At 67.8% G+C, this 57,671-nt stretch carries 49 protein-coding genes and 1 pseudogene (1 of these 50 running past the window's edge); 25 read left to right on the forward strand and 25 right to left on the reverse strand.

Annotation, left to right across the window (positions count from 1 at the left end; translation table 11 throughout):
- The 5 genes from MTBSS4_RS09905 to MTBSS4_RS09925 form a co-directional block, all read right to left on the reverse strand.
- A partial coding sequence (locus tag MTBSS4_RS09905) for a hypothetical protein (RefSeq protein WP_173983246.1) occupies positions 1-1,079 on the reverse strand: 1,079 nt, incomplete at its 3' end.
- Between the two features lie 3 nt (positions 1,080-1,082).
- A complete protein-coding gene (locus MTBSS4_RS09910; protein WP_173983247.1) occupies positions 1,083-1,703 on the reverse strand; it encodes a hypothetical protein in 621 nt (206 codons plus the stop codon).
- 5 nt (positions 1,704-1,708) lie between these two features.
- Positions 1,709-2,980 carry a class I SAM-dependent methyltransferase gene (locus MTBSS4_RS09915; RefSeq protein WP_173983248.1) on the reverse strand — a complete coding sequence of 424 codons (1,272 nt, stop codon included), beginning with the start codon at positions 2,978-2,980 and terminating at the stop codon, positions 1,709-1,711.
- Positions 2,977-3,960, reverse strand: a complete 984-nt coding sequence (locus MTBSS4_RS09920) for an NAD(P)-dependent oxidoreductase (RefSeq protein WP_173983249.1) — start codon at positions 3,958-3,960, stop codon at positions 2,977-2,979. Before MTBSS4_RS09920 ends, MTBSS4_RS09915 begins: the two co-directional genes overlap by 4 nt.
- 19 nt (positions 3,961-3,979) lie before the next feature.
- Positions 3,980-5,335 carry a nucleotide sugar dehydrogenase gene (locus tag MTBSS4_RS09925; RefSeq protein WP_173983250.1) on the reverse strand — a complete coding sequence of 452 codons (1,356 nt, stop codon included), beginning with the start codon at positions 5,333-5,335 and terminating at the stop codon, positions 3,980-3,982.
- 343 nt (positions 5,336-5,678) lie between these two features.
- Between MTBSS4_RS09925 and bcrB the strand changes: the two genes are divergently transcribed.
- The 6 genes from bcrB to MTBSS4_RS09955 all read left to right on the forward strand — a co-directional run bounded on the left by bcrB (position 5,679) and on the right by MTBSS4_RS09955 (position 13,224).
- On the forward strand, positions 5,679-6,986 hold the full coding sequence (gene bcrB, locus MTBSS4_RS09930; RefSeq protein ID WP_173983251.1) for a benzoyl-CoA reductase subunit B: 1,308 nt from the start codon (positions 5,679-5,681) through the stop codon (positions 6,984-6,986).
- Positions 6,987-7,065: 79 nt separating this feature from the next.
- Positions 7,066-7,362: a hypothetical protein gene (locus MTBSS4_RS09935; RefSeq protein WP_173983252.1), complete on the forward strand. Its 297-nt coding sequence runs from the start codon at positions 7,066-7,068 to the stop codon at positions 7,360-7,362.
- A 71-nt stretch (positions 7,363-7,433) separates the two neighbouring features.
- Entirely contained in the window at positions 7,434-8,642 is a 1,209-nt protein-coding gene (locus MTBSS4_RS09940; protein ID WP_173983253.1) for a hypothetical protein, read from the forward strand.
- 142 nt (positions 8,643-8,784) lie between these two features.
- Positions 8,785-11,220, forward strand: a complete 2,436-nt coding sequence (locus MTBSS4_RS09945) for an EAL domain-containing protein (RefSeq protein ID WP_173983254.1) — start codon at positions 8,785-8,787, stop codon at positions 11,218-11,220.
- A gap of 119 nt (positions 11,221-11,339) precedes the next feature.
- Entirely contained in the window at positions 11,340-11,870 is a 531-nt protein-coding gene (locus tag MTBSS4_RS09950) for a PAS domain-containing protein (RefSeq protein ID WP_173983255.1), read from the forward strand.
- Between the two features lie 10 nt (positions 11,871-11,880).
- Entirely contained in the window at positions 11,881-13,224 is a 1,344-nt protein-coding gene (locus tag MTBSS4_RS09955; RefSeq protein WP_254432474.1) for a methyl-accepting chemotaxis protein, read from the forward strand.
- 13 nt (positions 13,225-13,237) lie between these two features.
- Here MTBSS4_RS09955 and gmhB read toward each other — a convergent pair whose 3' ends face one another.
- Genes gmhB through MTBSS4_RS09970 form a run of 3 tightly spaced genes read right to left on the reverse strand, consistent with a single transcriptional unit; the run spans position 13,238 to position 16,154 of the window.
- A complete protein-coding gene (gene gmhB / locus MTBSS4_RS09960; RefSeq protein WP_173983256.1) occupies positions 13,238-13,774 on the reverse strand; it encodes a D-glycero-beta-D-manno-heptose 1,7-bisphosphate 7-phosphatase in 537 nt (178 codons plus the stop codon).
- A gap of 1 nt (position 13,775) precedes the next feature.
- Positions 13,776-15,083 (reverse strand): 16S rRNA (cytosine(967)-C(5))-methyltransferase RsmB, encoded by a 1,308-nt coding sequence (gene rsmB / locus MTBSS4_RS09965; protein WP_173983257.1) that lies wholly within the window; start codon positions 15,081-15,083, stop codon positions 13,776-13,778.
- A gap of 60 nt (positions 15,084-15,143) precedes the next feature.
- Positions 15,144-16,154 (reverse strand): DUF3426 domain-containing protein, encoded by a 1,011-nt coding sequence (locus tag MTBSS4_RS09970; RefSeq protein ID WP_173983258.1) that lies wholly within the window; start codon positions 16,152-16,154, stop codon positions 15,144-15,146.
- Between the two features lie 134 nt (positions 16,155-16,288).
- Here MTBSS4_RS09970 and ftsE point away from each other — a divergent pair, with 134 nt between their 5' ends.
- The 7 genes from ftsE to MTBSS4_RS10005 all read left to right on the forward strand — a co-directional run bounded on the left by ftsE (position 16,289) and on the right by MTBSS4_RS10005 (position 24,295).
- Positions 16,289-17,002: a cell division ATP-binding protein FtsE gene (gene ftsE, locus MTBSS4_RS09975; RefSeq protein WP_173983259.1), complete on the forward strand. Its 714-nt coding sequence runs from the start codon at positions 16,289-16,291 to the stop codon at positions 17,000-17,002.
- Positions 17,002-17,892, forward strand: a complete 891-nt coding sequence (locus tag MTBSS4_RS09980; protein WP_173983260.1) for an ABC transporter permease — start codon at positions 17,002-17,004, stop codon at positions 17,890-17,892. Before ftsE ends, MTBSS4_RS09980 begins: the two co-directional genes overlap by 1 nt.
- Entirely contained in the window at positions 17,889-18,509 is a 621-nt protein-coding gene (locus MTBSS4_RS09985) for a YdcF family protein (protein ID WP_173983261.1), read from the forward strand. Before MTBSS4_RS09980 ends, MTBSS4_RS09985 begins: the two co-directional genes overlap by 4 nt.
- Positions 18,506-19,237 (forward strand): 1-acyl-sn-glycerol-3-phosphate acyltransferase, encoded by a 732-nt coding sequence (locus MTBSS4_RS09990; RefSeq protein ID WP_173983262.1) that lies wholly within the window; start codon positions 18,506-18,508, stop codon positions 19,235-19,237. Before MTBSS4_RS09985 ends, MTBSS4_RS09990 begins: the two co-directional genes overlap by 4 nt.
- 241 nt (positions 19,238-19,478) lie before the next feature.
- Positions 19,479-21,797, forward strand: a complete 2,319-nt coding sequence (locus tag MTBSS4_RS09995; protein ID WP_173983263.1) for an adenosylcobalamin-dependent ribonucleoside-diphosphate reductase — start codon at positions 19,479-19,481, stop codon at positions 21,795-21,797.
- Between the two features lie 39 nt (positions 21,798-21,836).
- The gene (locus MTBSS4_RS10000) at positions 21,837-22,844 is read left to right on the forward strand and encodes a HupU protein (RefSeq protein WP_173983264.1); all 1,008 of its coding nucleotides are present in this window, start codon (positions 21,837-21,839) and stop codon (positions 22,842-22,844) included.
- Positions 22,841-24,295, forward strand: a complete 1,455-nt coding sequence (locus MTBSS4_RS10005; protein WP_173983265.1) for a nickel-dependent hydrogenase large subunit — start codon at positions 22,841-22,843, stop codon at positions 24,293-24,295. Before MTBSS4_RS10000 ends, MTBSS4_RS10005 begins: the two co-directional genes overlap by 4 nt.
- A 75-nt stretch (positions 24,296-24,370) precedes the next feature.
- Here the strand turns inward: MTBSS4_RS10005 and MTBSS4_RS10010 are convergent.
- The 10 genes and pseudogenes from MTBSS4_RS10010 to MTBSS4_RS10055 all read right to left on the reverse strand — a co-directional run.
- A pseudogene (locus MTBSS4_RS10010) lies at positions 24,371-24,517 on the reverse strand (integrase); the annotation flags it as partial.
- 73 nt (positions 24,518-24,590) lie between these two features.
- Positions 24,591-25,022 (reverse strand): biopolymer transporter ExbD, encoded by a 432-nt coding sequence (locus MTBSS4_RS10015; RefSeq protein ID WP_254432475.1) that lies wholly within the window; start codon positions 25,020-25,022, stop codon positions 24,591-24,593.
- Between the two features lie 2 nt (positions 25,023-25,024).
- A complete protein-coding gene (locus MTBSS4_RS10020) occupies positions 25,025-25,678 on the reverse strand; it encodes a MotA/TolQ/ExbB proton channel family protein (protein WP_173983268.1) in 654 nt (217 codons plus the stop codon).
- Between the two features lie 743 nt (positions 25,679-26,421).
- The gene (locus MTBSS4_RS10025) at positions 26,422-27,099 is read right to left on the reverse strand and encodes an NAD(P)H-binding protein (protein WP_173983269.1); all 678 of its coding nucleotides are present in this window, start codon (positions 27,097-27,099) and stop codon (positions 26,422-26,424) included.
- Between the two features lie 13 nt (positions 27,100-27,112).
- Complete coding sequence (hutX, locus tag MTBSS4_RS10030) at positions 27,113-27,655, reverse strand: heme utilization cystosolic carrier protein HutX (protein ID WP_173983270.1); 543 nt, start codon at positions 27,653-27,655, stop codon at positions 27,113-27,115.
- A complete protein-coding gene (hutW, locus tag MTBSS4_RS10035; protein ID WP_173983271.1) occupies positions 27,645-29,024 on the reverse strand; it encodes a heme anaerobic degradation radical SAM methyltransferase ChuW/HutW in 1,380 nt (459 codons plus the stop codon). Before hutW ends, hutX begins: the two co-directional genes overlap by 11 nt.
- The gene (locus MTBSS4_RS10040) at positions 29,021-29,848 is read right to left on the reverse strand and encodes a heme ABC transporter ATP-binding protein (RefSeq protein ID WP_173983272.1); all 828 of its coding nucleotides are present in this window, start codon (positions 29,846-29,848) and stop codon (positions 29,021-29,023) included. The genes hutW and MTBSS4_RS10040 overlap by 4 nt, the downstream gene beginning before the upstream one ends.
- Positions 29,842-30,957: an iron ABC transporter permease gene (locus MTBSS4_RS10045; RefSeq protein ID WP_173983273.1), complete on the reverse strand. Its 1,116-nt coding sequence runs from the start codon at positions 30,955-30,957 to the stop codon at positions 29,842-29,844. Before MTBSS4_RS10045 ends, MTBSS4_RS10040 begins: the two co-directional genes overlap by 7 nt.
- Positions 30,947-31,819, reverse strand: a complete 873-nt coding sequence (locus MTBSS4_RS10050; protein ID WP_173983274.1) for a hemin ABC transporter substrate-binding protein — start codon at positions 31,817-31,819, stop codon at positions 30,947-30,949. The genes MTBSS4_RS10045 and MTBSS4_RS10050 overlap by 11 nt, the downstream gene beginning before the upstream one ends.
- Positions 31,820-31,832: 13 nt before the next feature.
- Positions 31,833-33,953, reverse strand: coding sequence for a TonB-dependent siderophore receptor (locus MTBSS4_RS10055; RefSeq protein ID WP_173983275.1), 2,121 nt, complete (start codon positions 33,951-33,953; stop codon positions 31,833-31,835).
- Positions 33,954-34,253: 300 nt separating this feature from the next.
- Here MTBSS4_RS10055 and MTBSS4_RS10060 point away from each other — a divergent pair, with 300 nt between their 5' ends.
- Positions 34,254-34,919 (forward strand): lipid-binding SYLF domain-containing protein, encoded by a 666-nt coding sequence (locus tag MTBSS4_RS10060; RefSeq protein ID WP_173983276.1) that lies wholly within the window; start codon positions 34,254-34,256, stop codon positions 34,917-34,919.
- Between the two features lie 60 nt (positions 34,920-34,979).
- Here the strand turns inward: MTBSS4_RS10060 and MTBSS4_RS22775 are convergent, their stop codons facing one another.
- Genes MTBSS4_RS22775 through MTBSS4_RS10075 form a run of 3 tightly spaced genes read right to left on the reverse strand, consistent with a single transcriptional unit; the run spans position 34,980 to position 39,982 of the window.
- Complete coding sequence (locus tag MTBSS4_RS22775; RefSeq protein WP_173983277.1) at positions 34,980-35,324, reverse strand: ribbon-helix-helix domain-containing protein; 345 nt, start codon at positions 35,322-35,324, stop codon at positions 34,980-34,982.
- The gene (locus tag MTBSS4_RS10070; RefSeq protein ID WP_254432476.1) at positions 35,324-39,352 is read right to left on the reverse strand and encodes a Pls/PosA family non-ribosomal peptide synthetase; all 4,029 of its coding nucleotides are present in this window, start codon (positions 39,350-39,352) and stop codon (positions 35,324-35,326) included. The genes MTBSS4_RS22775 and MTBSS4_RS10070 overlap by 1 nt, the downstream gene beginning before the upstream one ends.
- 18 nt (positions 39,353-39,370) lie before the next feature.
- Entirely contained in the window at positions 39,371-39,982 is a 612-nt protein-coding gene (locus MTBSS4_RS10075; RefSeq protein ID WP_173983279.1) for a 4'-phosphopantetheinyl transferase superfamily protein, read from the reverse strand.
- 83 nt (positions 39,983-40,065) lie between these two features.
- Between MTBSS4_RS10075 and MTBSS4_RS10080 the strand changes: the two genes are divergently transcribed.
- A complete protein-coding gene (locus MTBSS4_RS10080; protein WP_173983280.1) occupies positions 40,066-40,923 on the forward strand; it encodes a hypothetical protein in 858 nt (285 codons plus the stop codon).
- 61 nt (positions 40,924-40,984) lie between these two features.
- On the opposite strand, the gene MTBSS4_RS10085 is transcribed toward MTBSS4_RS10080, so the two are convergent.
- From MTBSS4_RS10085 to MTBSS4_RS10095, 3 genes are read right to left on the reverse strand one after another with little or no spacing between them, the layout of a single operon-like run.
- A complete protein-coding gene (locus MTBSS4_RS10085) occupies positions 40,985-41,209 on the reverse strand; it encodes a hypothetical protein (protein WP_173983281.1) in 225 nt (74 codons plus the stop codon).
- Positions 41,210-41,268: 59 nt separating this feature from the next.
- Positions 41,269-41,445 (reverse strand): hypothetical protein, encoded by a 177-nt coding sequence (locus tag MTBSS4_RS10090; protein ID WP_173983282.1) that lies wholly within the window; start codon positions 41,443-41,445, stop codon positions 41,269-41,271.
- 14 nt (positions 41,446-41,459) lie between these two features.
- Positions 41,460-41,651 carry a hypothetical protein gene (locus tag MTBSS4_RS10095; protein WP_173983283.1) on the reverse strand — a complete coding sequence of 64 codons (192 nt, stop codon included), beginning with the start codon at positions 41,649-41,651 and terminating at the stop codon, positions 41,460-41,462.
- A 462-nt stretch (positions 41,652-42,113) separates the two neighbouring features.
- On the opposite strand from MTBSS4_RS10095, the gene MTBSS4_RS10100 reads away from it, so the two are divergent.
- Positions 42,114-43,496 carry a DEAD/DEAH box helicase gene (locus tag MTBSS4_RS10100; RefSeq protein ID WP_173983284.1) on the forward strand — a complete coding sequence of 461 codons (1,383 nt, stop codon included), beginning with the start codon at positions 42,114-42,116 and terminating at the stop codon, positions 43,494-43,496.
- A 77-nt stretch (positions 43,497-43,573) separates the two neighbouring features.
- Entirely contained in the window at positions 43,574-44,248 is a 675-nt protein-coding gene (locus MTBSS4_RS10105; RefSeq protein ID WP_173983285.1) for a nucleoside phosphorylase, read from the forward strand.
- Here MTBSS4_RS10105 and hpnH read toward each other — a convergent pair.
- Positions 44,177-45,325 carry an adenosyl-hopene transferase HpnH gene (hpnH, locus tag MTBSS4_RS10110; protein WP_173983286.1) on the reverse strand — a complete coding sequence of 383 codons (1,149 nt, stop codon included), beginning with the start codon at positions 45,323-45,325 and terminating at the stop codon, positions 44,177-44,179. The genes MTBSS4_RS10105 and hpnH overlap by 72 nt on opposite strands.
- A 187-nt stretch (positions 45,326-45,512) precedes the next feature.
- Here hpnH and MTBSS4_RS10115 point away from each other — a divergent pair, with 187 nt between their 5' ends.
- The 8 genes from MTBSS4_RS10115 to MTBSS4_RS10150 all read left to right on the forward strand — a co-directional run.
- The gene (locus MTBSS4_RS10115) at positions 45,513-46,679 is read left to right on the forward strand and encodes a multiheme c-type cytochrome (RefSeq protein ID WP_173983287.1); all 1,167 of its coding nucleotides are present in this window, start codon (positions 45,513-45,515) and stop codon (positions 46,677-46,679) included.
- Between the two features lie 118 nt (positions 46,680-46,797).
- A complete protein-coding gene (locus MTBSS4_RS10120; protein ID WP_173983288.1) occupies positions 46,798-47,037 on the forward strand; it encodes a hypothetical protein in 240 nt (79 codons plus the stop codon).
- Between the two features lie 135 nt (positions 47,038-47,172).
- On the forward strand, positions 47,173-47,556 hold the full coding sequence (locus tag MTBSS4_RS10125) for a thioredoxin family protein (RefSeq protein ID WP_173983289.1): 384 nt from the start codon (positions 47,173-47,175) through the stop codon (positions 47,554-47,556).
- A 5-nt stretch (positions 47,557-47,561) separates the two neighbouring features.
- On the forward strand, positions 47,562-48,281 hold the full coding sequence (locus MTBSS4_RS10130) for a cytochrome c biogenesis CcdA family protein (protein ID WP_173983290.1): 720 nt from the start codon (positions 47,562-47,564) through the stop codon (positions 48,279-48,281).
- Positions 48,282-48,393: 112 nt separating this feature from the next.
- Positions 48,394-50,523, forward strand: coding sequence for a tetratricopeptide repeat protein (locus tag MTBSS4_RS10135; RefSeq protein ID WP_173983291.1), 2,130 nt, complete (start codon positions 48,394-48,396; stop codon positions 50,521-50,523).
- Positions 50,524-50,556: 33 nt separating this feature from the next.
- Entirely contained in the window at positions 50,557-52,620 is a 2,064-nt protein-coding gene (locus tag MTBSS4_RS10140; RefSeq protein ID WP_173983292.1) for a tetratricopeptide repeat protein, read from the forward strand.
- Positions 52,617-54,665, forward strand: a complete 2,049-nt coding sequence (locus MTBSS4_RS10145) for a glycosyltransferase family 41 protein (protein WP_173983293.1) — start codon at positions 52,617-52,619, stop codon at positions 54,663-54,665. Before MTBSS4_RS10140 ends, MTBSS4_RS10145 begins: the two co-directional genes overlap by 4 nt.
- Before the next feature lie 12 nt (positions 54,666-54,677).
- On the forward strand, positions 54,678-57,671 hold the 5' portion of the coding sequence (locus MTBSS4_RS10150; protein ID WP_173983294.1) for a tetratricopeptide repeat protein. Its footprint extends 1,047 nt past the window's final position; only the first 2,994 of its 4,041 coding nucleotides appear in the window; it begins with the start codon at positions 54,678-54,680; the stop codon falls past the right edge of the window.

Below are 57,671 nucleotides of genomic sequence, written 5' to 3' on the forward strand. Positions count from 1 at the left end.
GGGGCGGGCGGGGAGGGGACGAAGCGGCTGTTGGTCCAGGTCTGGATGCCGTCGGCGGTGCGAAGCACGCCTTCGGCGGTAAGGGAGATGCTGGCCGCCGGACGGTGGCGGATCATGTCGAATCCGGCCGCGACCAATTGCCGCGCCAGATCCATGTCGCCGGCCTCGTTGATGCTGGCGACGTGCAGCCGCTTCACCCGTTCGGCCAGGGCGGGAAGGGCGGCCGTCACCGCCTGGAGTTCCGCCCCCCTCAAATCGAGGTGAAGCAGGTCGACGGCGCCGTCCACCCGGTCGAGAAGGCTGGACATGGGCAGTGCGGCGACGCTGCTCAGACGGTGCGAGCCGCCGTCGGTGGCGACGACCATTTCCCGATGTCGCCGCGCCGCCTCCCGCCAGCCCTCGAAGAAGGCGAGCCCCTGATCGTAGTTGCAGGCTTCGTCGTCGGGAAGGGCCGGGGAGGCGTCACGGCGGAACAGGACCGGTTCCGCCGCGACATGGATGGCGACGTTGATCAGGTCATGATCCGCCGGATCGAGGTCGTTGTCGGTGAAATGCCGAAGCAGCCACTGGAACCGCGTCGGATGCGGTTCCACCCCCACCAGCCTCGTTTCCCGGATGTCCAGGCCCGGATGGCGGCGGATCAGGGCGGCGGCGGTGACCAGCCAGCGGCCATAGCCGGCTCCGGCCTCGATCATGACGAAACGGCGGTCCGCCGCCTCCAGGGCCATCAGAAGATCGAGCAGCCGATAATGGTCGGAATAGTGCGGCGGCGGCACGGACAGTCCTGAGCCGCGGCCGCTCGTCAGGCGTCCGGCCGGCAGTTGGCGCTCGAAGTCCGGACGCAGGCGGATGCCGAACACGTCGACGGCAAGCTCGCCGTCCCGTTCCGGCCGGGTCAGGGAAAGGCGGCCGAAGGCGGGATGGTATGGCGGCGAATGTTCGAACGCCTGTAGGGCCGCCTGGGCCAGCGGGGTTTCGATCACTCCGGGCATTGACGCCATGGCCACCGCCCCGACGGCATCGCCTTCGAGAAAGCGTCCGACCGCCTCATGGATCACGCGGGAGGCGTCGCCGCTCACCGGTCAGCTCCAGAACAGCCGTTCGCAGCGCGAGATGCATTCGTTGCGCAGCATGTTGGCCCGCGAGAACCAGTAGATGTAAAGCCGCAATTCGTCGCCGGGCAGCGCCATGATGTCGCCGCGATACAAGATTTCCTGGGTTTCCCACATCAGCAGGTTGGAGGCCAGCAGGCCGAAATAGGCGGCCCCCCAACTGTCGCCGTTCACCTCGGCGGTCAGGGTCGAGACCTTGTTGAGCAGCGTCGGGTCCCCGGGCGAGGCGTCGGCCAGCGCGTCGACGATCGAGGCCACCTGGGTTTCCAGCAGGTGGTCGGCCTCGGCGTGCCTTCCTTCCTTGCGGCGCAGCGCCCATTCCTTCATCAGCAAGATGGTGACGCGGTCGCACAGGATGCCGACGGTGTTCATGCCGACGGCGTGCCGGCCGCGGAATTCGGCGGCGGGCGGCGCCGTGCCCAGCGCCTCGAACCGCTGCACCATTTCCGCGCGCGCGGCTCCGGTCGCCGCCTCCAGCCGTTTCAATGTGTGGTCGATGGACGGTTCGTTCCCGGCGGGCGGCACCCTGGACAGGAAGTCGCGGCTGATGGCGACGACGTCGTGGAAAAAGGCGTGGGTGCGCTTGTCCATGGCGTTCAGTCGACGACGACGGGGTCGGGCAGCGGCACGATGAACCTGCCCTTGAAGCCCTTGGCCCTCAGCTTGGGCATCAGTTCTCCGGCGATGTGCCACGAGAACAGCAGGGCATAGTCGGGCTGGTCGTCGAACATGCGGGATTCCTCGACCACCGGAACCAGGGTGCCCGGCAGGTTGCGCCCGATTTTCCTGGACCCCTTGATCTCGACCACATAGTCGATCAGGCCGTCGTCGAGGCCGACGTAATTGGCCAGGGTCGAGGCGCGGGACGGCGCGCTGACCGCGATGACCCGCTCGCCCCTGGCCTTGATGTCGGCCAGCAGGCCGTGCAAGCGCAACTTGGACAAGATGGTGCGGTCGCGGAACGTCCGCAGTTGTTCGCGCATGGGGCCGCGCGCCGCTTCCGCCGCCAGGATGGCCGCGACCGACGGCTGCACCGGCCGTGTCCCGCGCCGGGCGGCATAGACCCGGATCGAGCCGCCATGGCTGGGAATGGGGCAGGCGTGGATCACTTCAAGCCCATGCCCTTCAAGCAGGTTGCGGACGCTGGTCAGCGAGTAGTAGCGCAGATGCTCGTGATAGACCGTATCGTACTGGACGGTGTCCAGCAGCGGAATCAGGTAGTGGGATTCGTTGATGAAGACGCCGTCGTCGCCCAGCATGGCGATCACGCCCTCGACGATGGCGTGAACGTTCTCGATATGGGCGAAGCAATTGGCGGCGGTCACCACGCGGGCGGGACCGTGGCTGGCGCGGACGCGGGCGCCGACCTGGGGGGAGAAGTAGGCGGTTATGGTCTCGATGCCCTTGTCGACGGCCAGCCGGCCGGCGTCGGTGGGTTCGATGCCCAGCACCCGGTGCCGACCCTGGAACTTGGACAGCAAGGTGCCGTCGTTGGAACCGATGTCGACCACCAGGTCGTCGGCGCCCAGCCCCAGCAGGGCGGCGCTTTCCTCGGCCAGGTTGGCGAAGTTCTCATGCAGGATGCGGGTGGTGCCGCTGGTATAGGGATAATCCGGCGGAAACAGGATTTCCGGATCGACCACCAGGCCGATCTGCACCAGTTCGCATTGGGGGCAGTACAGCAGTTCGGCCGGATAGGCCGGCTGTTCGTGCGGGCGCTGGCCGATGGGACGCATCTGGTTGACCGGCGGCAGGTAGCCCAGGAACAAGACCGAGTCCAGTTCGGCGTGACCGCAGACCTGGCAACTGTCCACCACCACGCTGCCGCCGGTTCCGGCCGCCAGCTTCGTGTTCGTTCCGGTGCTCATGATTGGTCCTTGGGGGCTAGATGTCGGTTGCTCTCGTACCACAGCACCACCGGCGGCAATCCGGTCGCCAGGGGGCGCGACGGCGAGAAGCCGAGCGAGCGGAGCCTGGAAATGTCGGGGCAGCGGCGAAGGGTGCCGCCCGGTTGCAGCCGGCCGGGGACGATGGCGATCGAGCGTCCCAGGGCGGCGGCGGCGGCCTGGGCCAGATAGGCCACGCTCACCTCCTCGTCGTTGCCGACATGATAGATTTCGAGATGGCGGCCCTTGTCAAGGACGGTGGCGATGGCGTCGCAGAAGTCGTCGATGTGGACGAAGGCGCGGGTCTCGTCGCCGGTTCCCTGGATGGGAAAGGGATGGGGACCGCCCGCCGGGGGCAGCGCCGCCAGCCGCAGGGCGAATTCCGGCACGACGTGTTCCCAGCCCATGTCGGGGCCGTAGACGTTGTGCGGGCGGAACACCATCACCCGTTCGAAGCCGGTGCGGCCGTAATTCAGCGCCATCAGTTCGCTGATGATCTTGCCGCCGCCGTAGGAATAGCGCGGGTTGAGCGGGTCGGGCACCGACAGCGGCGCACGCTCGTCGGTGGGGACGTCGGGCGGCGTCTGATAGACCTCGGAACTGGAGGCAAGCACCAGTTCGCCGATATCGTGATGGCGGCAGGCGTCGAGGACGTTGATCATGCCCTTGACGCCGACGTCGAGCACCAGTTCCGGCTGTTCGTAGAAAAAACGGGTGCCGTTGACATAGGCCAGGTGCAGCACGCTGTCGGCTCCGGCCGCCGCCTTGCGCACCGCCTCGGCGTCGCGGATATCGCCCTCGACCAGGTCGACGTCGTCCAGAATGCCGTCCAGCCGCCGCAGCGCCCCGCGCGAGTTGTTGTCCAGGACGCGGACGATGGCGCCGTCGGCCACCAGCCTTCGCACCAGCGCCGCGCCGATGAATCCCGTTCCGCCGGTGACCAGATAACGCTTCGCCGTCATGATGATGCCTCTTCCCCGCTCAGGCTTGTGGCAGGACCGCGTCCACATGACAGCCGAGGCTGCCATAGCCGACGCCCTTGGGAAGCATCAGGCCGCGGGCGGAAAAATTGTTCCACAGGTCGTAGATGAAGCAGGGCCTGGCCGTCCGCGCCGCCAGGCTGTTGATGGGCATGCCCGAGAAGACCGGGTGGTTGTTCAGGATCATCATCAGGTGGCTGCCGGCGAACGCCTCTTCCAGCGAGGCGCAGGGCTCGATCCCGAAAGCGGCGATGTCGGCGGCCGAGACCACCGCGTCGTAACCGCGGATGCGCGCGGTCGGGAACAACTGGACGAGGCGGTCGAGGATCGGTCTCGCCGTGGTGCCGCGCAGGTCGTCGGTGGCCGGGCGCCCCTTGAAGGCCAGCCCCAGCAGGGTTATGACCGGCGAGGACGGCGTTCCGATGCGCGCGGCCGTGCCGGCCAGGAATTCGGCGGAACGGGGCAACTGGCGTTCGTTCTCGGCCCGGGCGGCGGCGGTGATCGCGGCCTCTTCCCCGCGGCCGCGGATGCCGTCCATCAGGATATAGGGGTCCTTGGTCAGGCATGGCCCCCCCACCGGCCCGGGCATGGGCAGGTTGGTGCGACCATAGCCCAGCTTGCCGGCCGAAATGACCTCGGCGACGTTGACGCCCGAGGTGTCGCACAGCCGCGCCACCTCGTTGACGAAGCCGAACATCACGTCGCGGTGGACGTTGTCGATCAGCTTGATCATCTCGGCGGCCTCCAGGCTGCTGACCCTGACCACCGTGGGGGTGATGAACTGGAACAGCTGGGCAGCGCGGACCGCCGCCGCCATGTCGCCGCCGCCGACGATCTGGGGCAGGTGCCGCAATTCCTGGAGCGCCTGGCCCTCCACCGTGCGTTCGGGGCAGAAGCACAGGCCGTATTCCTTGCCGGTGGCCGACAGGATCGGCAGAACCAGCTCGCGCGTCACCCCCAGGCGGACGGTCGAGCGCATGATGATCAGGGCGCCCGGCCGGTAATGGGCGGCGATCTGGCGGACGGTGCCGTCCACCATGTCCAGGCGGGGATTGCCGTCGGCATCCAGCGGCGTCCCCACCGTGACGAAATAGACGGTGGCGTCGCAGTCCGCGGGAATGTCGCGATGGATCGAAAGCCGTCCCGCTTTCATCACCCGCCCCAGCACCTCGGCCAGATTGGGCTCGTGGAAATGGGGTTCGCCCCGGTTCAGCGCCTCGACCACATCCGCGCGGATCTCGATGCCGAAGACGGTGAACCCCACTTCGGCCAGGGTCGCCGCCAGGGTCAGGCCGACATAGCCGAGACCGACGACGCAGACGCGCCGGTCGGAAAAGGACGGGGGAAGATCGCTCATGAACCGGATGTCCGCCGGATGGGTGCCAGTCCCGATTCGGGGCCGCCGGCTTCGACGATTCCGGCCAGGGATTCCGTTTCGAATCCGGTCATCCGCTCCGATCCTCTTTCGGCCGCCCGTTCCGGGGGGATCCCGGTCGGGTTGGCTGCGCCTTTTCTACTGATCGGTGACGGTGATCTCATGGCGAGGGGTTTGATGTCAATGTCGCGCTGCCAGGATCGGATCGGGAAAATCGGTATACTTTAAGCTTGAAATATGTCGGGGATTTAGTTTATGCATAAAGAATTATCGGGCCGCCGGCCGGGTCGGGCGGGCGGGGCAATCCAACGCTGGAGCGGAAGACATGAGCGCGGACAAGGACGTCATCAAGGAACGGTCGATGATCAAGCAAAAGGAGATGATCGCGCGGAACTACGACGCCATCACCTCCAAGCACGAGACCGGCCGCAAGGTCGCCTCGACGTTCGTGCCCGGCAACCTCAACGAGCTGATCATGTCGTTCGGCATGCTGAACAACCTGCCGGAGATCAATGCCATCCAGGGCGGGCTGCGCAAACAGTCGGGCGCCTATATCATGGACGCCGAGAAGAATGGCCATTCCGAGGATGTCTGCACCTACGTCAAGGCCGACATCGGCATGATGGGACGCGGCAACCTCGCCCCCAATGGCAAGCCGTTTCCGGCGCCCGACCTGCTGCTGCTCAGCTATACCGGCTGCTACACCTTCATGAAGTGGTTCGAGCTGCTGCGCGAGGAATACAAGTGCCCGACCGCCATGCTGCACGTCCCCTATACCGGCGACGGCCACTCGACCGCCAACATGCGCGACTACATCGTCAAGCAGTTGAAGGAATCGGTGATTCCCGCCATGGAGCAGGTCTCCGGGGTCAAGTTCGACATCGACCGCCTGCGTGAATGCCTGAAGCTTTCCGCCAAGGCCGAGGATGATCTGGTCTGGGTGCTGCAAAGCGCCAAGAACAAGCCGTCGCCCATCGACGCCTATTTCGGCGCCGTCTATTACGTCGGGCCGATCTTCACCGCCTTTCGCGGCACCCAGGACGCCGTCGAGTTCTACCAGATCCTGAAGGGCGAGATCGAGGACCGCGTCCGCCAGGGCAAGGGGCCGATCACCCCGGAAGGCGACATGGGACCCGAGCGTTATCGTCTGGTCACCGAGGGTCCGCCCAACTGGACCCATTTCCGCGATTTCTGGAAGATGCTCTATGACGAGGGCGCCGTCGCCGTCGCCAGTTCCTACACCAAGGTCGGCGGCGTCTACGATTTCGACGGCTTCCGCCACGACCCCGATCATCCGCTGGAGAGCCTGGCCGATTACTGCCTGGGCTGCTACACCAACCGCAACCTGCCCGAGCGGGTCAACATGCTGGCGACCTATGTGGAGGAATACGAGGCCGACGGCCTGCTGATCAACTCGATCAAAAGCTGCAACAGCTTCGCCGCCGGCGAGCTTATGATGATGAAGGAAGTCGAGAAGCGCACCGGCCGGCCCGGCGCCTTCGTCGAGACCGATCTGGTCGATCCGCGCTATTTCTCGGCCGCCAACGTCAAGAATCGCCTGGAAAGCTATTTCCAGATGATCGACCAGAAGCGCCGGGCCGGCGGGTCGGCTCCGGCCGCCGCCGCGCAGTGATGGAGACAAGGCCGGGCGGGGGCGTTCGTCCGCCCCCGTCCGGGCCTTTCGCCGGGGATGCCGATCGGGAGGTCTGGCCGTGGAAAAGCTGACGATCATGAAGATGCGGGTGGGGCCGTCCGATCGCGACGGCCTGCTGGTCAGCCTGTCCATCGGTGACCCGGCCGGCCCCATCGCCGGGCAGTCCATCTCCATGACCCTGCGGGTTCCGGGTGATCTCGGCCGCTCGGCCAGGGACATTCAGGCGGCGGCGTTGCGGCGCTGCACGGAAATCCTGGGTGGCGAGGTGGCGCTGGACGACGGCGCTTGCGGTCGCGACGGCAACGTCGTTCCTCTTCACGGAGGTGCCGTCATCCGCGACGGCGCGCGGCGCTGAGCCGGGCCGGCCGGTTCCGCCATGCCCCCCTTCACCCCAAGGCGGGACTGGCGTAGAATTGGAACGAGGTCATGCGAAAGGGGGCCGCCATGACGCCTGGGATATCGCGCAGGATGTTCGTGGCCGGAGCGGCGGCCTGTGCCGGCGTGGGGGCGTTCCCTCCCGCCGAGGCCGCGCTCCCGCCCACTCCCGCCACGCGGCGCGGGCTGATTATCATGGTCGAATTTCCCGACAATCCGTTGCGGGTCGAGCAGGGCTGGGTCGAGGAGCGCTTCGCCATCCTGGACCGCTATGTCCGGGAAATGTCCTACGGCCAGGACAGTCTGGACGTCCACGCGAGCGGCTGGCGGATGATGCCGCAGCCCTTGTCGCGCTACGCCATTTCTCCGATCAACCTGCAAGTGGACAAGACCCGCGTCATCATGCTGATCCAGCATGCCATCGACGCCATCGACGACGATTACGACCTGTCCCGCTACGACCATGTGGTGGTGTATTTGCGGGCGCGCTTCCTCGATTACGGCATGGTCGGGCTGTGCGGTTATCCCGGCATGCTGGGCTGGCGCACCGAACTGCCCTTGCAAACCCGGCTCGGGCAGTCGGTGCGGGGCGGAGTGGCGATCTTCACCGCCTCGGCCCATCCAGGCACCCTGTTCCATGATTGCGCCCATGTCTGGGGCGGCGTGCGGGACGGCAAGCGCCGGGTGCCCTGCCTGTACGACCACGATCTTCAGGTCCAGTATCCCACCCTGGACAAGGGGTGGGCGAACGCGCTGATCAACATGGGGTTCTGGGACCCGATGTCGTGCCATTCCTACAAGCGCGAGTTGCCGCCGCCCGGCATTTCCAGTTGGACCAGGCTGCGCCTGGGCTGGATGCCGGCCGCCAAGATCAGGGATGTTTCCCTCGATGGCCCGCCCGAGGAGATTGTTCTGGCTCCGTTGGCGGACGGTTCGGGCGAGACCCTGGCGATTCGGGTTCAACTGAGCCGGTCCCGCTATGTCCTGATCGAGAATCGCCAGCCGGTCGGCCACTTCGACACCATCCTGCCCGGCCATGGCGTCCTGGTCATGAAGGCCGACGACGACGTCGCCGAATGCCGGCACGGGCGGGCCCCGGTCCGCCTGATCGACGCCGACCCCAGCCAGAAGCATCTGCTGGGGGCCGCCTTCGATATCGGCAGGCAGGCGGCCTGCCGCGACGGTGAAACCGGCCTGTCCGTGACGTTGCTGGAAAAGATCGGATTATCCTATCGGGTTCGTGTCGGGCGCGAGGCCTGACCGTCTTTGACGATGAGGGCGGTGAAGGAGGCCCCCGCATCCGATTAGCAACTGGCGGCTAACCGGCATTTCCAATATTGTTTACGGGGGATTGCATGGCCGGGGATCGTGTATGGGTGTCGAGGACGGTTCCGACATCGGTTTGAGTCAGACGCTCCAGGCGATCTTCGATAACGCCATGGACGCCATCTGCCTGCATCGGAACGGCCTTCACACCCTGGTCAATCCCGCCTATCTGCGGCTGTTCGGCTATGATTCCCCCGACGAGCTGATCGGAACCTCGATCATCGACACCGTGGCCCCCGATCAGCGTCCCCTGGTGCTTGACCGTATCACCCGGCGCGCCAGGGGCGAGGCGGTGGAGGCGGAATACGTCACCCGCGGCCTCCGCCGCGACGGCTCCGCCTTCGACATGGAGGTGCATGGCTCCAGCTATGCGCTTGGCGGCCGGACCTATACCATGGCCATCCTGCGCGACGTCACCGCGCGCCGGGAAGAGGCGGTCCGGGTGCGCGAGAGCGAGGAGCGCATGCGCACCTTGTTCGATTCGTCGCCCGATCCGGCCTGGATCATCGAGGACAACCGGTTCATCGAATGCAACGACGCCGCCGTCTCCATCCTGGGCTATCCGTCCAAGGACGTGCTGCTGTTCATCCATCCGTCGCAATTGTCGCCGCCGGTCCAGCCCGATGGCGAGTCGTCCTTTTCCAAGGCGGAGCGGATGATGGCCCAGGCCAGGGAGAAGGGAATCCATCGCTTCGAATGGGTTCATACCCGACTGGACGGCAGCGAGTTCCTGGCCGAGGTCACCTTGTCGGCCATCGTCCTGCAAGGCCGGCCGGTGATCTATTGCGCATGGCGCGACATCACCGAGCGCAAGCTGGCCGAAGCCGAGATGCAGCTGGCCGCCAGCGTGTTCCACACCACCCAGGAAGGAATCCTGATCACCGATTCCACCGGCGTGATCGTCTCGGTCAATCCCGCCTTCACCGAGATCACCGGCTACACCGCCGAGGAGGCGATCGGCCAGACCCCCAGGCTGTTGAAGTCCAATCATCACGACGACGCCTTCTACACCGGCATGTGGCGGCAGATCATCAATGAGGGCGGCTGGCAGGGCGAGCTGTGGAACCGCCGCAAGAATGGCGAGGCCTTCCTGGAATGGCTGACCATCACCGCCATTCCCGGCGCCGATGGTCGCTTTTCCCGTTTCGTCTCGGTCTTCACCGACGTCACCGAATTGCGGCGCAAGGACGAACAGATCCGCTATCAGGCCTATCACGACGCGCTGACCGGCCTGCCCAACCGCGCCCTGCTGGACGACCGTCTGGAACACGCCATCGACGTGGCGCGGCGTCAGGCCAATCAGGTGGCGGTCCTGTTCCTCGATCTCGACCGTTTCAAGGTGGTCAACGACAGCCTTGGGCATCAGGAGGGCGACAAGCTGCTCCAGACCACGGCGCAGCGCATCCAGGACTCGGTCCGCCGCAGCGACACGGTGGGGCGGCTGGGCGGCGACGAGTTCATCGTCATACTGGGCGACTTCACCGATACCGCCGAGGTCGCCCAGGTGGCCGACAAGATCATCGCCGCCATCGCCGCGCCGTTCGATATCTCGGGTCGTCTGCTCCACTCGGGGACCAGCATCGGCATCGCGGTATTTCCGCAGGACGGCGACGATGGCCCGACCCTGATGAAGAACGCCGATATCGCCATGTATCAGGCCAAGGCGGCGGGGCGCAGCACCTTCCGCTTCTTCGATCCCAGCATGAACCTGCGCGCCCAGCAGCGCCTGGAGATGGAGGCCAGCCTGCGCCGGGCGCTGGAGGACGGCGAGTTCGTGCTGTACTACCAGCCCAAGGTGCATGTGCCGACCGGCCGGCTGTGCGGCGCCGAGGCGCTGATCCGCTGGCGCCAGCCCGGCGGCGAGCTGATTTCCCCCATCGACTTCATTCCCATCGCCGAGGAAACCGGCCTGATCGTTCCCATCGGCTATTGGGTGCTGGAACAGGCCTGCCGCGACGTGCGGAGCTGGCGCGACGCCGGCCTGCCCGACATTCCGGTGGCGGTCAACCTGTCGGTCCGCCAGTTCCGTGACGAATCCCTGGTGCGGCGCATCGAGGAAATTCTGCTCCGCCACGGCATCTCCGGCGACGCCATCGAGGTGGAACTGACCGAATCGGCGGTGATGGAAGACCCGCAGAAGGCCATCGTCACCTTGCAGCGGCTGCGTGGACTGGGATTGCGGGTGTCGGTGGACGATTTCGGCACGGGCTATTCCAGCCTGGCCTATCTCAAGCGCTTTCCCATCAGTGCCATCAAGATCGACCGGTCCTTCATCGCCGACCTTGGGATTGATCCCGAGGACGCCGCCATCATCCAGACCATCATCGCCCTGGCGCGCATCCTGCGTCTCGACGTGGTCGCCGAGGGCGTCGAGACCGACGGCCAGTTGGCCTTCCTGTCGGAACTGGGCTGCGACGTGGTCCAAGGCTATCATTACAGCCGCCCGCTTCCGGCCGACGAATATGTCGGCTGGCTGCGCCGCCGCGGCGAATGGAAGGACGGCGCCGCCTGATTCCCCGGCCGAAGGCGACAAAGCCCCTTTCCATAACAGTGTTGTAATATGTAATAACTATTCCACGATGAACCGGCCAGGATCGATTCCGGCCAGCGGAATGGCGAGGGCGCGCACCCATGGCACTGGATAGATCGCTGACCAATGTCGAACGGACGTTCCAGTGGGATGACGTGATCGTCTCCAAGACCGATCTTGCCGGCAAGATCACCTATGCCAACGATGTCTTCATCGGCATCAGCGGCTATGCCGAGGATGAATTGCTGGGGGCGCCCCACAGCATCCTGCGCCATCCCGCCATGCCGCGCTGCGTGTTCAAGTTCCTGTGGGACCGGATCGGGCAGGGGCACGAGGTGTTCGCGTATGTGATCAATCGGGCCAAGAACGGCGACCATTACTGGGTCTTCGCCCATGTGACGCCATGCTACGACCGCGCCGGCAATATCGTGGCCTATCACTCGAACCGCCGGGTGCCCAAGGCCGAGGCGGTGGCGACGGTCAAGCCGCTTTACGAGACCTTGCTGGGCATCGAGACTCGGGCCGCCGACCGCAAGGCCGGGATGGAGCAATCCTTCGCCGCCCTGGTCAAGACCATCGGCGATCTCGGTTTCGACAGCTATGACCGTCTGGTCATGACCATCAGCCGGTAGGAGAAGCGCCTTGTCCACTCCCTCGCTCCGTCGGCAGGTCGCCCGCACCTCGACCCTGACCCTGGTGGCGCTGCTGGTCACCGGCGGCGTCGCCTTCGCCGCTATCGCCCACGGGCTGATGATGGCGTCCGCCGGCGGCGGCGACCGCACCCCCGGCCTGATCATGCTGGCGCTGGCGGCGGTGGCCGGCGCCGTCCTGTTCCCGCTGATGCTGAAGTCGCATCGCCAGATCACCTCCATCATCGATCTGGTGGAGCGTGGCGAGGCAGTGGCGTCGCGGGCGGCTGCCGGCGACCTCAATATCCGCCTGACCCGCATCGGCCGCGACGACGAGCTGGGCCGCATGCTCAACGCCCTCAACCGGGTGCTGGACATCACCGAGGAATTCGCCAAGGACACCGGCGCCGCCATGAAGTTCGCCGGCGAGAAGAAGTATTTCCGCTTCATTCCGCTTCAGGGGCTGCGCGGCGACTATCTCGACTACGCCACCATGATCAACAAGGTGCTGGACGACATGGATGCCCGCGACCGGGAAACCCGCAATTTCGAGGAAACGGTCGAGTCCCTGGTGTCGCAGGTCTCGGTGGCGACCCGGGGCATCGGCCAGACCGCCAACATCATGGCTCAGCGCTCGGAAAGCGCCGGCGGCCGCTCGCTCGACGTGGGCGAGGCCGCCGAGGTCACCACCCAGCGCGCCGCCGCCGTTTCCGAATCCAGCCGGCAGTTGGCCGCCGCCATCAACGAGATCGCCCAGCGGGTCAACGAATCCGCCCATGTGGCCCAGTCGGCGGTGGGCGATATCGCCCAGACGGTCGAACGCATGAACGGCTTGGCCGAATCGGTCAGCCAGATCGGGGACGTGGTCAACCTGATCAACGACATCGCGTCCCAGACCAACCTGCTGGCCTTGAACGCCACCATCGAGGCCGCCCGCGCCGGTGAGGCCGGCAAGGGCTTCGCCGTGGTGGCGGGCGAGGTCAAGAACCTCGCCAACCAGACGGCGCGGGCCACCGAGGATATCACCCGTCAGGTCGGCGCCGTTCAGGAGGCCGCCCGCTCGGCCGCCGCCGGCATTACCGGCGTGGTCGACACCATTCGCGGCATCGACCAGATTTCCGCCGCCATCGCCGGCGCGGTGCAGGAACAGGAGGCCGTTACCCGCGAGATTTCCTCCCACATCGACGAGGTCGCCGCCAAGGCGGCGGAGGTCTCGACCAACGTGGCGCATATGTCCCAGTCCTCGGCCCAGGCCTGCGGCGGCACCATCCGGGTGATCTGGAGCGCCCGCACGCTGAGCAAGGTGGTGGATTCGCTGAGCCAGAGCGTCGACGACTACGTCGGCAAGGTGCGCTGAGGAGGATGGCGCCCTACACCAGGGTCTCGATGATCCTGACCGCCGCCGGCAGGTCGTCGACAACGTGATCGGCCTTGGTGCCGGTCACATGGTCGCGGCCGTGGCCGGTGCGAACCAGGAAGGTGGTGGCGCCGACGGCCCGGCCCAGTTCCACGTCCACTTCCTTGTCGCCGATCATGAAGGATGCCGCCGGATCGAAGTGATGCTCGGCCACCGCCTGGGCGACCATGCCGGGCAGCGGCTTGCGGCAGTCGCAGACGTCGGTGGGGGCGTGCGGACAGACATAGATCCCGTCGATGGCTGCGCCTTCCGCCTCCAGCAAGGCGTAGAGGCGGGTGTGAATCTGTTCCAGCCGCTCCAGGTCGAAATAGCCCCTGGCGATTCCCGACTGGTTGGTGACCACCGCCACCCCGAGGCCGAGCCGGTTCAGCCGCCGGATCGCCGCGCCGACGCCGGGATAAAGCTCCAGTTGGTCGGGATCGGACAGGTAGTGCTTTTCCACGTTGATGGTGCCGTCGCGGTCGATCAGGGCGAAACGTCTGGCGGTCATGTCAGGTCCTTTGCAGTCTCGCGGCGAAGAATGCATCCATGCCGCCCCGTTCGGCAAGATGGCAGGGCAGGGTGCGCAGATCGCCGGCGGTGGTGACGGCCTCGGCCAGCCCGCCGACCTCGGCGGCCGTGACGGGAACCCGCCTCAGCGGCGCGCCTTCGGCCAGCAGGCGGTCCACCTGTTCCGCCCCTTCCTCGGGTTGCAGCGAGCACACGCAATAGACCAGAATTCCACCCGGCTTCAGCATGGGCAGCGCCGCCCGCAGCAGCCGGGCCTGGACCCCGGCCAGCTTGACGACCTCGGCCGGATTCTTATGCCAGGCCACGTCGGGGTGCCGGCGCAGCGTGCCGGTGGCCGAGCACGGGGCGTCCAGCAGGATGGCGTCGAACGGTTGGGACGGCGTCCAGGCGCCGGCATCGGCTTCCACCACGGTGGCGGTCAGGCCGAGGCGGGCCAGATTGTCGGAAAAGCGCACCAGCCGCTTGGCCGAACGGTCGACCGCGGTCACCACCGCGCCGGCGGCGGCCAGTTGCAGCGCCTTGCCGCCGGGAGCGGCGCACAGATCGGCGACGGATTTGCCGGCCACGTCGCCCAGCAGGCCGACCGGCAGGGCGGCGGCGGCGTCCTGCACCCACCACGCCCCCTGGTCGAAGCCCGGCAATCCGGTCACCGAACCGCCGCCTTCAAGGCGGCGCAGGCTGCCGCCGGGCAGGATCTCGGCTTCCAGCCGTTCGGCCCAGCCCTGGGGATCCGAGGCGACGGTGATGTCCATCGGCGCCTCCACCAGATGGGCGGCGGCGATGGCTCGGGTGGCGTCCTCGCCATAGGCCGATGTCCAGGACCGCCACAGCCAGTCCGGCATGTTGAGCCGCGCCGCGTCCTGGCCGGCCACCATGGCGGCGCCGTCACGGGCAAGCCGTCTCAGCACGGCGTTGATCAACCCGGCGAAACCGGCCAACTGGGTCCCCTTGACCAGATCGACGCTGGTGGAGATGGCGGCATGGGGGGGGACGTCAAGGAACAGCAGTTGGGCGATGCCCAGGCGCAGCGCATGCTGCGCGGCGGCGGCCTTGGCGGGCAGCGGCTTGTCCAGGCAGGTCTCGATCAGCACCTCGATCTGGCCGAGCCGTCGCAGCACGGTGGCCAGCAGCAGGCGGACGAAGCCGCGGTCCCGTTCGTCGAGGCCGGCGAGGCGGGAATCCTCCAGCACCTCGTCCAGCAGCCGCTGGCGGTCGAGGATGGCGGACAGCAGGTCCACGGCGATGGCGCGGGGGGATGGTCTTGGGGGATGTCGGGGAGATCGGCTCATGGCCGCACCCTCGCCTCTCGGGCGACGAAAGTCAAACCCGACGAAGAGGCGTCAGGGCGGTCACTGAGCGGCGGGCTTGGTCTCGGCGGCGGGAGCGGCCGGCGGCGCGTCGGTCGGCTTGGCCGGGCTGACAGGGGGCGTATCGGACGCCGGGGGCGTATCGGAAGCCGGGGATGGGGCCGGAACCTTGGGCGTGGACGGCGGAGCCGCAACGGCGGCCTCGGCGGTATCGACGAACACCACCACCACCTCGACGGCGGTCGGGTCGGGCCGTTCCAGCATGATCTTGAAGCTGGCGGTGCCCTGCGGTTCCAGCGCGGTGACCGGCGCCTTGGACAGTTTTTCCTGGACCGGCCGCTTGTCCTTGTCCATCAGCACCAGTTTCATGGTCGGAACCGGCCGGACGCGGTCGCTGATATTGGCGATGATGCCGCGCACCACCAGGACGTCGGTGTCGTTGTGGACGAAGCGTTCGGGCGTGCCGGCCTTGCGCAGTTCCAGCCCGGCGCCCGGCTTTTCGTGCCGCAGCCCCACCTGGGCCAGCATGTCGCCGGCCTCGGGCACCATTTCGACCACCTGATCCTGGAAATAGTAGCCGGCGCCGCCCAATCCCCCCAGGATCAGCAGCAGCAGCAGCAGCCACAAGAGCCCGGTGCCCTTCTTCTCGTCGGGGGCGCGGGTGGCGAAGACGTCGGGAATCGGCTGCGGCCCCTCGTCCAGCAGGCTTTGGCCCAGGTCGTCGTCATCCGCGGCGGATGGACGCGAGCCGAAGCCGGACGGCGGCGGCGAGGACTCGAAATCGTCCAGGTCGGCCGACAGCGATGGACGCGCCGCCGGGCGGGGCGGCTCTTCCCGGCGGGGCTCCTCGAAACGCGGCGCCTCTTCGCGCGGCGTCGGAAAGGACGGCCCCTTCAGGTCGAAATCGGTGTCGTCATCGTCTTCCATCACCATCAGCGGCTGCTGGAACCACTTGTGGCTGCATTTGGCGCACTTCAGCTTGCGTCCGGTCGTGCCGAGGGCCGAATCCGGAATGGAGAAGTTGGTGGCGCAATTGGGGCAGGTGATGAGCATGTGTTCTCAAGACCGGGAAAGACGTACTTTGTTATAGGCTGGAGTCCAGACCAACACAAGCTCTTGAGAAAGGTGGCCTGTGGACAACAGGGATGCGGCCGTGCCATCCTTCGGCCCGTTTGGGAGAAGACGCCGTGCGGCATCGCCCTCGTGGGGAAAATATCATCCGCTTCGACAGCGTCGGGCTGCGTTACGGCCTGGGGCCGGAAGTGCTTCAGGACGTAACATTTGCCTTGCCGTCGGGTTCGTTCCATTTTCTGACCGGCCCTTCCGGCGCCGGCAAATCCTCGTTGCTGCGCCTGATGTATCTGGGCCTGCGCCCGACGCGGGGCCGCGTCGTGCTGTTCGACCGCGACATCGCCAACACCAAGCGCTACGAACTGCCGGCGCTGCGCCGGCGCATCGGCGTGGTGTTCCAGGATTTCCGCCTGCTCGATCACCTGACCGCGCTGGATAACGTCGCCCTGCCGCTTCGGGTCAGGGGGGTGCGCGAATCCGAGATTCAGAAGCACGTTCCCGAATTGCTGGCCTGGGTCGGACTGGCCGATCAACTGGGGGCCAAGCCATCGACCCTGTCGGGCGGGCAGAAACAGCGCGTCGCCATCGCCCGCGCCGTCATCGGACGGCCCGACCTGCTTCTGGCCGACGAACCTACCGGCAACGTCGACGATCACATCGCCATGCGCCTGATGTATCTGTTCGAGGAACTGAACAAGCTGGGAACCACCATCGTGGTCGCCACCCACAATGAATTGCTGGTCCAGCGTTTCGCCCACCTGCCCCGCGTTCATATCGAGCATGGCACCGTGTCGCGAATTCGCGATTCCGGCATGGGGGAGGGGAACTGATGTTCGGCCGCCATTCCGACCTGCCGCTGGCCGGCGACGCCACCTCGCGCTTCCTGCCCTGGCTGGTGGCGCTGATGGTGTTCATGGCCTCCATGGCGGTGGCGGGGGCCTTCGTCATCAACGAGGTCATCACCCGCTGGGATCGCGACGTCTCGGGCACGCTCACGGTGCAGGTGCTGCCGGCCGGCGGCGAGCAGGCCGAGGCCGCCACCGACGAGCGCGTCCGCCTGGCGGTCGACGTCATGCGCAAGGTGCCCGGCGTGGTGGCGGTCAAGGCCTTCGACAAGCGCCGGACCCTGGCGCTGCTGGAACCCTGGCTGGGCAGCACCGACGTGGTCCAGGACCTGCCGCTGCCCCGCCTGATCGACGTCACCATCGATCCCGGCGCCAGACTCGATCTGGCCGAGGTCTCCGAACGCCTGTCGGGCGCGGTGCCGGGCGCCTCCCTGGACGACCATCGGGTATGGCTGTCGCGGCTGGTCAACCTGTCGCGCACCGTCCAGTGGCTGGCGGTGGTGGTGGTGGTGCTGATCGGGGCGGTGACCTCGGCCACCGTGGTCTACGGCACCCGCACCGGCATGGCGGTGCATCACGGCATCATCGAGGTGCTGCATCTGATCGGCGCCCATGACGACTACATCGCCCGGCAATTCGCCGACCGCGCCTTCGCGCTGGGAATCGCCGGCGGCCTGATGGGGCTTGGCATGGCGGTGCCGGCGCTGACCGCCATCGGCTGGGCGGCGCGGCGGGTCGAGGGCGGCTTCCTGCCCAGCCTCGGTCTGCCCATTCTCGGATACGTGGCCATCGGCCTGCTGCCGCTGCTGGCCGCCGGGCTGGCCATGCTGACCGCGCGCCTTACCGTCCACGGCACCTTGTCGCGGATGCCATGAGCCGGTTCCGGTCATCGCGGCGCGCCCTGACGACGCTGGGCATATTGTTCGGCCTGCTGGCGGGCGCCTGGGGCGGCGGGTTGCTGATGTTCGCCGATTCCCTGGGAACCGAGGTCGAGGATCGCGACACCGTCACCGACGCCATCGTGGTGCTGACCGGCGGCAGCGACCGCCTGTCCAGCGGCCTCGCCCTGCTGGAAGCCGGCAAGGGACGCAAGCTACTGGTTTCTGGCGTCCACAAATCGGTCGATCTGGCCGACCTGCTGCGCCGGGCGCATCTGCCGGCGGGAGAGCCGGCTTCCCGCGTCGTCCTGGGGCATGCCGCCGACGACACCGTCGGCAACGCCGTCGAGACCGCCGCCTGGATGGAGGCCGAGGGGTTCGCCTCGCTGCGGCTGGTCACCGCCGCCTACCACATGAAGCGCGCCCGGCTGGAATTCCGTCGCGCCATGCCGCGGGCGGTCATCGTGCCCCATCCGGTCTATCCCGAGGCGGTCAAGACCCGGGAATGGTGGCGTTGGCCGGGCACCGCCAGCCTGCTGGCCACCGAATACACCAAGTATCTGGCCGCAAGGCTGCGCCATCTGTTTTTTCCCAAACTGGAGAGCAAACCGTGATCGTCCTCAGATCAGCCCTGTTCATCATTTTCATGTGGCTGTGGACGGCGACGCTGTCCGTGCTCTACCTGCCGCTGCTGGTCCTGCCGCGCAAGGCGATGCTGCCGGCGGCGAAGGTCTGGCTGAACGGGGTCCAGGCCGGCCTGCGTCTGCTGGCGGGTCTGCGTTTCGAACTGCGCGGCGCCGAGAACCTGCCGCCCGGCCCGCTGATCGTCGCCTCCAAGCATCAATCGGCCTTCGAGACCTTCGTGTTCCATCTGCTGCTGAACGACCCTGCCTATATTCTGAAGCGCGAGCTGCTGTGGATACCTTTCTTCGGCTGGTATCTCGGCAAGACCGGCGTGGTCGCCATCGACCGTTCCGCCGGCACCAAGGCGCTGAAGGCCATGGTCAAGGGCGCCGGGGACGCGGTGGCCGCCGGCCGGCCGGTGGTGATCTTCCCCGAGGGAACCCGCGCCGCCCCCGGCGCTAGGCTGCCCTACCATTCCGGCGTCGCCATGCTGTATGGCGCGCTGAAGGTGCCGGTGGTTCCCATCGCCTTGAATTCAGGGCTTTTCTGGCGCCGCCGCGGCTTTCTGAAGAAGCCGGGAACCCTGGTGATCCAGGCGCTGCCGGCCATTACCCCGGGCATGGACCGCAAGGCCTTCATGGCCGAACTGGAGACCCGCATCGAGACCGCCACCGACGCCCTGGTGGCCGAGGCGAGGCAGGCTTACCCGTGGGTGTGAGCCTCTCCGCCGGGGGAGAGGCCCGCCCGCCCGCTGTGGAAAAGTCTGTGGATGGGATTTCGGGGCGATTCCATTCCCCTCCTCTGGTCTGTGGGAGCGGGGGATAAGTCGATTTCTCCTTCGTGTCCAATGGATTGGCCGAACATAAGCCTGTTGGTACAAAAAAGGAACGATTGTCTTGATTCCTTCCCCTCGCGAGTCCTAGACTGACGGGGCGCGAGCAGGCGGAGTAATCGGGTCGATGACGCAGATGGCATCCATCTCCCAGCAGATCTGGGACATGAAGTACCGGCTGAAGACCGCCGAGGGCGAGCCGGTCGACAAGACCATCGAGGATTCGTGGCGCCGCGTCGCCCGCACCCTGGCCTCGGTCGAGGTCGATTCCGCCCGGTGGGAGGAGACCTTCCATCAGGCCATGAGCGATTTCAAGGTTCTGCCGGCCGGCCGCATCCTGTCGGGGGCCGGCACCGACCGGCGGGTGACCCTGTTCAACTGCTTCGTCATGGGCAATATTCCCGACGACATGGCCGGCATCTTCGAGCATCTGAAGGAAGCCGCGCTGACCATGCAGCAGGGCGGCGGCATCGGCTACGACTTCTCGACGCTCCGGCCCAAGGGCGCTCCGGTCAAGGGCGTCGGTGCCGACGCCTCGGGGCCGCTGTCGTTCATGGACGTGTGGGACGCCATGTGCCGCACCATCATGAGCGCGGGATCGCGCCGGGGGGCCATGATGGCGACCATGCGTTGCGACCATCCCGACATCGAGGCCTTCATCGACGCCAAGCGCGAACCGGGACGGCTGCGCATGTTCAACCTGTCGGTGCTGGTCACCGATGCCTTCATGCTGGCGGTCAAGGAAGGCACCGGCTGGGAGCTGACCTTCAACGGCGTCACCCATAAAAGCCTGCCGGCGCGCGATCTGTGGAACAAGATCATGCGCGCCACCTATTCCTACGCCGAGCCGGGGGTGATCTTCATCGACCGCATCAACCGGCTGAACAACCTGTATTACTGCGAGGATATCCACGCCACCAATCCCTGCGGCGAGCAGCCGCTGCCGCCCTATGGCGTCTGCCTGCTGGGGTCGGTCAATCTGGCGCGGCTGGTGGAGCGCCCGTTCGAGGACGGCGCCGCCCTCGACCTGGACCGGCTCGACGAACTGGTGCGAGTCGCGGTCCGCATGATGGACAACGTCATCGACGTCTCCAACTATCCGCTGGAACAGCATCGCGCCGAGGCACTGTCCAAGCGCCGCATCGGCCTGGGCGTCACCGGTCTGGCCGACGCCCTGATCCTGTGCAACGCCCGCTATGGCGGCGGCACCGCCATCCGCCTGACCGAGACCTGGATGGCCCGGCTGCGCCGCGCCGCCTATCTGGCCTCGGTGGAACTGGCCAGGGAGAAGGGCTGCTTCCCGCTGTTCGACCGCGACCGCTATCTGGCCGGCGAGACCGTCCGGTCGCTGGACGCCGACGTCATCGAGGCCATCGGAACCCATGGCATCCGCAACGCCCTGCTGACCTCCATCGCGCCCACCGGCACCATCTCGCTGTTCGCCGACAACGTGTCGTCGGGGCTGGAGCCGGTGTTCAGCTTCGCCTACACCCGCACCATGCTGCAACGCGACGGCACCCGGCGCGAGGAGGAGGTGAGCGACTACGCCTACCGTCTGTTCCGCCGCCTGAGGGGGGAGGGGGCGCCGCTGCCCCCGGCCTTCGTCGACGCCCAGAATCTCACCCCCGGCGATCATGTGGTGATGCAGGCCGCCGTCCAGAAATACGTGGATTCCAGCATCTCCAAGACCATCAACATGCCCGAGGAGATCGATTTCGAGTCGTTTCGCGACGTCTACCAGCAGGCCTACGACCTGGGGTGCAAGGGCTGCACCACCTACCGGCCCAACGATGTCACCGGATCGGTGCTGGAGGTCAAGTCTGACAAGCCCGCCGCCGGGGCGGACGAGCCGGAGCTGCCGCTGGAAAAGGCCAGGGTCAGGCATTCCGATCCGTTCGAGGCCGGCGGCATCATCCACCTGACCCAGCCGCTGGACCGGCCCGAGGCCCTGCCCGGTTCCACCTACAAGGTGCGCTGGCCGGATTCCGACCACGCCATGTACATCACCATCAACGACATCATCCAGGACGGCCGCCGCCGCCCGTTCGAGGTGTTCATCAATTCCAAGAACATGGAGCATTTCGCCTGGACGGTGGCGCTGACCCGCATGATCTCGGCGGTGTTCCGCCGGGGCGGCGACGTCGCCTTCGTGGTCGAGGAACTGAAGGCGGTGTTCGACCCCCGCGGCGGCCAATGGGTGGGCGGCCGCTATGTGCCGTCGCTGCTGGCCGCCATCGGCGAGGTGATCGAGCGCCACATGATCTTTGTCGGCTTCCTGCCCGACCCCAAGGCAGCGCGCGAACCGCCGGAGGCGAGGGACCAGAGGCAGGTGGTCAACCTGGGCGAGACCCGCCTGCGCCATTGCCCCAAATGCAACCAGCCGGCCCTGATCCGTTCCGAGGGGTGCGACACCTGTACCTCGTGCGGCTATTCCAAGTGTGGATGATGGTGGGAGCGCCCGACGTCATGCGGACCGGCTGAGACCATGGCCCGGGATTACGGCGTCCTCTGGTTGCAGGCCGGCTCGTGCGGCGGCTGCACCATGTCGGCCCTGGCCGCCGACGATGTCGGGCTGACCAGGGCGTTGGGACGTTTCGGCATCCGCCTGCTGTGGCATCCCGCCCTGTCCGAGGAAAGCGGCGCCGATGCCGTCGCCATTCTCGACGATATCGCCGCCGGACGGGTGGCGCTGGACTGCCTGTGCGTCGAGGGCTCGGTGCTGTTCGGCCCCGAGGGCAGCGGTCGTTTCCAGGTGCTGTCGGGGACCGGGCGTTCCATGAAGGACTGGGTCGCGGCTCTTGCCGCCAAGGCCCGCCATGTGGTGGCCATCGGCGCCTGCGCCGCCTATGGCGGCATGCCGGCGGCCGGGGACAATTCCACCGATGCCAGGGGGCTGGCGTTCTCCGGCGGCGATCCCGGCGGTGCCCTGGGCCGGGACTTCCGCTCCGTCTCCGGCCTGCCGGTCATCAATGTCTCGGGCTGCGCTCCCCATCCGGGATGGGTCGTGGAAACCCTGGCCGCCCTGGCGGCGGGGGAATTCGGGCCGGAACGGCTCGATTCCCTGGGGCGGCCGCGCGCTGTCGCTGACCATCTCGCCCATCACGGCTGTTCGCGCAACGAGTTCTATGAATTCAAGGCCAGCGCCGCCCGGCCGTCGGACCGCGGCTGCCTGATGGAGAATCTGGGCTGCCGGGCGACCCAGGCGCCCGGCGATTGCAATATCCGGCGCTGGAACGGTTCGGGTTCGTGCACCGATGCCGGTTTCACCTGCATCAACTGCACCAGCCCCGGATTCGAGAGTCCGGCCGGACCGTTCCAGGAAACCGCCAAGATCGCCGGCATTCCGGTGGGATTGCCGGTGGATATGCCCAAGGCGTGGTTCGTGGCCCTGGCGGCGTTGTCGAAATCGGCGACTCCCAACCGGGTCCGGACCAACGCCCATGCCGACCATGTCCTGGTTCCGCCCGCCCGTCGCCCGCCGAAGACGCCATGACCGTGACCTCGCGCCTGATTGTCGGGCCGTTCAACCGGGTCGAGGGCGACCTGGAAGTCACCCTCGACATCCAAGACGCCGTGGTCGCCGAAGCTCGGGTCACCGCGCCGCTCTATCGCGGTTTTGAACGGATATTGCTGGCTCGTCCCGTCTCCGACGCCCTGGTGATCGCGCCCCGCATCTGCGGCATCTGCTCGGTGTCGCAATCGGTGGCGGCGGCCCGCGCCCTGGCGCGGGTGAGCGGAACGGACCAGCCCGCCAACGGCCGGCTGGCCGCCGACCTGATTCTGGCGGCGGAGAACGCCGCCGACCACCTGACCCATTTCGTTCTGTTCTTCATGCCCGACTTCGCCCGGTCCTGCTATGCGGGACGAGGCTGGTTCGAAGCGGCGCGGCGACGCTTCGCCGCCGACCTGGGCGAGGCCTCGCGGTCGCTGTTGCCGGCCCGCGCCCGTTTTCTTCACCTCATGGGGATACTGGCGGGCAAGTGGCCGCATTCCCTGGCCCTGCAACCGGGCGGCGTCACCAAGGCGGTGGACGCGGCCGAGCGCCTGCGGCTGCTGTCCATCATCGGGGAATTCCGCGAGGCCCTGGAAACGGTGGTGTTCGCCGACCGCCTGGAGAACTTCGCCGCCCTCGACAGCCTTGCCGCCCTTGCCGCCTGGGCCGACGCCCGTCCCATGGATCACGGCGATGCCCGTCTGTTCCTTCACATCGGCCGCGACCTGGGGTTGGACCGGCTGGGGCGCGGCCCCGGCCTATTGGCTTCGTCCGGCAGTTTCGGCCTGTTCGCGGCCGGGCTGTGGAATGCCGATGGCGGCGGCTTGGGTCCGTTCGATCCCGCCCGGATCACCGAGGATGTGGCCTGCGCCTGGATGGCAGGCGACGCTCCCTTGCCTCCCTTCGCCGGCCTGACCCTGCCGGACGCGGACAAGCCCGGCGCCTACAGCTGGTGCAAGGCGCCGCGCCTGGACGGCAAGGTGGTCGAGGTGGGCGCCCTGGCGCGGCAGGTGGTGGACGGCCATCCGCTGGCCCGCGCCCTCGTCGGTGCTGGTGGTGGCGGTTCCGTGCTGGCCCGCGTGGTCGGCCGGTTGCTGGAACTGGCGCGGTTGATTCCGGCCATGGAGGACTGGACGCGGAATCTGCGGCCGGGCGAGCCGTTTTGCCTGGCTCCGCCCGATACGGCCGTCACCGGCGCCGCCATCGGCATGGTGGAGGCGGCCCGGGGAACCCTGGGCCATTGGCTGAGCGCCCGCGACGGCCGTATCGCTGCCTATCAGATCGTGGCGCCAACCACATGGAACTTCTCGCCCCGCGACGCCGCCGGCCGGCCGGGGGCCTTGGAGCAAGCCCTGGTGGGCACCCCCGCGCTTCCGGGCGAGGCCTCTCCGATCGCTGTCCAGCATGTGGTCCGTTCGTTCGATCCGTGCATGGTCTGCACGGTTCATTGAAAGCAACATATTTATTTTATTGAATTAAATTGTAAGCGTCCAAAACTTATCCAAAACTCGTCCAATAAGCGGGCGTTACCGAGAGCGAATTTCGATCCATTCGGACCCGCGAACGTCGCGGCAGAGCGCCGTCATGTCGGGGGATTTGTGTCCCAGCAACGCCTGCGCATCGATGCCCTGCTCGGCATAGAGCAAAGAGCGGATTTCATGGAAAGTGGGCGGCATGGCGAAGAGAACCGGTCCGGCCAGGATGACGGCGTGCAGGGTGGCGGAAACGGGAAGGGTCGAGCGCACCTCATCCCCCCGCCGGCTGGGGGGCGTCGTCGGCCAGCAGAGACACCCGGGTGAAGCCGGCGGCCTGCACCGCGCCCATCACCTCCATCAGGCTGCCGTAATCGATGCGGCGGTCGCCCTTGATGAACACGGTGGCCGCGCCGCCGTCCTGCTGCAAAGCGGACAGGCGGGCGGAAAGCTCTCCCCTGGGCACCTCGGCCTCGCGGATGAAGACCTTGCCCCCGGCATCGACGCTGATCACCAGCGGGTCCTTGGGCAGGTCGGCCGGGGCGGCCTTGGCGTCGGGCATGTCCAGCGGCACCCCCACCGTCATCAGCGGCGCGGCCACCATGAAGACGATCAGCAGCACCAGCATGACGTCCACCAGGGGCGTGACGTTGATCTCGCTGATGGTCTGGTAGCCGCCCTCGCCGGGGCGGGGGGACGCGCTCATGCTCATGCCATGCCTCTTGCCGCCGGGCGGGTCAGGCGGCCGCCCAGGTCGGAGATCAGGTGGTTGCCATGGGCGGCGATGTTCTTCAGGTCGGTGGCGAACTTGTTGAAGGCCACTACCGCCGGAATCGCCGCCATCAGCCCCATGCCGGTGGCCAGCAGGGCCTCGGCGATGCCGGGCGCCACCACCGACAGCGCGGTGTTGTTGGTCCGCGCGATGGCGGAAAAGGCGTTCATGATGCCCCAGACGGTGCCGAACAGCCCGATGAACGGCGCCGCCGAGCCGGTGCTGGCCAGGATGGGAAGATAGCGTTCCAGGCTCTGCAACTCGCGCCCCAGGGCGGTGCGCATGGCCTGCTCCACCTGCTCGCGCCGTTCGGTCAGGCTGATGGCGGCATCGGCCAGGTGCCGGTGTTCCTCGATGCCGGCGGCGGCGATGCGTCCCGCCAGGGTGTCGCCGGGCACCCGCTCCAGCAGGGATTGCGGCTCGCGGCTCGCCGAGCGGGCCTGCCGATGCACCCGACCAAGCTGAATGGCCTTGTCGATGATCACGCCCCAGCAGATCACCGACAGGGCCAGCAGGCCGGCCATGATCGCCTTGACCAGGGGGTCGGCCCGCAGGAACAGCCCCAGCAGGGAGGTGTCGACCTCGCTCATGATGCCCTCGTCCTCCTTATTTCCGACCGGTCCCGGATCCGGCGGAAAGATGCAGTTGCGATGCAATCGCGTCACGAATGCATACGGTTCATGGGGGCATGGGGTCAAGAATATATTGCGAGTAACTCTCACTTGCGACACAAAGGCATTGATCATCACTCTGGAACGGGTGGAAAGTGGTGTTGCGGCAGGCGTTTCGGACCATGCGGACCCGGCCGCCACAAAATTCTGCCACATCATTGAATTCACGCCAGAATCCATCAGTCTCCCGCGCGACGCATCCTTCCTCAGGCCACGGCGGCCAGGGGGAATTCGGCGATATCGTCGGGGGCCACCAGCCGGGTGCGGTCGATGGCCGACAAGGTGCGCCCCANCCAGCAGGCCGGCCATGATCGCCTTGACCAGGGGGTCGGCCCGCAGGAACAGCCCCAGCAGGGAGGTGTCGACCTCGCTCATGATGCCCTCGTCCTCCTTATTTCCGACCGGTCCCGGATCCGGCGGAAAGATGCAGTTGCGATGCAATCGCGTCACGAATGCATACGGTTCATGGGGGCATGGGGTCAAGAATATATTGCGAGTAACTCTCACTTGCGACACAAAGGCATTGATCATCACTCTGGAACGGGTGGAAAGTGGTGTTGCGGCAGGCGTTTCGGACCATGCGGACCCGGCCGCCACAAAATTCTGCCACATCATTGAATTCACGCCAGAATCCATCAGTCTCCCGCGCGACGCATCCTTCCTCAGGCCACGGCGGCCAGGGGGAATTCGGCGATATCGTCGGGGGCCACCAGCCGGGTGCGGTCGATGGCCGACAAGGTGCGCCCCAACACCCGTGCGTCGGTCAGGCAGGGCAGCAGCACGGCGGCCAGATCCGGCCGGGTGATGCGGCCATGGACCCGGGCATCGGCGTAGATGGCCCCCTGGCCGGTGGGCGGGTCCGACACCAGCCCGCCGGGGCGGATCACCACATGGGGAACGCCGCTGGTCCGCAGGTGATCCTCGGCCCGGGTCTTGGCCAGAAGGACATCGCCGATGGCGGCGAGCAGGCGTTCCGAGGCATGGACGCGGCTGTTGCCACAGCCCAGAGAGGTGACCAGGAGCATCCGCGGGGCCGCGAACGCCCTGGCCGCGTCGATCACGACGGCATTGCCCAGGTGGTCCGCCGTCCGGCCGGCGGGGCCGCCGCCAAGGGTGCTGACCACCACCGGGGGGTAGGCGCAGGCGGAGAATGCCTGGCCCACCCGCGCGCGGTCGAGCGCGTCGCCCTCGACCACCGCGCAGCCCATGGCGATCAGTTCGGCGGCCGCCGAGCTGGGCCGGATCATGGCGGTGACCCGCCAGCCGGCGGCCCGGGCCAGCCGGGCCAGTTCCAGCCCGGTTCCGGTCCGGGCGCCGAACAGCAGCAGGTCGCGGTTCATGGGCCGTCCTCCGTCAACCTGCCAGGGCCTGGGGCGCCGCCGCCGCGAGGCGGTCGCGCAAGGCGTCGAAACGCTGGATCTGGCCGGGCAGCATGCGGCGGTCCTCGTCGCGTCCCACATAGACCTTGAACATGGAATCGCCCTTATCGTTGAAGAAGGTGATGGCGCAGGTGTCCATCTTCATGAAGGGGCGCTTGACGAAGTGGATGGCGGCACAATTGCCGTAACGCAGATGGCCGCCGATGGCGCCGTGGCCGTCCAGATTGAAGAACCCGCGCGCGACCTTGCCGGGCGGCACCTCGCCCTTGCATTCCAGGATCAGGTCGCGGGTGTGGACCAGGAAGGTGATCTCTCCCCAACTGGTCAGGTCGGCCATGACCTCCTCGAAGGCCTCGCCGGTCACCGCCACCCGGCAATGATCGGGCAGGCATTCCGATACCTGTAGCGGGGTGACGCCGTGCTCGACGGCGATGGTTTCCAGTACGCCGTCCTGGGATTCGGCCAGTTGGGCGCGCAGATTGGCCAGGATGGAGGGGGCAGTGTGTTCAGCCGGCATGACGTATTCCTTGCGGTTGCGGTGAGGAAAGGTCGGCGGGAGGCGTCCCGCCGCCCATGGACAGGTCGATCAGCTCGAACAGGCTTCCGACCAGATTGCAGTGCCAGAACCATCCGGCGGTGGTGAGGATGATGGCGTTGGCCCGGCGCCGGATCAGGCCGGCGGCCGCCCATTGGGCCAGGAGCGGTTCCAGCGTCGCGGCAAGGCCGGGAGCCGTCAGGGATTCCAGCCGGGCGATATCCAGCCTTCCTCCTTCGAGGCCGCCCATCACCAGGTCGCGGGCCTGGCGGTTGGCGGGAGGCGGAAGCACCACCGTCACCGGCTTTGTCCCGGAATCGACGGCCTTGCCGTAAAGGTCGATGTCGGGCTGGATGACGTAGCGGTGTCCCTGGACCAACCCGCCGGCTCCGGCGCCGAAGGCCAGACAATCGGCACCGGCCTTGACCAGTTGATTGTAGAGGTTGCGCTCGCGGGTCGCCGACGCCCAATGGGCCTGGTTGAGGTGGCGCCACCCCGCGTCCTCCAGCATTTCCAGCCCGGCGCCATACATGGCGGCCATGCGTTCCAGGCCGGCGGCCGGCGGCAGCGATCCCTTGGCGATGGACAGGGCCAGCGGACTTTTGTCGTGCAGGGTCAGGCAATAGAGGTCGACGCCGTCGAGGCCCAGCGACAGGCAGGTCGCGACGTCGTTCCGCCAGGTCTCCATGTCTTGTCCCGGCAGGCCGAGGATCAGGTCGCACACCACCACCGCCCGGTCGCGGTCCCGCAACCGCTCCATGAAGGAAATCGTCTCCTGCCGGCTCGCCTTGCGCCCCATGCGCTGACGAAGGCCGGTGTCGAAGGTCTGGACGCCGATGGAAAAGCGGTTGGCCCCCGCTTCCAGGCAGGCATCGATCTTGTCGTCGCCAAAGCCGGCCACCCGTCCCTCGATGGTGATTTCGCAATCGGGGGCCAGCGGCAGATGGCGCCGCACGGCCGAAACCAGCCGGTGAAGGTCGTCGGCCGAAAGGGCGCTGGGCGTGCCGCCGCCGAAATACACCGCCTGGATGGGCGGCCCGCCGGCAGCGGTTTCATCCATGGCGATGTCGCGTTCCAGCCGGGATGCGTATTCCGCCATGGCGTCCTCGGCGGAACGGTTGCGGTAGAAACCGCAGAACAGGCAGTGATTGGCGCAGAACGGCACATGGAGGTAGGCGACCCGCTTGCCCGGCCGGCGTTCGGCCAGCAACCGCGCCGCGGCCGCGGGGCCATCCTCCAGCGGGCGGGTCCGGCGCTGTATCCACGGAAACAGGTTGCGTTCGGTGAAGACGCCGCCGACCGGCGCCCCCACCCGGGCAAAGTGGCGTTCGAGCGGCAGGATGGCGGTCATGCTCGCAATCCCTCCTGAATGGGGTTGGGGGGCAGCGGCGCCGTGGCCAGGGCCAGGGCGCCGGTCAACGGATTGCGCAGGGTGACGCAGGCCAGGCCGAACACCTGTCCGATCACCGCCGGGGTCAGCACCAGTTCGGGCGGGCCGAAGGCCACCAGTTCGCCCCGGTCGAGAACACCGATGCGGTCGCCGTAGGCGGCGGCGAGGTTGAGGTCGTGGACCACGGCGATGACGCCGACTCCCTCGGCCGCCACCTCGCGGGCCAGTTGGAACATGCCGTGCTGATGGGCGGGGTCCAGGTTGGAGGTATGCTCGTCGAGCAGAAGGCAGCGTCCCCCCTCGGCCCCGATTCCGTCGATCTGGGCCAGGGCGCGGGCGATCTGCACCCGCTGGCGTTCCCCCCCCGACAGGCTGGGATAGAAGCGCGACGTCAGATGGGACGCTCCGACCCGCTCCAGGCAGTCCAGCGCGATGTTGCGGGCGCGGCGGTTCTCGTCGCGGCCGGTTCCGTGGGGGGAGCGGCCGATCAGCACCACCTCCAGCACCGTGAAGGCGAAGTCGAGCTGGGTGTCTTGCGGCACCACCGACCGGCAGCGGGCCAGCGCCGCCCTGGACCAGCCCTCCAGCGGCCGGCCGCAGACCGATATCCGCCCCTGATCGGGGCGCGCGTCGCCGGCGATCAGCCGCAGCAGCGACGACTTGCCGGCGCCGTTGGGGCCGACCAGGGCCACCACCTCGCCGGCATGGAGATCCAGCGACACGCCCTTGACCACGTCGCGGCCGCCCAGGCGCAGCGAGGCGCCGGAAACCGAGGCGATCAGCATGTTCCCCTCCCGTGCGGAGCGCGGTGAAGCAGCAGCCAGATGAAGAATGGCCCGCCCAGGGCGCCGGTCACGACGCCGATGGGCAGGTCGGCGGGGGCCGCCACGATGCGGGCGAAGATGTCGGCCCCCACCAGCAGGATGGCTCCGGCCAGGGCGGCGCCGGGCATGACGATGCGGTGGTCGGGACCGGCGATCAGGCGGATCAGGTGCGGCGCCACCAATCCGATGAAGCCGATGACGCCGGACGCGGCCACCGCCGCGCCCACCGAGGCGGTGACCAGGATCACCGACAGGCGGCTGACCCGGTTGGGGTCGAATCCCAGATGGCCGGCCACCGCGTCGCCCAGCAGCATGGCGTTCAAGGCGCGGGCGAGACGCGGCAGCAGGAGCAGCGGCGGCAGGGTCAGCGGGGCGGCGGCCCAGACCGCGCTCCAATCGGCGCCGCCCAGGCTGCCCATCAGCCAGAAGGTCAGGCTTTTCAACTGCTCGCTGTCCGACAGATAGACCAGGAGGCCGGTCATGGATCCGGCCGAGGCGTTGACCGCCACCCCGGCCAGCAGCATGGCGCCGCGCTCGACGCGGCCATGGCGGCGCGAGATGGCGTAGACGGCGGCGGTGGCGGCCAACCCTCCCATGAAGGCCGCCAGCGGCATCAGCACGCCGGTCATTCCCAGGCTGAAACGGCCAAGCCAGGCGGTGCCCAGCACGATCACCGTCACCGCCCCCAGCGCGGCGCCGCTGGAAATTCCCAGCAGGCCGGGATCGGCCAGTGGATTGCGGAACAGCCCCTGCAAGGCGGCGCCGCCCATGCCCAGCGCCGCCCCCACCAGCAAGCCCAGCACGACGCGGGGAAGCCGGATGTTCATCAATATGGCGGTCTGCTGCGTGGTGTGTTCGAGCGGCAGCGACATGCCCATCTGCTCGGCCAGGATGGAGACGATCTGAATCGGGGCGATCCTGGAAGGCCCGATGGCGATTCCGGCCAGCACCACCATCACCAGTCCCGCCCACAGCGCCGCCATCACTAAGGTCGAGCGCGTCCAGGCCGGGATTTCCCGGGCGGCGGCGGTTCCGCGCTTGACCGGCAAGGCCAGCACCTCAGCGTCCATGGGAGAGTCCCTTCTCGCCATGGAACAGCGCGGCGAGGCGCCACAGCGCGTCTCCCAGCCGGGGGCCCAGTCCCAGCATCAGCGGTCCCGGCATGGCGGCGAACCCTCCGCTGCGGCCCGCCGGCGTGGCGGCCATGCCGGGCAGGCGGGCCATGCCCGCCGCGCCGCCGATTCCGTCCCAGCGTTCCTCGACCGTCAGCACCAGATCGGGGGCGGCGGCGGTCACCATCTCGCCGTTCAGCGGCTTGAAGCCGGTTACGTCCCCGGCGGCGTTGACGCCGCCCGCCATTTCGATCAACTGGCCTGCGATGGTGCCGCTTCCGGCCACCACCGTCTGTGACGGATCGTAGTTGAGGACGAACAGGACGCGGGGCTTTCGGGCCGCTCCGGTCACGGACCGGGCGACGGCGGCGATCTGGTCGTCGAGGGAGCGGCGCAGCGTATCCGCCTCGGCGGTCTTTCCCAGCAGGCGTCCCACCTCGGCGATGTTGCCTTCCAGAGCCCGCATGGGGGGCGAGCGGTCGAACAGCGCCACCGGGACCCCGGCCTGCTCCAACTGGCGGAGCGCGCCGGCCGGTTCGGCGTCGCGATAGGCCATGACCAGGGTGGGGGCCAGCGACAGCACGCCCTCGGCCGAGACCTTCTTGTAGTAGCCGACCTGGGGCAGCGATTTGACCTCGGGCGGCCAGACGCTGGTCTGGTCGACCCCGACCACCGATCCCCCCCTGCCCAGGGCGAAGACGATCTCGGTGAGGGAGCCGCCGATCACCACCAGCCGCACCGTGTCGGCGGCCATGGCCGGCCCGGTTCCGGCCACGCTCAGCAGGGCGGCGAGAATGACGTGGCCGATGGTTCTGGTCATGTGCGTTCCTCCCTCAGAAATCGGCGCGAAGGCTGAGGATCACGCTGCGGCCCGGCTGGTTGGATTCGTCGGGATTGGTCTGGTAGGTCAGATCGGTGAGGTTGAGCAGGTCGAGCCCCAGGTGGTAGCCGCCCATGTCGGCCCCGAACGAGGCGTTGAAGGTCCGCCATGCCCGCACCTGGGTCAGGCTGACGGTTCCGGCGGCGCTGGACGACTGGCTCAGTTCGTCGGCGCGCGAACCGCCGCGCATGTAGAAATCGGCCCAGCCGGTCGCGCCGTCCCACAGGTCGCGTTCGTGGCGCAGGCCGATGCGGCCGCTGACGGTGGGGACGCCGGTCATGCCGCTGCTGGCCGACCGGAAGAAGTATTTGCGCCTGATCCAGTTGCCGGTGGCGTAGGGGGTCAGTCCCAGACCGGCGATCCGGTACTGGACCGCCAGTTCCATGCCGGTGCTTTCGGCCTTGTCGAGATTGACGTAGGTGGTTTCCGAACTGGCCGTGCAGGGGCTGGTGGTGGCGCCGTACACCGAGCACGACAGCGAGGCGATGTAATTGCTGGCCTCGGACCGGAACAGCGACGCATCCAGCGTCAGCCCGCCGGAGCCGTGCCGTATCCCGAATTCCCAGTTGTCGGAGGTTTCCGGCTTCAGGTCGGGGTTGGGACGCACCGTCGACGAGGCGCCGAAATACGACCCGGTGAACCCCTGGACCAGGGTGGGATAGACATAACCCTGGGCAAAACCGGCGCGCAGCACCGTCGACGGGATTCCCGCGTACATCAGCGTGGCGCTGGCGATGGGGGAATTGGCCGAATGCGACCGGGTCTTGTAGCCGGTGTCGTTGGTTTGCAAGGAATCCAGGGCCGAGTTGATCCAGTACTGGCGGGCGCCGAACACGACGGAGAAATCGGCGGGCAACTGCCAGGTGTCCTCGGCGTAGACCGACACCGTTTCCATGTGGGCTTCCATGTCGGCGTAGCGGCTGACCGCCGTGCCGAGGGCGATGCCGCTGCGGCCGATGCGGGTCATGGATTTGTCCAGGTCGTCGCGCAGATACTGGAACCCGGTGATCAGCAGGTGATCGGGGTGCGGCGTCCAGTCCACCTGGGCGGTCAGGCCCATGGTGGTCTGGGTGTCCTGGTCGCGGTGCTTGTAATCGTAGTTGGCGGCGGGGGCCGCGGCGGTGATGGTGGGGCCGGCGGCCACCTCCTGGGTGAACAGGCGATCGATGGTCTGATAGTAGGCGTCGACGTGAAGCCTGGCGATCCAGTCGCTGGGGCGGGCGAGGTCGTAGTTGAGCGAGACCCTTTGCAGGTCGCGCTGGGGCATGTCCAACTGGAACTTGCTGAAGGCCGTGCCGATGGTCGACGGCGACGTGGTGGAACCGCTGGACAGCTCGTAGCGGTCGACCCCCAGGGCTATCTTGTGATCTCCGGCCCTGTAGGCCAGATAGCCCGATACGCTCTTGTTGTCCGAGTTGGAGTTGGGCAGGTCGCCGTCGGGAGTGTGGCGGTCGCCCTCCTCGGCGCGGCCGACGAACAGCCGGTAGTCCCAGTCGCCCAGATTGCCCCGCACCAGGGCGTTGGCGGTATAGCCGCTGGTCGCCGATATGAACGAACCGCCGGCGCTGCCCTGGAACGGCTTGTCGCCCCCCTTCTTGGTGATGATGTTGACGACGCCGCTGATCGCCTTGGAGCCGTAGAGCACGGAATGGGGGCCACGAACCACCTCGATCCGCTCGATCAGGGCCGGATCGACCAGGATCGGCGAGCCGTAGGAGGTGTGGTCGGTGATTTCCTGCCCGTCGATCAGCACCGCGCCCCGCCGGGCTTCCTCGCCGCGGATCTTGATGCGCTTCATGCCGGGCAGCGACGATTCGTCGACGGTGAGTCCGGGCACGTCGCGCAGCACGTCGGCAATGTTCGATGCGTTGGTGCGCTTGATCTCCCGCTCGCCCATCACCGAGATGCTGACGGGACTTTCCATAACCGAGGTTTCGGTCCGGGTGGCCGAGACCACCAGGGAATCCAGCATCATGGAATCGCGGCCTTGCGACGCGGCCTCCTCTGCCGCCGCGATCGCGGGCACGCAGGCGGGGGCGGCGCAGGCGATGCGCAGGGCGCGTTTCCAATCCATCGACATCTTCAGACCCCCTTCATAAATGCAAGTGATTCGCATTTGCATCGATGGGGCCGGGGCAGTCAAGTATTTTTCATGCACTATTCCCTTTGCCAGGAAGGCTCCATCAAGGGGGAGATGGTCTATCTGTTTGAATTATAAAATTAATTAAGGCGCATTCCATACCCTCGCGATATGCGCTCTTCCTTTCCCCGCCGGATGGTGTCGGACGACGCGATCCAGGGGGGCGGATCGCCGTTAACCCGTTGCTAACCCGCTTCGTGCTTGCTGGGGGCGGGATGAAACGGGAGGCCGGCCATGCGCAGACTGATTGCCGCGATGATGCTGACCCTGCTGGGCTGGACCGCCCATGCCCAAGGGGTCACCGATCAGACCATGATGGTGGGCAAGGCGGTCACCACGGTGGAGCGCCTCAAGGCCGACGCCAATCTGTCCAAGCCCCTGGCCGATGCCCTGGCCCGCGCCCGCGCCGTGCTGGTGATTCCCGATCTGGTCAAGGGCGGCTTCATCCTGGGCGCCCAGTACGGCACCGGCGTCCTGCTGGCCCGCTCGCCCGACGGGCGCTGGAGCGGCCCGGCGTTTTATTCCATCGCCGCCGGCAGCGTCGGCCTCCAGATCGGCTTACAGGACGCCGAGGCGGTCTACGTCATCATGAGCGAGGGCGGGCTGAGGGCGGTGGTCGATAACCAGTTCAAGGCCGGGGCCGGGGCCGGGGTCGCCGTCGCCACTTTCGGGGCGGGGGCCGAGGCCAACACCACCACCAATATCGGCGCCGACATCTACGCCTTTTCCAGGGCGGTCGGGCTGTATGGCGGCGCGGCGCTGGATGGCGCCGGCATTCTGGCCCGCCATTCGTGGAACGCCGCCTATTACGGCGGCAATCCGACGCCCGAGGACATCTTGTTCCATCGCGGCGTCGACAACCGCCAGGCCGACCGCTTGCGCGAGATGCTGTCCAGGTAATCCCGCCCGCTGATCCAGATCAAGGCGCCGGCCGGATCGGGCGGGTATTCTTGACCTTGGTCATGTGGGAGATGGAGGGTCATCATGGTCATCGACGATACCGCGCGCGTCGCTCTCGGATTCCTGGTCGCCATCCTGGCGGTGACCGGCGGCCTGACCTGGTTCGTGCTCAGCCGGATGAAGTAGGCTTCGGCCTTCCGCCGCCCGGCGCTGGACCTCGGTCAGGACGAACACCCGGATCGCCGAGGACAGGTTGCCCGTTCGCGTCGAATCGATCTCGGCCACCAGTTGGTTGAGCGATTGGCCGCGCCCGTCGGCGATCGTCTTCAGCTCGTCCCAGAAGGCCGTTTCCAGGGTGACGCTGGTGGCATGCCCGGCGATCAGCACCGACCGCTTGGCGATCATCACGCCGCCCCCGCCAGTTCCGGCGCCCGTACCACCGGCATCGTCCGTGGACGGGCCATCCGCGGCGCCGTCTGGGCCGGGGCGCCTTCCCATTCGCCATGGGCGGGGATGGTCTCTCCCTTCATGACGATGGTCAGGTTGCCGATGCGGGCGAACTCGCCCACATGGGTGTCGTAGAGCACGGTGGAGCCGCTGCCGATGCTGACCCCTCGGCTCAGGGAGATCCGGCCGACCTTCATCACCCGATCCTCGTAAAGATGGGTCTGCAATGCCGACAGCGAGTTGACGGTGCAGAAATCGCCGACCTCGACGCAGTCGAATTCGGTGATGTCGGTGGTGTCCATGAACACGCCTTCGCCGAACCGGCAGCCGTACAGCCGCAGGAACCACGGCAGGAACGGCGTGCCGCGCAGGTGGTCCAGCAGCACCTTGCCGGCCATGCCCCAATACATCACCGCCACCGCCTCGGTGCGCAGCGCCCACCACGACCACATGGGCCTGGCGGTGGGCGTGTAGATGCCCATCATCAGCCACTTGACCGCCACCGAGCATAGCGCCAGCGCCAGCGAGATGCACACCGAGGCGGCGACGAACAGCGGCAGCACCGTGGCGTAGTCGTGGCGCAGGATCGACGGCGCCAGCACCTCGACGGTGGAGATGCCGAAGGTGATGAACAGCATGGTCGGCAGCGACACCGCGAAGGCCTCGAACACCGCCCGCCAGACGCGGCGCCAGCGCGGCGGATCGAAGGTCCAGTCGTCGCCGATGGCGTCGAAGCGCTGGCGCACCGGCAGCTTGATCGGCGGGCTGCCGAACCAGGTGTCGCCCGGCTGGATGGAGTCGTTGGCGGGTGGACGGGACTTGATGCCGATCAGGCAGCCGGCGGGAAGGCTGGCGCCCGGCGGCACCACCGCGTCGTTGCCGACGAACACCATGGCCTCGGTCCTGACCGGCTCCAGCTCCATCCAGCCGCGCCGCACGCTTTCGTCGCCCAGTACCACCTCGTCGGCGATGAAGCATTTGGCGCCGATCTCGGTGAGATCGTAGCGGCCGGCGAGATTGCACGAGATTTCGGCGTCCTTGCCGATCTTGGCTCCCATCAGCCGGTACCACAGCCGCATGTAGACGGTGGCGTACAGCGACGACAGCGTCTCCAGCATCAGTTCGGTGGCCAGGGCGACGATCCATTTGCGGACGTAAAAGCCGCCATAGACCGAATAGGTGCCGGCGGTGACCACCGGCAGCACCGACCAGCGTATGGCGGCGATCAGCAGGACGGTCACGGCGATCAGGGCCATGGCGGTGGGCCAGGCCATCAACGGCAGCGCCAGCAGGTAATCGCGGGTTTCGGAAAGGTTGAGGACCTCGGCAACCCGCTCAAAGACGTAGAAGGCCGGAAAGATCGGCAGCAGGCTGATGGGCGGCAAGATCACCAGCATGGCGGCGTAGAACGCGGTCAGTCCCAGCTTGCGCGCCTTGCCGGCCCGCGCCGGCTGGGGCAGCGAGTCCACGTCGACCATGCCGACCTGACGGGCGGGCGAGCCGTCCCAATGCTGGTAGCGGCCGACGCGGCCGCCGGCGGTGATGGCGGTCAGGTCGCCCAGTTCACCGCCCTGCTCGATCACCACGTCGTGGCCGATGACGCACGAGGTCCCGATATGGGCGTCGTCGCCGATGGCGATGGTGCCGATCACCAGTTGGTCGCCGATCACTTCGGCATTGGCGAGGCGGACCTTGCCGCCGATGGCGACGCCGTCGCCGATGGTGACCAGGTCGAAGGCGCCGGCCTCCAGTTCCGAGATGACGCAGTCGCTGCCCACCCTGGCGCCCAGCAGGCGCAGATAGATGCTCATGATGGGGGTGCCCTGGAACCACTTGATGTGGGCGACGCTGACGACGCGCTGGGCCAGCCACCAGCGGAAGTAATAGGCGCCCCACAGGGGGTGGCGTCCGGGGCGGGTGCGGCCCAGGATCAGCCATTTCAGGGCGATGGACAGTGTCACCGTGCCCACGTTGATGACGGCGTAGGTCAGCATCAGGGTGGTCAGTTCGCGCAGGAAGCCGGCATCCTCGCCCGATAGCAGCATGTAGCTGACGAACACCCCCAGCCACGGCGCGGTGATCAGCGCCAGGATGAAGGGCAGGGCGACGGCCTGGGCGAGGCCGCACAGGAACCGGCGCCTCAGCGGTGGCGGCGGGAACGACAGGTCGGCCGCGACGGCGCCGTCGGCGGGGGCGCGCGCGTCCAGCACCGCGCCCATGGCTCGCAGGGTGCGGGCGGCGTAGATCTCGTTCAGGGTCAGGCTGGCCAGGGCCGGGGTCTCGCGCACCAGCGAGACGAAGCGGGCCGCCAGCAGGGAATGGCCGCCCAGGTCCAGGAAGAAATCGGCGTCCAGCGGAACGGGCTGGCCGGGAAAGATTCGCCGGGCCGCATCCAGCAGCGCCGCCTCGGTAGCGGTGGAGGCGGCTTCCTGCGCCTCGGCGGCGACGCTTTTCAGCGGAATCCGGCCGAGCGCCCGGCGGTCCAGCTTGCCCGATGCCAGCCGCGGCAGTTCGGGCAGTTCCTGGATATGCGACGGCACCATATAGGCCGGCAATTGGCTCCGCAGCCTGTCCCTGAGGGTGGCGGCATCGATCTCGCCGGCTGGATCGTCGGCCACCACGAAGGCCACCAGCCGTTCACAGCCGCCGTCGTCACGCAGCGCCACAGCCGCATGGCGGATAGAGGGCAGGGCGGCTAGACGGGCCTCGATCTCGCCCAGTTCGACGCGAAAGCCCCTGATCTTGACCTGATCGTCGATGCGGCCGTGGAACAGCAGCTCGCCGGTCTCGCCGACGCTGACCGCGTCGCCGGAACGATAGAGGATGGGCGCGCTTCCGTCGGCGTCCCAGGGATTGGCGATAAACTTCCCGGCGGTCAGTTCGGGCCGCCCCAGATAACCGGCTGCCACGCCCGGCCCGCCGATCAGCAATTCCCCGGTGATTCCGGGGGGTACCGGCGCCAGGGTCCCGTCCACCACCCAGCAGACGTAATTGGGGATGGGCCGGCCGATGGTGACCGGCTCGGTGGGACGGATTTCGGCGATCGTGGCCACCACGGTGGTCTCGGTGGGGCCGTAGGAATTGAAGATGCGGCGCCCCGGCCGGCTCCAGCGTTCGGCCACCACCGGCGGGCAGGCCTCGCCCCCCAGGATGATGATCCGCAGGCCGGCGACGTCGCGAGACAGCAGCGACAGCAGGGTCGGCACCGTGTCCAGCACGGTGATGCCCGCCTCGGTCAGGATGTCGGGCAGGCGGTCGGTTTCGGCCAGGGTCCGGCGGTCGGCGACCCACAGCGCCGCCCCCACCAGATAGGGAATGAAGATCTCCTCCAGCGACAGGTCGAATGCGACCGAGGCGCCCTGGAACACCACGTCGCTCGGCCGGATGCCGTAGACGGCGTTGGCGGCGCGCAGGTAATGGCAGATGTTGCGGTGGCTGATGACGATGGCCTTGGGCCTGCCGGTGGAACCCGAGGTATAGATGGCGTAGGCCGCGTCCTCCGGTCCGGCCCCCAGGACGCGGGGATCGGGCGCCGGGGCGGCGGCGGCCTTGTCCTCGGCCAGGGCCGGCAGCGGCAGCATCGGCGCCGGCAGGGGCGACGCGACGCCGCCGGCGGTGACGGCGTCGACGATGATCGCGGCGGCGGCGCAATCCCCCAGGCATTCCGCCACCCGTTCCGCCGGAGCGTCGGTGTCGAAGGGGATATAGGCGGCACCGGTGCGCAGGATGGCGAGCAGGGCGACGTGCAGGTCCAGCGACCGGCTCATCCACAGGCCGACGAAGGCGCCGCGTCCGATGCCTCGGGCGGCCAGGGCGGCGGCGACGGTCTCGACCCGCCGGGACAACTGGCCATAGGTCAGGGAGACCTCGCCGAAGGTCATGGCCCGGGCATCCGGGGTCCGGGCGGCCGTGGCGGCGAACATCTCGCTCAGCAACTCGTCGCGCAGCAGCGACGGATCGCGAAAACCGAGGAGGGGAGCGGACAAGATCGGTGACACCTGCATTCAAGATGCTCGGCCGGGCGGTTCCGATTCGGCTTGTGCCCGGGCGATTACGACGAAAGCCTCGTCGACGAGGGTGGTATACCAGACGACGGTATGGGTCGCATCATCGATCTTGGTCCGCGCCGCCGGCCAGGGGGGGGGCTGATCCCGGACGTCGGCGCTGAAATCCGGTCTTTCCAGACCGCCGCCGATGCCGCGTCCCATCGCCTTCAGCACCGCTTCCTTGCCGGTCCACAGCCGGGCGAAGGCCAGCGGCCGCCGCTCGGGCGGCAGGGTGTCCAGCCAGTCGGCCTCGGCCGGCGCGAACAGGCCGCGGGCGACCGCCTCGCCATGGCGGCAATGGGGCAGGGTTTCCACGTCGACCCCCACCGGTCCTTGCCTGGAAACCGCGATGGCCAGCAGGCCGTCGCGGCCGGTGGAGCCGATCCACAGCTTGCGGCGGGGGGCCGCCAGAGCCGGCTTTCCCCATTGGTCGCGGGCGATGACGATGTCGGTCTCGGCGCAGTCCAGTTCGTCCGACAGATGGCGTCGGAGCAGCCGGTCGCGGGCGTCGCGATGTCCGGCGACGTCCCTGTGCAGCCAAAGCCCGTCGTCGAGGCGAAGCGGCGTCATGGCGAATCGCCGGCGTCGGAATATGTGCGCCTGACTCCGGCTTGGTCTAGGATGGAGGACCGCACCGGTGGCCGAGGTCTTCCATGAGTCAGTCCAACCTGTTTTACGAGGACGCCTGGCCGAGGCGGCTCGACCTCCTCAAATGGATCGTCGACGGCGGCGAAACCGACCGCACGCGGGTGATCAACCTGTATCAGCGCGAGGTGGCGGTGCCGTCGGAAAGGCCCCTGGTGGTCAACGGCCACGCCTTCGCCTCGCCCCGGACTCCCGGCGGGCATTCCATGGTCAATCCCATCGGGGTTCTCGGGCAGATGTTCATGTCGCCCTTCCATCTGAAGGGAAGCCTCGCCGCCGCCTGGATCGGGGACATGCTGGCCGGCGAGGACTTCGACCATGTCTGCGAGCTGGGGGCGGGGTGGGGGCCGAATCTGTTCGCCCTGCATGCCGAGGGACTCGATCCCGGCATCGGTCTGCACGGCGGGGAACTGGTTCCGGCCGCCCGCGCCATGATGAATCTGCTGGCGGCGCTGTCGCCGCCGGTTCCGCTCGACGTGTTTCCCGTCGACCTGTCGGCGCCCGACATCTCTGGGCTGGACATTCCCGACCGGAGCCGGCGGGTCCTGTTCTTCACCGCCCATGCCGTCGAGTATGCCGGCGATATCGGCGAGGCCTTCTTCCTTCACCTGATGGCCGAATTTCCCAACATGGTCATGCTCCACTTCGAGCCGATCGGCTTTCAGATCGATCCGGACTCGGCCAACCCGTTCGTGCGCGCCCAGGCGGAATACATTCGGGACAAGGGGGGGAACACCGATCTGTTCGCGGTCATCGAAAGCCTGAGGAAGCGGCGGAAGATCGACGTCTCGTATGTTCACAAGGACTTCGTCGGCGTCGACCTCAAGAACTTCACGTCGATCCTGCGGTGGGAACCGCGCCGCTGAACGCGACCGCCCGGAATCTCCGGCGGCTTCCCCGTCCGGGCGGAATCGCGTCATGGCCGGCTTACTGGCCGGGAGTGCGGCAGATGGTCTTGATGGGGCCGCGGGGGTTGCCGGACATCTCGGCGATCTTGCGGTCCTGGGCCTCGATCAGCCACTTGGCGGGGGCGTCGCCCTCGGGGCCGAGCAGTTCGGCGCTGGCGATCTTGCGGTTGGAACTGAGGCTGCCGTCCTCGTAAACGACGTTGAACAGGACATAGGTATTATCGGTGGGCTTCTTGCGGGCCACGGTGCTTTCTCCTCATGATCGCGGCGGGGCATAGGCCTCGCCGCACCGTCCGGCAAGGACTATTGCCCGGAAGTCTGATCGGACGGCGGTTCGCCGTCAGCATCGCCTTCCGGGGTGGGCGTGGCCTTGCGTCGGGCGGTGTCCTCCTCCATCTGGCGCTTCTTTTCGTTCTTCTTGGCCTCCTTGGCGCGGTTGCGGTCGTTGCGCATCTGGTTGTAGTTCGGCTTGAACGCCATGGGCTCTCTTTCAATCAGGCTTCGGGAATGACGGGAACGGCCCGTCTGGCCGCGCTGGCGGCTGGGCGCCAGCCCACATACACCACCCGGCGGTGCTCGACGCACCAGGGGCCGCCGTCACGGGTGGGAATACCGCACCAAGTCGCCGTGCCGGATCTGACGTCGCCATGAATCCAGCGGCAACAATTGTCCTTGGGTCTGTCCATGCAGAAATCCTCTGATGTGCGGAATCCCCATTATGTCAGATATTTAGCGGTAATTCCACGTCACCATATCCTGCTGATATTGCAGTGCAAAATGACTTTTCCGTCGGGATTGTTGATTTTCTGGGCGGCTGGCGACTATTTCCATCCCGCTCTATCCGGGCGAAGACGGGGCGATTGAGTGGAAACGAGCGTTCTTGACATTGCACCGCAATAGGCGCAGGGTCCGCCTGCCCGGACGATACGCGTTCGGTTCGCTCGCGACAGCGCGCACGGTGTGAGCCTCTTCCAGTGGAAGACGGTCCGCCTTCCGTCCCGAGCCCTTATCCCCTTGCCCTTGGCTTGCCGGCCGCGCGTCCGGCGGCACCGACCAGACCCCGAGATACCGCCGGGGTTCTTCCCGCCGTTGTTCGCCGGCCTGAAGGCGCGAAGCGGATGAGACGGCTTGTTGATGAAAGAGACCTTATGACCCTGTTTACCGACCTTGGCCTTGCCGATCCGCTGCTCAAGGCGCTGGAGGCCGAAGGCTACACCACGCCGACCCCGATTCAGGAACAGTCCATTCCCCACCTGCTGCAAGGCCGCGACCTGCTGGGCCTCGCCCAGACCGGCACCGGCAAGACGGCGTCCTTCGCCCTGCCGATTCTCCATCGCCTGGATGAAATCAAGCAGCGCGCCATGCCCAAGAGCGCCCGGGTTCTGGTCCTGACCCCCACCCGCGAGCTGGCGGTGCAGGTGGGACAGAGCTTCCGCACCTATGGCTCCCATTACCGTCTGCGCCACGCCCTGGTGTTCGGCGGCGTCGGCATGGTGCCCCAGATCAAGACCATGGCCGGCGGCGTCGACGTGCTGGTGGCCACCCCCGGCCGCCTGCTCGACCTGATGAGCCAGGGCGCCATCCGCCTCGATTCGGTCGAGGTCCTGGTGCTGGACGAGGCCGACCGCATGCTGGACATGGGCTTCATCCTGCCCATCCGCAAGATCGTCGCCGCCATGCCCAAGTCGCGCCAGACCGTGCTGTTCTCGGCCACCATGCCCGATTCGATCGTCGGCCTGGCCAACAGCGTGCTGCACCAGCCGGTGCGCGTCGAGGTGACGCCGCCCTCGACCACCGTCGAACGCATCGAGCAGAAGGTGATGTTCGTCGACCGCGAGAACAAGCGCACCTTGCTGACCGAGATGTTCGCCTGCAAGTCGGTCGAGCGGGCCCTGGTGTTCACCCGCACCAAGCACGGCGCCAATCGCGTCGCCGAACTGCTGGAAAAGGCCGGCATCCCGGCTGACGCCATTCACGGCAACAAGTCGCAGGGCGCCCGCCAGAAGGCGCTGGCCGATTTCAAGGACGGCCGCATCCGCGCCCTGGTCGCCACCGACATCGCGGCGCGCGGCATCGACGTCGACGGCATCACCCATGTGGTGAATTTCGAGCTGCCCAACGAGCCGGAAAGCTATGTCCACCGCATCGGCCGCACCGCGCGGGCCGGCGCCTCGGGCATCGCCCTGTCGCTGTGCGACGCCGACGAGGTCGGTTATCTGCGCGACATCGAGAAGACCATCCGCCAGGCGGTGCCGGTGGATTACGAGCACGCCTACCATGCGCCGCACATCGCGTCGCGGGGCGCCGGCGGCAAACCCAAGCCCCAGGCCCGCCATGTTCAGCAGCAGGCCAGGCCGCAGCAAGGTCGCGGCAACAATCCTCATGGCGAGCACGCCCATGGCGGCAAGGCCCGCGACGGCGGCAAGCCGGCCCATGCGGCCGGCCGGCCGGCCCAGAAATCCCAGACCCGCTCGGGTCAGTCGGGCTTCAAGGGCATGCCCGGTGGCGCCAGCCGCGCCGCCAGGGGCTGACCGGCCGACAGTCGCGCCCTCCTCCGGTTCGCCGGAGGAGGGCGTTTCCTTGTGATGTGCGGGATAAGGCCAGGGACATGCGTATCGGCATCGTGGTGGGAATGAAGAGCGAGGCGGCGCTGCTGCCCCCCGGCAGCCGGGTGGCGTGCGCCGGCGGCATCCCCGCCCGTGCCGAGGCGCTGGCCCGGCGCATGGCCGACGAGGGAGCCGAAGCGCTGGCCAGTATCGGTATCGCCGGCGGGCTTGACCCGTCGCTCAGCCCCGGCGCCGTCATCGTCGCCGCCGGGGTCGAGACCGCCGACGCCGTGTTCGAAACCGATGCCGCCTGGACCGGACGGCTGTTGGCGCTTTTACCCCAGGCCCGCCACGGTCTCGTGGCGGGGGCGGACACGGTGGCGGCCAGTCCGGCGGACAAGGCCGCGTTGTTCGGACGCCGGGGCGCCCTGGCGGTGGACATGGAAAGCGGCGCAGTGGCGAAGGTGGCGGCCGAACGGCGGCTTCCCTTCGCCGTCATCCGCAGCGTGGCCGACCCTTACGACCGGTCGCTGCCGCCATCGGCCATGGCCGGGCTGGACGAGGACGGGAGCACCCGGCTGCTGGCGGTGATGGCGGGGCTGCTGCGCCGGCCCGGCGACCTGGGCGGCCTGATCCGGGTCGGTCTGGACAGCGGCAAGGCCCTGTCAGCCTTGCGAGACGCGCTGAAGATTGTTGGTCCGCCCCTCGGCTTCCAGCCGGGTCAGGTTCTGCGATAGCAGTGTCTCGTAATTGTTGACGGCGGGGCGCTGGCCCTCCAGCGGCAGGTCGGGGGCCATGGGGCCGTCGGTGCGGGGGCCGAACAGCGCCACCCTGGCCGCCTTCAGCGGATTGGACAGGGTATCGCTGACGGCGGTGGCCTCGAAGCCGCAATGGACCATGCAATCGGCGCATTTCTCGTACTTGCCGACGCCGTACGAATCCCAATCGGTCTCTTCCATCAGTTCCTTGTAGGTCTTGGCGTAGCCCTCTCCCAGCAGATAGCAGGGCCGCTGCCAGCCGAACACGTTGCGGGTCGGATTGCCCCACGGGGTGCACTGATAGGTCTGGTTGCCGGCCAGGAAATCCAGGAACAACGATGATTGGGTGAAGACCCACTTCCGGCCCTTGCCCAGGCTGAACAGCTTGCGGAACAGGTCCTTGGTGTTGCGGCGGTTGAGGAAGTGCTCGGTATCGGGCGCGCGTTCGTAAGCGTAGCCCGGCGAGATGGTGATGCCCTCGACCCCGATGGAATGGGCATAGTCGAAGAATTCGGCCATGCGGCCGGCGTCGGCGTTGTTGAACAAGGTGCAGTTGATATTGACGTTGAAGCCCTTGGCCTTGGCCAGCTTGATGGCCGCCACCGCCTGATCGAAGGTCCCTTCGCGCGACACCGCCTTGTCGTGATCCTCGCGGTTGCCGTCCAGATGCACCGTCCAGGTGAAATAGGGGCTGGGCTCGAACAGGTCGATCTTCTTTTCCAGCAGCAGGGCGTTGGTGCACAGATAGACGAACTTCTTGCGGGCGATGGCGCCCTTGACGATCTGGTCCATCTCGCGGTGCAGCAGCGGCTCGCCGCCGGCCATCACCACCACCGGGGCCGGGCATTCGTCGATGGAGGCCAGCGCCTCGTCGACCGAGATGCGCGAGTTCAGGATGGAATCGGGATAATCGATCTTGCCGCAGCCGGCGCAGGTCAGATTGCAGCGGAACAGCGGCTCCATCATCAGCACCAGGGGATAGCGCTTGGCGCCGGAGAAGTGCTGGCGCATGACGTAAAGGCCGATGCGAAGCGTCTGGAGCAGGGGAACGGCCACGGGCGGAACTCTGACTGGCTATGGGGCGGCGGGACTATACAGGGCGGGCTCGTCCAAGTTCAACACTTGAACGCGCGGGGATATTCGCCCCGACGGGTGGCGTCCGGCGGATACGGTGAAACCTTCCCGTGGCCGTCGCCGAATATCGGGAGGATGATCTGTGCCCGGCGAGAGCGAGGAGAGGCGGATGCGGTATGGAATCGGGGCCTGGGGCCTGGCCGTGGCGGTGGCGGTTTTCGCCCTGGCGTCCCATGCCGATCCGCTTCCCGCCGGGTACTGGCATCAGCCCCTGGCTCCGCAGGGGACGGCGCCATCGTCCTGGTCCGAACAGGAACGGTCTCTCAAGCCGGAGGATTGCGGCCTTTGCCATGCCGACAAGCTGGCCGAGTGGCGGACCTCGCTGCATGCCAAGGCGTTCTCTCCCGGTCTGGTGGGGCAGTTGCTGAGCCTCGACGTCGAGGAGGCGCGATCCTGCATGAACTGTCATGCGCCCCTGGCCGAACAGATGGCCGCGTTCGAGGCGGCCAGGGCTCGCGGCAAGGGGCATGTGCCCTGGGAACAGGGGCTGGCCGCCGCCGGGAATTCCTGTGGCGGCTGCCATGTCCGGGAGCATCGGCGATTCGGCCCGTCGCAACGGGATTCCGGCCAGGCCGGCGTCGGCTCGCCCGACGCTCCCCACGGCGGCGTCATCCGCTCGACCGACTTCGAGAAGTCCGACTTCTGCGCCGTCTGTCATCAGTTTCCCCAGGATCAGGCCATCAACGGCAAACCCCTGGAGAATACCGTGGTGGAATGGCGGGCCAGCCCGGCCGCCGCCGAGGGCAAGACCTGCCAGTCCTGTCACATGCCCGGCCGGCGGCACCTTTGGCGCGGCATCCATGATCCCGACATGGTGCGGTCCGGGCTGACGGCCGAGTTCATCGCCGATTCCCGGCGGGCACGGTTCCGTCTGACCAGTACCGGGGTGGGGCATGCCTTTCCAACCTATGTGACGCCCAAGGTCGTCATGGCCGGAGTGGCCCTGGACGCGGCCGGCCGGCCGGTGGCCGGCACCATGCGCCGGCATGTCATCCAGCGTCGGGTGGAGGTGGTGAACGGCGAGTGGGTCGAGCGCTTCGATACCCGTCTGTCGCCCGGAGAAACCGCCGTCCTCGACATGCCGTGGCCCGCCGGGGGGCGGGTGCGGTTCTGGCTGGAGGTCCATCCCGACGATTTCTACGACCACGACGTCTACGACGGCCTGCTTGCCGGTTTGCCGGGGAAAAGTCCGGCGGCCCGGTTGATCGCCGAGGCCGATGCCCAGGCCGGCCGCAATCGTTTCCGTCTGTTCGAGACCCTGGTCAGCCGTCCATGACCGCCGCGGATCGTGAATCGGTGAAAAATTTCCGGTGCCGGAGAAACCAATGCCGGCTTGCCGGCGAACCTCCGGTGAAAGCCTCGCCGCATGGCGAAGGGCAAACAAGGAGGTCTCCATGAACAAGCTCACCCGCGCCGTCCTGCTCGCCGCCTCGATGGCGGTATCGTCCGGCCTGGCCGCCGGCAGTGCCCATGCCCAGGCGGCGAACCCGTGTGCTCCCAAGGCCGCCAATCCGTGCGCGGCCAAGGCCAAGCCCATGAACCCGTGCGCGACCAAGTCCATGAATCCGTGCGCTCCCAAGGCGGCCAATCCGTGCGCCGCCAAGCCCATGAACCCGTGCGCTCCCAAGAAGTGACGGATCACGCCATCTCCGGCGCCCCGGTGCCGGAGATGGCGGCCGCTGGGGGCCGCGTGGCGTTGGCCGGTGCCGCGTCCGATCCCAGTCGAAATCTGTTCCGGCCGTGCCCCGAAATCCACGGGAGACCCGATCATGAAGCGTTTCGCCACCCCGCTGTCCGCCCTGTTCGCCGTCATCCTCGCCCTTTCCTCCTGGGCCGCCCAGGCTGGACAGCCCTATGACGCCAAGGCCTTCGCCGAGGCGCAGGCCGCCGGGAAAAGCATCCTGGTGGACGTCCACGCCCCCTGGTGCCCCACCTGCGTTCAGCAAAAGCCGATCATTGAGGGATTGGAGAAGGCTCACCCCGCCCTGATGGTGTTCAACGTCGATTTCGACACCGCCAAGGATGCCCTGAGGCAGTTCCGAGTCCAGTACCAGAGCACCTTGATCGTCTTCAAGGGCAAGGCCGAGGTCGGGCGCTCCACGGGCGACACCGATCCCCAGGCGATCGGCGCTCTGGTCGCCAGGGCGCTGTAGGGATCATGGGCGCCAATCTGGCCTTCGGCTTTCTTGCCGGGTCGCTGTCGACCCTGTCGCCGTGCGTGCTGCCGCTGTTGCCGGTGTTGCTGGGCGGTGCGTTGCAGCAGCACCGGCTGGCGCCGGTGGCGCTGGCGGCCGGATTGGCGACATCGTTCACCGCCGTCGGGCTGTTTCTCGCCACCCTCGGCTTCGCCGTGGGAGTGGATGGAAGCGTCATCCGGAGCACGGCGGCCGTGGTCATGATGGCGTTCGGCGCGGTCATGCTCAGTTCCCGCCTGCAACGGGCCATGGTCGTCCTGGCCGCTCCGCTGACCGGCGGGGCCAACGGCCTGCTGGGACGGATGCCGGGCAATGGCCTGGGCGGGCAGTTCCTGTTGGGAATCCTGCTGGGGGCGGTGTGGTCGCCTTGCGCCGGCCCCACCCTGGGGGCGGCCATCGGGTTGGCCGCCCAAAGCGGCACCACCGCCCAGGCCGCCCTGATCATGCTGGTGTTCAGCCTGGGGGCGACCGCTCCCATGCTGGCCCTGGCCTATGGCTCCCGCCAGGCGGTGGCGGCGCGGCGCCACCGCCTGGCCAGTCTGGCGCGGCTAGGAAAGCCCATCATGGGAGGCGTCCTGCTGGTGATGGGGCTTCTCGTCGTCACGGGGACGGACAAAGCCATCGAGGCCGGGCTGATCGCGGTCATGCCGACATGGCTGGTCGCGGCGACGACACGATTCTGACCCGGAATCCGGCCGTCTCCGAATCCGGTTTTCCTGGCGGGCAATTCTCCCCTATGGCGGGGTGTTTCGGTTCGGCTATGATGCGCCCGGTTTGACGGGGAGACCGATCCGGGTGTCCGATATCACCATCGATCAGGCGCTGACCATGACCGGCGAGCGCCTGCTGGCCGGCGATCCGGCGGCGGCCGAAGGCCTGGCCGCCGGGGTCGTGGGATTTGCCGTTTCGCTGATTCCCCAGGGGCGCGTCGCCGATTGCGAGGCGATCTTGGAGCGTCTGCGGGCGATCCTGCCCACCAATGCCGCGACCTTGCTGTATCTGGGCGCTTGCCGCCAGGCGCGGGGCGATCACGCGGCGGCGGAGGCGCTGATCCGCCGCTCGCTGGTTCTGGCGCCGGACCGGGCCGACGGCTGGACCAATCTGGGGGTGTCGCTGCTGGCCCTGGGCGACACCGATCAGGCGGTCGACTGCTTTCGCCGCGCCATCCGCCGCGACGGCGCCAATCCCCACGCCCTCAACAATCTTGGCGCCGCCCTGCTGAAGCGGTGCGATTGGGAGGGGGCTTGCGCCGTTCTCGCCCGTCTGGTGGATCTGGCGCCGGATGTGGTCGAGGGGCGGGTCAATCTGGCCCTGGCCCTGCTGCGCACCGGCGAGTCCGGGCGCGCCGCCGCCCTGTGCGAGGCGGTGCTGGCCGCCGACGCGGCCAATGTGGACGCCCTGGTCTGTCTGGCCAATGTCCGCAAGACCCAGGGGCGGACCGCCGAGGCCACCGAGATGCTGCGCCGGGCCGTCGCCATGGGGGGCGGAACCCAGGCCGCCAACACCCTGGCGACCGTCCTGCAATCGGATGGCCGGTTGGGCGAGGCGCTGGACATCTACCGCTCGATCCTGGCGGACGAGCCGGACAATGCCGGGGTGCTGTCGAACCTGGGCAACGCCCTGGCCAATCTGGGCATGGCCGCCGAGGCGGTCGAGGCCTACCGCGCCTCACTGCGTCTGGCTCCCGACGCCAGGGTGCATGGCAACCTGCTGTTCGTGCTGCATTATCTTGCCGACGCCACCGCCGCCTCGCTGCTGGCCGAGGCGTGCCGGTGGGACGACGCGCACGGCCGGGTCCCCCGCTGCATGTACCTGAACCGGGGCGACCCCGGCCGGCGGTTGCGAATCGGCTATCTGTCGCCGGATTTCCGCCGCCACGCCGCCGGCTTTTTCCTGCTGCCCATGGTGACGGCCCACGATCCCTCGGTGGTCGAGGTGTTTTGCTACCACGATCACCCCCAGTCGGACGACCTGACCGATCTGGCCCGCCGGGGGGTCGAGCACTGGCGTTCGGTGTCCGGCCTGGATGACGGCCGTCTGGTCGGGCAGATCCAGGCAGACGGCATCGACGTCCTGGTCGAATGCGCCGGCCATTCCGCCGGCGGACGGCTGTCCGCCCTGGCCCGCAAGCCCGCTCCCGTCCAGGTGACGACCCTGCTGGGACATGGCGGCACCACCGGCATGGCCGCCGTCGACTGTATCCTGGCGGACCGGCTTCTGATCCCCGAGGGCGCCGAGGACGGCTTTTGCGAAGACGTGGCGCGTCTGCCGGTTTTCGCGCCGTTCCGGCCCGATCCGGCATGGCCGCAACCGTTTCCCCTGGCGGACGGGCCGCCGCTGCTGGCCTGCCTTGGCAATCCCGCCCGCGTCGGCGACGCGCTGATCGATCTGTGGGGGCGAATCCTCGACCGGCTGCCGGGGGCGCGGCTGCTGCTGAAGCACGGCAACCTGGCGGAAACCCAGGATGGCGGGCACTGGCGCTCGCGGTTCTCCCGCCTGGGCGGGCGGGTGATCCTGGAAGGCCTTGCCGGCGGGTGGGACGCCAACATGGACGTCTACGGCCGGATCACGGTGGCGCTGGACACCTTTCCCGCCCACGGCGCCAGTTCGACCCTGATCCCGTTGTGGATGGGGGTGCCGGTGGTCACCCTGGCCGGCGGGCATAGCGGCCAGCGGTTCGGCGTCTCGATTCTGGGGGCGGCGGGGCTGGCCGATCTGGTGGCCTCCAACCCGGAAGAATATGTGGACAAGGTGGTTGATTTGGCACAAAACCGCTTGCGGCTGGCGGCGTTGCGGACCAGCCTCCGGGACCGGCTGGCGTCGGGTCCGGCCTGCGATGCCCGAGGCTTCGCCCGGGCCGCCGAGAGCACTTACGTTTCCCTCTGGCGGCGCTGGTGCGAGACCGGCGACGGCATGGCGGACTGACATCCACCCCCAGCATCACGGACGTTTCTCACCATGCCCGGCATTCCCGAGACCCTCGCAGCTGCCATCGACCACCATAACAGTGGTCGCTTTTCCGAGGCCGAGATCCTTTATCGCCGGATTTTGGAGGAATCTCCCAATCATGCCGACAGCCTGCACCTGCTGGGGCTGATCGCCTACCAGCATGGCCGGTTCGGCAGCGCGGTGCCGTTGTACCGCCAGGCCATCGCGGTGGCCGGGGACCATTCGGTCTATCACCAGCATCTGGCCATGGCCCTTCATTCCCTGGGGCAGATGGACGAGGCCATCGCCGCCTTCCGGGCGGCGTTGTCACTGTCGCCCGACGATGCCGACATCTACAACAATCTGGCCAACCTTCTACAGGAGGTGGGGCGGCTGGACGAGGCCCTGGTCTGCCGTCAGCGCGCCCTTGCCCAGATGCCGGACAATTATCTGTTCCGCCATAATTGCGGATCGACCCTGGAACTGTTCGCCCGCTACGACGAGGCCGAGTCCTGGTATCGATCCGCCCTTGAGATCCAGCCCGACTTCACCGAGGGATACAACAGCCTGGGCGAGCTGTGCCGCAAGACCGGCCGGACCGATCAGGCGATCGCCTATTACCAGCAGGCGCTGGCGCTTCAACCCGACCACATCTCGTCTCTCAACAATCTCGGCCTTGCCTACAAGGAGAAGGGGCTGCTGCACGAGGCGGCGGCGGTGCTGAACCGGTGCATCGCCCTGGAACCCGGTTATTTCGCCGCCCAGGCCAATCTGGGAACCATCCTGCAACAGCAGGGCCGGATCGACGAGGCCATCGACCGCTTTCAGCGGGCCTTGCGGCTGAATCCCGATCATCATGTGGTTCGCAGCAACCTGATCTTCGCCCTGACCTATCAGGACACCACCACCGGCGTCAGGCTGCGTGACGAGGCGGTGGCGTGGGACCGCCGCCAGTCGGTCCTGGTTCCCGCGGAAACCAGGCCTTTCGCCAACACGCCCGATCCCGACCGGCCGCTGAGGGTGGGATTCGTCTCGGCCGACCTGCGCGATCACGCCGTCAGCTATTTCCTGCTGCCGCTGTTCCGTAATTTCGACCGTTCGGCGGTGTCGGTGCATTGCTACAATGAAGCCTTGCGCGACGACGTGGTGACCGACTGGTTCCGTTCGCTCGCCGATGGCTGGTGCGACAGCCGCGGTATTCACGACAACGCCCTGCTGGACAAAATCCGCGCCGACGGCATCGATATCCTGATCGATTGCAGCGGTCACAGCGGCGGCAACCGCCTGCGTCTGTTCAAGCGCCGTCCGGCGCCGGTGCAGATTTCGACGCCGCTTGGTCACGGCGGCACCAGCGGCGTCACCGAGATGGATTACTTCCTGAGCGACATTCACCTGACGCCGGACGGTTACGACGGCCAGTTCAGCGAGCGGCTGCTGCGGCTGCCCCGCGTCTTCGCGCCGTTCGAGCCCAAGGAGTTCTGGCCGGCGCCGGCGCCGGCCGTCCCGGAAGGAATGGTGTTCGGCTGTTTCGCCGACCCGCTGCGGGTCGGCGCCAAGGCGCTGAACCTATGGCGGCGGCTTCTGGACTCGGTCCCCGGATCGCGCCTCTTGTTCAAGAACAAGGCCTATGACCATCAGGTGATGGAGCGCCACTGGCGCGGCCGTTTCTCGGTGCTGGGTGACCGGATCGACTTCGAGGGACTGCCCGGCTACTGGGCCAGCAACATGGATGTCTACGGCAAGGTCCGGGTGATGCTGGATTCCTGCCCATCCACCGGGGCGACCTCGACTCTCATTCCCATGTGGATGGGGGTGCCGGTCATGTCGCTGGCGGGGACCCACGTCATGGAACGGTTCGGCGCGCCGTTCCTGCGCAATGCCGGCCTCGGCGACCTGGTGGCCGACGGCGAGGACGCCTATCTGGCCACCGCCGCCGCCCTGATCCGGGACGAGACGCGGCTGGCCTTCCTGCGCGCCGGACTGCGTCGGACCATGGCCGATTCGGCCCTGCTGGACGGGTCGGGCATCGCCCGCGACTGGGAGGCGGCGCTGCGGCAGGTCTGGCGGGAATGGTGCGTCGAGGGGGCGCGATGACCGACGATGTCGGGCAATTGTTCCAGGCCGCCCTGACCCATCAGGCGGCGGGCCGCACCCGCGATGCCGAGATCGCGCTGGGAAGCATCCTGGCGGTCGAGCCCGGCCATGCCGAGGCCATCCACATGCTGGGCCTGCTGGCCTTCCTGCGCGGCGATTACGCCGTGGCCGCCCGACTGATGCGGCATTCCATCGCCCTGGCGGTCCAACCTCCCACTCATTTCTGGTCCAATCTGGGCGAGACCTGCCGCCGGATCGGGCTGATGGACGAAGCGCTGGAATGCTGCCGCAAAGCGGTGGCCACCGATCCCGATAACGCCTCGGCCCACCTCAATCTCGGACTGACGCTGCGGGGAAGCGGCGATCCCGCCGCCGCCGCCGCCGCGTTCCAGGACGCCATCCGCTGCAATCCGGGACTGTGGCGCGCCCACACGTCGCGGGCCTCGGCCCTGGCGGCGGCCGGCCGGACCGACGAGGGAATCCGCTGCCTGGACGCCGCCTCCGCCCTGCTGGGCGACGATCCCGACCGCCTGTCCACCGCCGCCGGGACCTGGGTGGAACTGGGGCGGCCGACCGAGGCGGTCGAGTGCTATCGCCGCGCCCTGGCGATCCGGCCCGGCGACGCCGAGATTCTCAACAGCCTGGGCGTGCTTTTCGACCGGGCCGGGCGCAAGATGGCCGCCATCGAGGTCTATGGCAAGGCCATCGCCGCCGCGCCCGGCCTGGGCCATCTCTACAGCAACCTGGGCAATGTGCTGCGCGACATCGGCAACTGGCCCGAGGCGCTGGCCCATTACCGCCGCGCCCTCGAACTGCGGCCCGACCTGTTCGTCACCCAGTCGAACATTCTGTTCACCCGCCTGTTCGATCCCGCCGCCACCGGCGCCGACCTCCTGGCGGAGGCCCGCTCGTGGGAGGCGGGCAGGGGAACCCCCGCCGTCCGCCCGCCGCCCGCCTCCGGCCCCGACAGGCGGTTGCGGGTGGGGTATGTCTCGCCCGACTTCAAGGAACACGCGGTCACCTTCTTCGTCGAACCGCTGCTGCGCGCCCATGATCGCCGGCGGGTCGAGGTGTTCTGCTACTCCGACACCCTGCGTCCGGACGATACCACCAAAAGGCTGCGCGCCCTGGCTGACGGTTGGCGCGACACCCTGGGAGTCGACGATGCCCGCCTCGCCGAGATGATCCGCGCCGACGGCATCGACGTCCTGGTGGATCTGGCGGGGCATACCGCCGGCAACCGCCTGCTGGCCATGGCCGGCCGGCCGGCGCCGGTGCAGGTGTCGTTCATCCTGGGGTATGGCGGCACCACCGGCCTGTCATGGATGGACGCCATCGTCACCGATGCCGTGCTGACTCCCCCCGGCTTCGAAAGCCATTTCAGCGAGAAGGTGATCCGGCTGCCGGGAGTGTTCGCCGCCTTCCAGCCCAGGGAAAGCTGGCCCGAGGTGTTTCCGCTGCCCGATGGCCCGCCGCTGCTGGGCTGCTTCACCGACCCGGCACGGGTGGACGGCGGACAGGTGGAGTTGTGGCGCCGGGTATTGGAAGCCATGCCGGACGCCCGCATATTGTTCAAGCATGCCTCCTACGATTCCCCCGACATGGCCGGGCATTGGCGCCGCCTGTTCGGAAAGGTGGCCGACCGGGCCATCTTCGAAGGCGTTCCGGGCGGCTGGGGCGCCAACATGGATGTCTACGGCCGGGTCACCGTCATGCTGGATTCGTGGCCGGCCAGCAGCGCCAGCGCCAGCGTGATCATGCTGTGGATGGGGCTGCCGGTGGTCACCCTGGCCGGCGGTCACGCCAACCAGCGTTTCACCGCCTCGATCCTGACCGCCGCTGGTCTGTCCGATCTGGCCGCCATCGATGGCGACGGCTATGTCAGGCTGATCACCACCCTGGCCGGCGACCGCCGACGGCTGGCCGACCTGCGCGCCACCCTGCGCGACCGGGTGCGCAACTCGCCGCTGACCGATGCCGAGGCCTACGCCCGTGGTGTCGAGGCCGCCTATCGCGCCCTGTGGCGCGACGCCTGCGGGGCTTGAGAGGGGGAGCGCATGACCGAAGTGACCGTCACCGTCGATCAGGCCTTCCAGCATGGCGTCGACCTGCATCGCCGGGGGGCGATGCCGGAGGCGGAGGCCGTCTATCGCCAGATTCTCGCCGTCGCTCCCGACCATCTGGACAGCTTGCACATGCTGGGCCTGCTGGCCCATCAGTCCGGCCGGAGCGAGCAGGGGGTCGGGCTGATCCGCCAGTCGCTGGCGGTGGGTGAAAGCGGCGCCCAGTGGTGCAACCTGAGCGTCGCCCTGCTGGCGCTGGGGCGGCTGGACGAGGCCATGCGGGCGGCCGAGCGCGCCCTGGCCCTGTCGCCGGACCTGAGCGAGCCCTGCGTCAACATGGGAACCGTGCTGGAGAGGCTGGGCCGTCCCCTGGAGGCGGCGCCGTGGTTCGCCCTCGCCCTGGAGCGTGGCGGCAATCCGGCCGAACTGCTGGGCCGCCAGGGCATGGCGCTGGAGGAGGCGGGCCGCCATGCCGAAGCCTTGGCAAAACTGGACGAGGCGGCGGCGGCGGGGCTCGACACCGCGTCGCTTCACTATGGCCGCGGCCGCGCCCTGCACGAGACGCGGCGCTATGGCGAGGCGATTCCGGCCTATCTCCGGGCGGTGGAACTCGATCCCCGCCACGCCAGCGCGGTAATGAATCTTGGGCTGGTCCACCAGGAACTGAAGCAGACCGATCAGGCGGTGGCGCGGCTGCGCCAGGCTCTCGACCTGGCGCCGGGAAACTATATCGTCCTTTACAACCTGGGGCGTCTGTACAAGATGATCGGCCGCATCACCGACGCCATCGAGGCGGCCCGGGGCGCCATCGCCAGCCGGCCCGATTTCGCCAAGTCCTATCTGCAACTGGGCAATGCCTATCATGCCGGCGGCCAGCTCGGTCCGGCGCTGGAGGCGTTCCGCAAGGCCCACGCCCTGGATGCGGGCGATTCGATCATCCACGACAATCTGCTCGCCGCCCTCGGCTGCGACGCCACCACCACCGGCGAGACGCTGCTGGCCGAGTATCGGCGATGGAACGCCGCCCACATGGCCGGCATTCCCCGCCTGTCCCACGCCAATGACCCCGACCCCGACCGCCGGCTGCGCATCGGTTACGTCTCGCCCGATTTCCGCAACCACGCTGTCGCCTATTTCGTCGAACCATTGCTGGCGGCCCGCGACCGCGCCGCCTTCGAGGTTTTCTGCTATTCCATGGTCGAGCAGGAGGACGCCGTCACCGGACGGTTCAAGGTCCTGGCCGACCACTGGCGCGATATCCTCCACATGGGGGACGGCGAGGCGGCGGCGCTGATTCAGGCGGATGGCATCGATATCCTGGTCGATCTGGTCGGTCATACCGTCGGCAAGCGGATGGGGGTGTTCGCCCGCAAGCCGGCCCCGGTGCAGGTGGCGACCCTGATCGGCCACGACGGGACCACTGGAATGGACGTATTCGACGCCATGTTCGGCGATCCCTGGTTGACGCCGCCCGGCTACGAGGCACTGTTCGCCGAGCCGCTGGTCCGGCTGCCCCGGGTGATCGCCCCGTTCCGGCCGCGCGACGACTGGCCCGACGTGTTTCCCCTGCCCGCCGAGGGGCAGCCGCCGGTTCTGGGATGCTTCGCCGAGCCCAGCCGCATCGGGGACGTGGCGCTGGATCTGTGGAAAATCCTCCTCGACCGGCTGCCGGGGGCGAGACTGCTGTTCAAGCATCCGGCCTTCGGCGTTCCGGACCGGGCCGGCTACTGGCGGCAACGGTTCGGGCGATGGTTCGGCGACCGCTTCGACATGGAGGACGTCAACGGCGGCTGGAGCGCCCATATGGGCGTCTACGGCCGGGTGACGGTCATGCTGGACACCTATCCCCTGACCGGGGCGACCTCCACCCTGATTCCCCTGTGGATGGGGGTGCCCGTGGTCAGTCTGGCGGGAACCTATCCCGGCCGGCGCTATGGCGCCACCATGCTGAACAATGCCGGCGCTCCCGAACTGGTGGCGGAAAATCCCGAATCCTTTATCGCCCTGGTGATGGCGTTGGTTGGGGATCGCGACCGCCTGGACCGCTATCGCCGGACCATGCGCGCCACCATGAAGGCCAGTCCGATCCTGGACGCGGGCGGGGTCGCCGCCGAGACCGGGCAGGCCTGTCGCCGGTTGTGGCGGGCCTGGTGCGAGGGGCAAGGTGGTGGGAATGTCTCCGTCACGCCGGCGCCTGCGGCCGAACCCGATCCCCTCGACGCGGAGGGCTGGACCCGGCGCGGCGCCGCGCTGCGCGGCACCCGTCCCGCCGAGGCGCTGGCCTGCCTGGGGCGGGCGGTGGCGGCGGCTCCGTTCAATCCGGTTTCACACAGCAATCTCGCCATCATCCTGATGGGGCTGGGGCGGGTCGGCGACGCCATTGCCGCCCTTGGAACCGCCCTCGCCCTGGAGCCCGATCATCCGGAGGCCCTGGTCAATCTGGCAAGCGCCCTCGACATGTCCAATACGTCCCAGGACCCGGAGCTTGCCCGGCGCTGCATCGACCTCTACCGGGCGGCCGAGCCCGGCTATTCGGACAAGGCCGGCCTTCAATTCAACCTGGCCAATATCCACAAGCGTCTCGGCCAGATCGAGGAGGCGCGGGAATGCTGCCGCCGCATCGAGGCGATGCAGGGACCGTGCGGTGCCAGCGTGCGGCGCCTGCTGCTGGCGCCCAGGGTGTACGAGTCGACCGAGGCCATGGCCGGGTATCGCCGCGAGCTGGAGGCGGGGCTGGACCGGTTGCAGGCCGGCGGCCTGATTCTGACCGACCCGTTGCGCATGGTGGGGGAGACCGGATTTGGCCTTGCCTATCATAACCTGAACGATTGCGGCGTTCAGCGCCGCCTCGCCGAGTTCTATCGCGCCACCGTGCCGGGGCTGGATTACGTGGCGCCCCATTGCCGCGATCCCAGGCCCCGCACCGGTCGGATTCGCCTGGGCATCGTCGGGTCGTACCGTCACAACCGGACCCTGGACCACCTCAAT

Origin of the sequence: Magnetospirillum sp. SS-4, assembly GCF_902729425.1 — a bacterium.
Lineage (GTDB): Bacteria > Pseudomonadota > Alphaproteobacteria > Rhodospirillales > Magnetospirillaceae > Phaeospirillum.

Bases quoted from the DNA above. Each gene is read 5' to 3' on its own strand.
- hutW (WP_173983271.1), bottom strand. From the start codon at position 29,024: ATGACCGCCATCCTGCCGCTCGAACGCCACTTTGCCCGGGTGGGGGCG.
- MTBSS4_RS10105 (WP_173983285.1), top strand. From the start codon at position 43,574: ATGCGTATCGGCATCGTGGTGGGAATGAAGAGCGAGGCGGCGCTGCTG.
- MTBSS4_RS09915 (WP_173983248.1), bottom strand. From the start codon at position 2,980: ATGAGCACCGGAACGAACACGAAGCTGGCGGCCGGAACCGGCGGCAGC.
- gmhB (WP_173983256.1), bottom strand. From the start codon at position 13,774: ATGACCGCCAGACGTTTCGCCCTGATCGACCGCGACGGCACCATCAAC.
- MTBSS4_RS10095 (WP_173983283.1), bottom strand. From the start codon at position 41,651: ATGGACAGACCCAAGGACAATTGTTGCCGCTGGATTCATGGCGACGTC.
- bcrB (WP_173983251.1), top strand. From the start codon at position 5,679: ATGAGCGCGGACAAGGACGTCATCAAGGAACGGTCGATGATCAAGCAA.
- MTBSS4_RS10145 (WP_173983293.1), top strand. From the start codon at position 52,617: ATGACCGACGATGTCGGGCAATTGTTCCAGGCCGCCCTGACCCATCAG.
- MTBSS4_RS10060 (WP_173983276.1), top strand. From the start codon at position 34,254: ATGCGCAGACTGATTGCCGCGATGATGCTGACCCTGCTGGGCTGGACC.
- MTBSS4_RS09910 (WP_173983247.1), bottom strand. From the start codon at position 1,703: ATGGACAAGCGCACCCACGCCTTTTTCCACGACGTCGTCGCCATCAGC.
- MTBSS4_RS22775 (WP_173983277.1), bottom strand. From the start codon at position 35,324: ATGATCGCCAAGCGGTCGGTGCTGATCGCCGGGCATGCCACCAGCGTC.
- MTBSS4_RS10115 (WP_173983287.1), top strand. From the start codon at position 45,513: ATGCGGTATGGAATCGGGGCCTGGGGCCTGGCCGTGGCGGTGGCGGTT.
- MTBSS4_RS09985 (WP_173983261.1), top strand. From the start codon at position 17,889: ATGAGCCGGTTCCGGTCATCGCGGCGCGCCCTGACGACGCTGGGCATA.
- MTBSS4_RS09920 (WP_173983249.1), bottom strand. From the start codon at position 3,960: ATGACGGCGAAGCGTTATCTGGTCACCGGCGGAACGGGATTCATCGGC.
- MTBSS4_RS09925 (WP_173983250.1), bottom strand. From the start codon at position 5,335: ATGAGCGATCTTCCCCCGTCCTTTTCCGACCGGCGCGTCTGCGTCGTC.
- rsmB (WP_173983257.1), bottom strand. From the start codon at position 15,083: ATGAGCCGATCTCCCCGACATCCCCCAAGACCATCCCCCCGCGCCATC.
- MTBSS4_RS10130 (WP_173983290.1), top strand. From the start codon at position 47,562: ATGGGCGCCAATCTGGCCTTCGGCTTTCTTGCCGGGTCGCTGTCGACC.
- MTBSS4_RS10015 (WP_254432475.1), bottom strand. From the start codon at position 25,022: ATGAGCGCGTCCCCCCGCCCCGGCGAGGGCGGCTACCAGACCATCAGC.
- MTBSS4_RS10100 (WP_173983284.1), top strand. From the start codon at position 42,114: ATGACCCTGTTTACCGACCTTGGCCTTGCCGATCCGCTGCTCAAGGCG.
- MTBSS4_RS09950 (WP_173983255.1), top strand. From the start codon at position 11,340: ATGGCACTGGATAGATCGCTGACCAATGTCGAACGGACGTTCCAGTGG.
- MTBSS4_RS09940 (WP_173983253.1), top strand. From the start codon at position 7,434: ATGCGAAAGGGGGCCGCCATGACGCCTGGGATATCGCGCAGGATGTTC.
- MTBSS4_RS10045 (WP_173983273.1), bottom strand. From the start codon at position 30,957: ATGGACGCTGAGGTGCTGGCCTTGCCGGTCAAGCGCGGAACCGCCGCC.
- MTBSS4_RS10025 (WP_173983269.1), bottom strand. From the start codon at position 27,099: ATGAACCGCGACCTGCTGCTGTTCGGCGCCCGGACCGGAACCGGGCTG.
- MTBSS4_RS09995 (WP_173983263.1), top strand. From the start codon at position 19,479: ATGACGCAGATGGCATCCATCTCCCAGCAGATCTGGGACATGAAGTAC.
- MTBSS4_RS09970 (WP_173983258.1), bottom strand. From the start codon at position 16,154: ATGCTCATCACCTGCCCCAATTGCGCCACCAACTTCTCCATTCCGGAT.
- MTBSS4_RS10125 (WP_173983289.1), top strand. From the start codon at position 47,173: ATGAAGCGTTTCGCCACCCCGCTGTCCGCCCTGTTCGCCGTCATCCTC.
- MTBSS4_RS10140 (WP_173983292.1), top strand. From the start codon at position 50,557: ATGCCCGGCATTCCCGAGACCCTCGCAGCTGCCATCGACCACCATAAC.
- MTBSS4_RS10120 (WP_173983288.1), top strand. From the start codon at position 46,798: ATGAACAAGCTCACCCGCGCCGTCCTGCTCGCCGCCTCGATGGCGGTA.
- MTBSS4_RS10080 (WP_173983280.1), top strand. From the start codon at position 40,066: ATGAGTCAGTCCAACCTGTTTTACGAGGACGCCTGGCCGAGGCGGCTC.
- MTBSS4_RS10040 (WP_173983272.1), bottom strand. From the start codon at position 29,848: ATGCTGATCGCCTCGGTTTCCGGCGCCTCGCTGCGCCTGGGCGGCCGC.
- MTBSS4_RS10020 (WP_173983268.1), bottom strand. From the start codon at position 25,678: ATGAGCGAGGTCGACACCTCCCTGCTGGGGCTGTTCCTGCGGGCCGAC.
- MTBSS4_RS10090 (WP_173983282.1), bottom strand. From the start codon at position 41,445: ATGGCGTTCAAGCCGAACTACAACCAGATGCGCAACGACCGCAACCGC.
- MTBSS4_RS10000 (WP_173983264.1), top strand. From the start codon at position 21,837: ATGGCCCGGGATTACGGCGTCCTCTGGTTGCAGGCCGGCTCGTGCGGC.
- MTBSS4_RS10050 (WP_173983274.1), bottom strand. From the start codon at position 31,819: ATGACCAGAACCATCGGCCACGTCATTCTCGCCGCCCTGCTGAGCGTG.
- hutX (WP_173983270.1), bottom strand. From the start codon at position 27,655: ATGCCGGCTGAACACACTGCCCCCTCCATCCTGGCCAATCTGCGCGCC.
- MTBSS4_RS09980 (WP_173983260.1), top strand. From the start codon at position 17,002: ATGTTCGGCCGCCATTCCGACCTGCCGCTGGCCGGCGACGCCACCTCG.
- MTBSS4_RS10055 (WP_173983275.1), bottom strand. From the start codon at position 33,953: ATGGATTGGAAACGCGCCCTGCGCATCGCCTGCGCCGCCCCCGCCTGC.
- MTBSS4_RS10075 (WP_173983279.1), bottom strand. From the start codon at position 39,982: ATGACGCCGCTTCGCCTCGACGACGGGCTTTGGCTGCACAGGGACGTC.
- MTBSS4_RS10005 (WP_173983265.1), top strand. From the start codon at position 22,841: ATGACCGTGACCTCGCGCCTGATTGTCGGGCCGTTCAACCGGGTCGAG.